Origin of the sequence: Marinifilum breve, from assembly GCF_003202155.1 — a bacterium.
In the GTDB taxonomy this organism is placed as follows: Bacteria; Bacteroidota; Bacteroidia; order Bacteroidales; family Marinifilaceae; genus Marinifilum; species Marinifilum breve.
This window is the reverse complement of the sequence record NZ_QFLI01000003.1, coordinates 115344-172767: the sequence shown is the minus strand read 5'-3', so window position 1 is coordinate 172767 and position 57424 is coordinate 115344. Positions and strand designations below refer to the sequence as shown.

Annotated in this window: 64 protein-coding genes (2 of these 64 only partly in view); 23 read left to right on the top strand and 41 right to left on the bottom strand. The window is 35.5% G+C overall.

Translation table 11 applies throughout. The annotated features are described in order from the left end of the window. A protein-coding gene (locus DF185_RS08390) for a LysR family transcriptional regulator (RefSeq protein ID WP_110360306.1) crosses the window boundary here: on the bottom strand, positions 1-614 show its 5' portion. 244 nt of this gene lie to the left of the window's left edge; 614 of the gene's 858 nt are visible here — the first part of the coding sequence; its start codon is at positions 612-614; its stop codon lies off the left edge, out of view. 122 nt (positions 615-736) lie between these two features. Here DF185_RS08390 and DF185_RS08385 point away from each other — a divergent pair, with 122 nt between their 5' ends. From DF185_RS08385 to DF185_RS08375, 3 genes are all read left to right on the top strand, one after another. After that, positions 737-1468, top strand: coding sequence for an SDR family oxidoreductase (locus DF185_RS08385; protein ID WP_110360305.1), 732 nt, complete (start codon positions 737-739; stop codon positions 1466-1468). 304 nt (positions 1469-1772) lie between these two features. Beyond that, positions 1773-2390, top strand: coding sequence for a class I SAM-dependent methyltransferase (locus DF185_RS08380; protein ID WP_110360304.1), 618 nt, complete (start codon positions 1773-1775; stop codon positions 2388-2390). Positions 2391-2395: 5 nt separating this feature from the next. Beyond that, positions 2396-3274, top strand: coding sequence for a helix-turn-helix domain-containing protein (locus DF185_RS08375; RefSeq protein WP_110360303.1), 879 nt, complete (start codon positions 2396-2398; stop codon positions 3272-3274). Between the two features lie 24 nt (positions 3275-3298). Here the strand turns inward: DF185_RS08375 and DF185_RS08370 are convergent, their stop codons facing one another. From DF185_RS08370 to DF185_RS08275, 18 genes are all read right to left on the bottom strand, one after another. After that, positions 3299-4330 carry a serine hydrolase domain-containing protein gene (locus DF185_RS08370; RefSeq protein ID WP_110360302.1) on the bottom strand — a complete coding sequence of 344 codons (1032 nt, stop codon included), beginning with the start codon at positions 4328-4330 and terminating at the stop codon, positions 3299-3301. A 154-nt stretch (positions 4331-4484) separates the two neighbouring features. Next, complete coding sequence (locus DF185_RS08365; RefSeq protein ID WP_110360301.1) at positions 4485-5096, bottom strand: hypothetical protein; 612 nt, start codon at positions 5094-5096, stop codon at positions 4485-4487. A 269-nt stretch (positions 5097-5365) separates the two neighbouring features. Beyond that, a complete protein-coding gene (locus DF185_RS24115; protein WP_110360299.1) occupies positions 5366-5926 on the bottom strand; it encodes a sugar O-acetyltransferase in 561 nt (186 codons plus the stop codon). Between the two features lie 5 nt (positions 5927-5931). Beyond that, positions 5932-6363: a hypothetical protein gene (locus DF185_RS08350; protein WP_110360298.1), complete on the bottom strand. Its 432-nt coding sequence runs from the start codon at positions 6361-6363 to the stop codon at positions 5932-5934. Positions 6364-6423: 60 nt separating this feature from the next. Further along, positions 6424-6939, bottom strand: a complete 516-nt coding sequence (locus tag DF185_RS08345) for a hypothetical protein (RefSeq protein ID WP_110360297.1) — start codon at positions 6937-6939, stop codon at positions 6424-6426. A 401-nt stretch (positions 6940-7340) separates the two neighbouring features. Further along, positions 7341-7733 (bottom strand): SMI1/KNR4 family protein, encoded by a 393-nt coding sequence (locus tag DF185_RS08335; protein ID WP_110360295.1) that lies wholly within the window; start codon positions 7731-7733, stop codon positions 7341-7343. A gap of 102 nt (positions 7734-7835) precedes the next feature. Further along, positions 7836-8141, bottom strand: coding sequence for a hypothetical protein (locus DF185_RS08330; RefSeq protein ID WP_110360294.1), 306 nt, complete (start codon positions 8139-8141; stop codon positions 7836-7838). Positions 8142-8617: 476 nt separating this feature from the next. Beyond that, the gene (locus tag DF185_RS08325; protein WP_110360293.1) at positions 8618-9052 is read right to left on the bottom strand and encodes a hypothetical protein; all 435 of its coding nucleotides are present in this window, start codon (positions 9050-9052) and stop codon (positions 8618-8620) included. Between the two features lie 587 nt (positions 9053-9639). Continuing rightward, positions 9640-10128: a hypothetical protein gene (locus tag DF185_RS08320; RefSeq protein ID WP_110360292.1), complete on the bottom strand. Its 489-nt coding sequence runs from the start codon at positions 10126-10128 to the stop codon at positions 9640-9642. Positions 10129-10438: 310 nt separating this feature from the next. Next, positions 10439-11641 carry a multidrug effflux MFS transporter gene (locus DF185_RS08315; protein WP_110360291.1) on the bottom strand — a complete coding sequence of 401 codons (1203 nt, stop codon included), beginning with the start codon at positions 11639-11641 and terminating at the stop codon, positions 10439-10441. Positions 11642-11796: 155 nt separating this feature from the next. Continuing rightward, complete coding sequence (locus DF185_RS08310) at positions 11797-12069, bottom strand: hypothetical protein (protein WP_110360290.1); 273 nt, start codon at positions 12067-12069, stop codon at positions 11797-11799. 145 nt (positions 12070-12214) lie between these two features. After that, positions 12215-12511: a transporter suffix domain-containing protein gene (locus DF185_RS08305; protein WP_110360289.1), complete on the bottom strand. Its 297-nt coding sequence runs from the start codon at positions 12509-12511 to the stop codon at positions 12215-12217. A gap of 706 nt (positions 12512-13217) precedes the next feature. Next, entirely contained in the window at positions 13218-14423 is a 1206-nt protein-coding gene (pcaF, locus tag DF185_RS08300) for a 3-oxoadipyl-CoA thiolase (protein WP_110360288.1), read from the bottom strand. A 137-nt stretch (positions 14424-14560) separates the two neighbouring features. Further along, positions 14561-15907, bottom strand: coding sequence for an aspartate aminotransferase family protein (locus DF185_RS08295; protein ID WP_110360287.1), 1347 nt, complete (start codon positions 15905-15907; stop codon positions 14561-14563). Positions 15908-15915: 8 nt separating this feature from the next. Next, the gene (locus tag DF185_RS08290) at positions 15916-16569 is read right to left on the bottom strand and encodes a 3-oxoacid CoA-transferase subunit B (RefSeq protein WP_110360286.1); all 654 of its coding nucleotides are present in this window, start codon (positions 16567-16569) and stop codon (positions 15916-15918) included. After that, positions 16563-17276, bottom strand: a complete 714-nt coding sequence (locus DF185_RS08285; RefSeq protein ID WP_110360285.1) for a 3-oxoacid CoA-transferase subunit A — start codon at positions 17274-17276, stop codon at positions 16563-16565. The genes DF185_RS08290 and DF185_RS08285 overlap by 7 nt, the downstream gene beginning before the upstream one ends. Before the next feature lie 31 nt (positions 17277-17307). Then, the gene (locus DF185_RS08280) at positions 17308-18840 is read right to left on the bottom strand and encodes a hypothetical protein (protein WP_207784607.1); all 1533 of its coding nucleotides are present in this window, start codon (positions 18838-18840) and stop codon (positions 17308-17310) included. A 221-nt stretch (positions 18841-19061) separates the two neighbouring features. Continuing rightward, a complete protein-coding gene (locus tag DF185_RS08275) occupies positions 19062-19514 on the bottom strand; it encodes a DUF5362 family protein (protein WP_110360284.1) in 453 nt (150 codons plus the stop codon). Between the two features lie 248 nt (positions 19515-19762). Here DF185_RS08275 and DF185_RS08270 point away from each other — a divergent pair, with 248 nt between their 5' ends. After that, positions 19763-20218: a cold-shock protein gene (locus DF185_RS08270; protein WP_110360283.1), complete on the top strand. Its 456-nt coding sequence runs from the start codon at positions 19763-19765 to the stop codon at positions 20216-20218. 109 nt (positions 20219-20327) lie between these two features. On the opposite strand, the gene DF185_RS08265 is transcribed toward DF185_RS08270, so the two are convergent. From DF185_RS08265 to DF185_RS08255, 3 genes are all read right to left on the bottom strand, one after another. Beyond that, entirely contained in the window at positions 20328-20519 is a 192-nt protein-coding gene (locus DF185_RS08265) for a cold-shock protein (RefSeq protein WP_110360282.1), read from the bottom strand. Positions 20520-20765: 246 nt separating this feature from the next. Beyond that, on the bottom strand, positions 20766-21311 hold the full coding sequence (locus DF185_RS08260; RefSeq protein ID WP_110360281.1) for a GNAT family N-acetyltransferase: 546 nt from the start codon (positions 21309-21311) through the stop codon (positions 20766-20768). Positions 21312-21324: 13 nt separating this feature from the next. Then, positions 21325-22080 carry a DUF4197 domain-containing protein gene (locus DF185_RS08255; RefSeq protein WP_110360280.1) on the bottom strand — a complete coding sequence of 252 codons (756 nt, stop codon included), beginning with the start codon at positions 22078-22080 and terminating at the stop codon, positions 21325-21327. 167 nt (positions 22081-22247) lie between these two features. Here DF185_RS08255 and trhA point away from each other — a divergent pair, with 167 nt between their 5' ends. Further along, a complete protein-coding gene (gene trhA, locus DF185_RS08250; protein WP_110360279.1) occupies positions 22248-22931 on the top strand; it encodes a PAQR family membrane homeostasis protein TrhA in 684 nt (227 codons plus the stop codon). 78 nt (positions 22932-23009) lie between these two features. Here trhA and DF185_RS08245 read toward each other — a convergent pair whose 3' ends face one another. Then, positions 23010-23336: a hypothetical protein gene (locus tag DF185_RS08245; RefSeq protein WP_110360278.1), complete on the bottom strand. Its 327-nt coding sequence runs from the start codon at positions 23334-23336 to the stop codon at positions 23010-23012. Between the two features lie 213 nt (positions 23337-23549). Beyond that, positions 23550-24929 carry a tryptophanase TnaA gene (gene tnaA, locus DF185_RS08240; protein ID WP_110360599.1) on the bottom strand — a complete coding sequence of 460 codons (1380 nt, stop codon included), beginning with the start codon at positions 24927-24929 and terminating at the stop codon, positions 23550-23552. A gap of 590 nt (positions 24930-25519) precedes the next feature. Between tnaA and DF185_RS08235 the strand changes: the two genes are divergently transcribed. The 3 genes from DF185_RS08235 to DF185_RS08225 all read left to right on the top strand — a co-directional run bounded on the left by DF185_RS08235 (position 25520) and on the right by DF185_RS08225 (position 28296). After that, complete coding sequence (locus tag DF185_RS08235; RefSeq protein WP_165835981.1) at positions 25520-27157, top strand: DUF3078 domain-containing protein; 1638 nt, start codon at positions 25520-25522, stop codon at positions 27155-27157. Positions 27158-27280: 123 nt separating this feature from the next. Beyond that, positions 27281-27748 (top strand): HAD family hydrolase, encoded by a 468-nt coding sequence (locus tag DF185_RS08230; RefSeq protein WP_110360276.1) that lies wholly within the window; start codon positions 27281-27283, stop codon positions 27746-27748. 113 nt (positions 27749-27861) lie between these two features. Beyond that, on the top strand, positions 27862-28296 hold the full coding sequence (locus tag DF185_RS08225) for a rhodanese-like domain-containing protein (RefSeq protein WP_110360275.1): 435 nt from the start codon (positions 27862-27864) through the stop codon (positions 28294-28296). Here the strand turns inward: DF185_RS08225 and DF185_RS08220 are convergent. Further along, on the bottom strand, positions 28293-28790 hold the full coding sequence (locus DF185_RS08220; protein WP_110360274.1) for an O-acetyl-ADP-ribose deacetylase: 498 nt from the start codon (positions 28788-28790) through the stop codon (positions 28293-28295). The two genes, DF185_RS08225 and DF185_RS08220, sit on opposite strands and share 4 nt — an antisense overlap. 293 nt (positions 28791-29083) lie before the next feature. On the opposite strand from DF185_RS08220, the gene DF185_RS08215 reads away from it, so the two are divergent. Beyond that, positions 29084-30178 carry a 6-phosphofructokinase gene (locus DF185_RS08215; RefSeq protein ID WP_110360273.1) on the top strand — a complete coding sequence of 365 codons (1095 nt, stop codon included), beginning with the start codon at positions 29084-29086 and terminating at the stop codon, positions 30176-30178. A 225-nt stretch (positions 30179-30403) separates the two neighbouring features. Here the strand turns inward: DF185_RS08215 and DF185_RS08210 are convergent, their stop codons facing one another. From DF185_RS08210 to DF185_RS08185, 6 genes are all read right to left on the bottom strand, one after another. Then, on the bottom strand, positions 30404-30829 hold the full coding sequence (locus DF185_RS08210; protein ID WP_110360272.1) for a thiol-disulfide oxidoreductase DCC family protein: 426 nt from the start codon (positions 30827-30829) through the stop codon (positions 30404-30406). 80 nt (positions 30830-30909) lie between these two features. Beyond that, the gene (locus tag DF185_RS08205) at positions 30910-31947 is read right to left on the bottom strand and encodes a permease (RefSeq protein WP_110360271.1); all 1038 of its coding nucleotides are present in this window, start codon (positions 31945-31947) and stop codon (positions 30910-30912) included. Positions 31948-31972: 25 nt separating this feature from the next. Then, on the bottom strand, positions 31973-32677 hold the full coding sequence (locus DF185_RS08200; RefSeq protein ID WP_110360270.1) for an aromatic aminobenezylarsenical efflux permease ArsG family transporter: 705 nt from the start codon (positions 32675-32677) through the stop codon (positions 31973-31975). A gap of 5 nt (positions 32678-32682) precedes the next feature. Beyond that, positions 32683-33150 carry a nitrophenyl compound nitroreductase subunit ArsF family protein gene (locus DF185_RS08195; RefSeq protein ID WP_110360269.1) on the bottom strand — a complete coding sequence of 156 codons (468 nt, stop codon included), beginning with the start codon at positions 33148-33150 and terminating at the stop codon, positions 32683-32685. Positions 33151-33217: 67 nt separating this feature from the next. Beyond that, a complete protein-coding gene (locus tag DF185_RS08190; protein WP_110360268.1) occupies positions 33218-33454 on the bottom strand; it encodes a thioredoxin family protein in 237 nt (78 codons plus the stop codon). Between the two features lie 161 nt (positions 33455-33615). Beyond that, entirely contained in the window at positions 33616-33915 is a 300-nt protein-coding gene (locus DF185_RS08185; protein WP_110360267.1) for an ArsR/SmtB family transcription factor, read from the bottom strand. 305 nt (positions 33916-34220) lie between these two features. On the opposite strand from DF185_RS08185, the gene DF185_RS08180 reads away from it, so the two are divergent. Continuing rightward, positions 34221-34679, top strand: coding sequence for a hypothetical protein (locus tag DF185_RS08180; protein WP_110360266.1), 459 nt, complete (start codon positions 34221-34223; stop codon positions 34677-34679). A 60-nt stretch (positions 34680-34739) separates the two neighbouring features. Here the strand turns inward: DF185_RS08180 and DF185_RS08175 are convergent, their stop codons facing one another. From DF185_RS08175 to DF185_RS08165, 3 genes are all read right to left on the bottom strand, one after another. Further along, positions 34740-35195, bottom strand: coding sequence for a hypothetical protein (locus tag DF185_RS08175; RefSeq protein ID WP_133250000.1), 456 nt, complete (start codon positions 35193-35195; stop codon positions 34740-34742). A gap of 123 nt (positions 35196-35318) precedes the next feature. Beyond that, positions 35319-35684 (bottom strand): hypothetical protein, encoded by a 366-nt coding sequence (locus tag DF185_RS08170; protein ID WP_133249999.1) that lies wholly within the window; start codon positions 35682-35684, stop codon positions 35319-35321. Between the two features lie 174 nt (positions 35685-35858). Further along, positions 35859-36551: a hypothetical protein gene (locus DF185_RS08165; protein WP_110360263.1), complete on the bottom strand. Its 693-nt coding sequence runs from the start codon at positions 36549-36551 to the stop codon at positions 35859-35861. Between the two features lie 839 nt (positions 36552-37390). Between DF185_RS08165 and DF185_RS08160 the strand changes: the two genes are divergently transcribed. The 6 genes from DF185_RS08160 to DF185_RS08135 all read left to right on the top strand — a co-directional run bounded on the left by DF185_RS08160 (position 37391) and on the right by DF185_RS08135 (position 43037). Further along, entirely contained in the window at positions 37391-39034 is a 1644-nt protein-coding gene (locus DF185_RS08160) for a S41 family peptidase (RefSeq protein WP_110360262.1), read from the top strand. 127 nt (positions 39035-39161) lie between these two features. Continuing rightward, positions 39162-39761 (top strand): energy transducer TonB, encoded by a 600-nt coding sequence (locus tag DF185_RS08155; protein ID WP_110360261.1) that lies wholly within the window; start codon positions 39162-39164, stop codon positions 39759-39761. 98 nt (positions 39762-39859) lie between these two features. Beyond that, on the top strand, positions 39860-40636 hold the full coding sequence (locus tag DF185_RS08150) for a hypothetical protein (protein WP_110360260.1): 777 nt from the start codon (positions 39860-39862) through the stop codon (positions 40634-40636). 63 nt (positions 40637-40699) lie between these two features. Beyond that, positions 40700-41614, top strand: a complete 915-nt coding sequence (locus DF185_RS08145; RefSeq protein WP_110360259.1) for a DUF5694 domain-containing protein — start codon at positions 40700-40702, stop codon at positions 41612-41614. A gap of 96 nt (positions 41615-41710) precedes the next feature. Beyond that, the gene (locus DF185_RS08140; protein ID WP_110360258.1) at positions 41711-42109 is read left to right on the top strand and encodes a hypothetical protein; all 399 of its coding nucleotides are present in this window, start codon (positions 41711-41713) and stop codon (positions 42107-42109) included. A gap of 61 nt (positions 42110-42170) precedes the next feature. Beyond that, the gene (locus tag DF185_RS08135; protein ID WP_110360257.1) at positions 42171-43037 is read left to right on the top strand and encodes a YihY/virulence factor BrkB family protein; all 867 of its coding nucleotides are present in this window, start codon (positions 42171-42173) and stop codon (positions 43035-43037) included. A 65-nt stretch (positions 43038-43102) separates the two neighbouring features. Here the strand turns inward: DF185_RS08135 and DF185_RS08130 are convergent, their stop codons facing one another. Together DF185_RS08130 and pheT are read right to left on the bottom strand one after the other, a co-directional pair. Beyond that, entirely contained in the window at positions 43103-43777 is a 675-nt protein-coding gene (locus DF185_RS08130; protein WP_110360256.1) for a PrsW family glutamic-type intramembrane protease, read from the bottom strand. A gap of 278 nt (positions 43778-44055) precedes the next feature. Further along, positions 44056-46503, bottom strand: coding sequence for a phenylalanine--tRNA ligase subunit beta (gene pheT, locus DF185_RS08125; protein WP_110360255.1), 2448 nt, complete (start codon positions 46501-46503; stop codon positions 44056-44058). A 219-nt stretch (positions 46504-46722) separates the two neighbouring features. Here pheT and surE point away from each other — a divergent pair, with 219 nt between their 5' ends. From surE to lpxB, 3 genes are all read left to right on the top strand, one after another. Continuing rightward, on the top strand, positions 46723-47496 hold the full coding sequence (gene surE / locus DF185_RS08120; RefSeq protein WP_110360254.1) for a 5'/3'-nucleotidase SurE: 774 nt from the start codon (positions 46723-46725) through the stop codon (positions 47494-47496). Next, positions 47480-47779: a hypothetical protein gene (locus tag DF185_RS08115; RefSeq protein ID WP_110360253.1), complete on the top strand. Its 300-nt coding sequence runs from the start codon at positions 47480-47482 to the stop codon at positions 47777-47779. Before surE ends, DF185_RS08115 begins: the two co-directional genes overlap by 17 nt. A gap of 124 nt (positions 47780-47903) precedes the next feature. Next, positions 47904-49034 (top strand): lipid-A-disaccharide synthase, encoded by a 1131-nt coding sequence (lpxB, locus tag DF185_RS08110; protein ID WP_110360252.1) that lies wholly within the window; start codon positions 47904-47906, stop codon positions 49032-49034. A gap of 2 nt (positions 49035-49036) precedes the next feature. On the opposite strand, the gene DF185_RS08105 is transcribed toward lpxB, so the two are convergent. The 5 genes from DF185_RS08105 to DF185_RS08085 all read right to left on the bottom strand — a co-directional run bounded on the left by DF185_RS08105 (position 49037) and on the right by DF185_RS08085 (position 52892). Then, positions 49037-49780 (bottom strand): GIN domain-containing protein, encoded by a 744-nt coding sequence (locus DF185_RS08105; RefSeq protein ID WP_110360251.1) that lies wholly within the window; start codon positions 49778-49780, stop codon positions 49037-49039. Then, positions 49777-50877 (bottom strand): acyloxyacyl hydrolase, encoded by a 1101-nt coding sequence (locus tag DF185_RS08100; RefSeq protein WP_110360250.1) that lies wholly within the window; start codon positions 50875-50877, stop codon positions 49777-49779. The genes DF185_RS08105 and DF185_RS08100 overlap by 4 nt, the downstream gene beginning before the upstream one ends. 173 nt (positions 50878-51050) lie before the next feature. Further along, positions 51051-51554: a GIN domain-containing protein gene (locus DF185_RS08095; protein WP_110360249.1), complete on the bottom strand. Its 504-nt coding sequence runs from the start codon at positions 51552-51554 to the stop codon at positions 51051-51053. After that, a complete protein-coding gene (locus DF185_RS08090) occupies positions 51551-51790 on the bottom strand; it encodes a hypothetical protein (RefSeq protein ID WP_110360248.1) in 240 nt (79 codons plus the stop codon). The genes DF185_RS08095 and DF185_RS08090 overlap by 4 nt, the downstream gene beginning before the upstream one ends. Beyond that, positions 51777-52892, bottom strand: coding sequence for an acyloxyacyl hydrolase (locus tag DF185_RS08085; protein ID WP_110360247.1), 1116 nt, complete (start codon positions 52890-52892; stop codon positions 51777-51779). The genes DF185_RS08090 and DF185_RS08085 overlap by 14 nt, the downstream gene beginning before the upstream one ends. 97 nt (positions 52893-52989) lie before the next feature. On the opposite strand from DF185_RS08085, the gene gldF reads away from it, so the two are divergent. The 4 genes from gldF to DF185_RS08065 form a co-directional block, all read left to right on the top strand. Continuing rightward, on the top strand, positions 52990-53721 hold the full coding sequence (gene gldF / locus DF185_RS08080) for a gliding motility-associated ABC transporter permease subunit GldF (RefSeq protein ID WP_110360246.1): 732 nt from the start codon (positions 52990-52992) through the stop codon (positions 53719-53721). Next, positions 53715-55427: a gliding motility-associated ABC transporter substrate-binding protein GldG gene (gldG, locus tag DF185_RS08075; RefSeq protein WP_110360245.1), complete on the top strand. Its 1713-nt coding sequence runs from the start codon at positions 53715-53717 to the stop codon at positions 55425-55427. The genes gldF and gldG overlap by 7 nt, the downstream gene beginning before the upstream one ends. Positions 55428-55674: 247 nt before the next feature. Beyond that, positions 55675-56805, top strand: coding sequence for a DNA polymerase III subunit beta (gene dnaN, locus DF185_RS08070; RefSeq protein ID WP_110360598.1), 1131 nt, complete (start codon positions 55675-55677; stop codon positions 56803-56805). Positions 56806-57179: 374 nt separating this feature from the next. Next, positions 57180-57424, top strand: partial view of a 3'-5' exonuclease gene (locus DF185_RS08065; protein ID WP_110360244.1) — the 5' end (the start) only. Its footprint extends 523 nt past the window's final position; 245 of the gene's 768 nt are visible here — the first part of the coding sequence; it begins with the start codon at positions 57180-57182; its stop codon lies off the right edge, out of view.

Below are 57424 nucleotides of genomic sequence, written 5' to 3'. Positions count from 1 at the left end.
ATGGTATTCCACTTTTCACCCGAGTTGTTTAGAATGGCCAAACATTGTTGATGTGCCTCGCAAGGAGGACAATGAATGAAAGGTTCTCCACTTAAATCATCAAGTTCAATCAGATCTTTATTAACCAATGGATTGTTGTTGGGAACACATAGCACATAGTTTTCTTTTCCCAAAGGCAGAAACAAATGCTGTTCAAATTTCCATTCTCTAATCAGTAGGTTTATATCACAATCGCGGCCAATTGGTCGAACATCCCACTCCACATCTCTTAAAAGTTCAGATGCCTTTTTAAAGAATTCGTTTTTAAATTGTTGAGGAAGGCTATCGGCAATGCCAATAATGATTTTCGATTTGTATAAGCCTTCCTTGAACATCTCGGGAATAGCATTCAATTCTCCAAGAATTCTTTTGGCAATGGGATACAAGTAATGTGCATCTTCTTTTATTTCTACGCCTCGTTTATGACGTGTAAATAATTCCTTGCCCAAGCTTTCTTCCAATTGTTTTAATCCATTAGAGATATTTGGTTGCGAAACAAAGCACTTTTCTGCAGCTCTGGAGAGATTCTGTTCTTCATAAACTGCCACAAAAAATCGTAGTAATCTTGCATCCATAAGAAATACTTATAATGATTATTAGAAAATAGTATTTTGACGGAGTAAAGATACAGCATACATTTGCATTGTGTTAAGAATAAAGCAAGAATCAGTTATAAAATATTTAAATACTTATTATCATGAAAACTAATGATAGATTAATTGTGATTACAGGAGCTAGTTCTGGTTTTGGAATGGAGTTGGCTAAAGAATTTGCAAAAGATGGTTATCCATTGCTTCTGTTGGCACGCAGAATTGAAAAAATGGAAGCTCTTAATTTGCCAAACAGCATGTGCCGAAAGGTAGATGTAACCAACAAAGAAGAATTCGAAGCAGCTGTTCGTGAGGCAGAAGCAAAGTATGGCAAAACAGACCTGATTGTAAATAATGCAGGAGTAATGCTTTTAGGAGATATTGCCTCGCAAGATGCCAAAGAGTGGAAAACCATGTTGGACGTAAATGTTATGGGTGTAATGAATGGCATGCAGATCGTAATGAATGACATGAAGGAAAGAAAAACAGGGACCATCATAAACGTTTCTTCCATTGCGGGAGTACAGCCTTTTGGAAATCATGGAGCTTATTGTGCCAGCAAATTTGGAGTTACTGGATTAACTCGTGTGGCAAGAGGAGAGATGTCGCCATACAACGTTCGAGTACTCTCAATTATGCCTGGTGCTGTGGGAACAGAACTGTTGGAACATACTACCGATCAAAATATTATCGATGGTTACAATCAGTGGAAAGAATCTGTGGGAGCTGTTAATATTACTGCTAATGATGTTGCGAGAACCATTAAATATTCTTACGAATTGCCACAAGCTGTGTCATTGCGTGAGATTATCATTACGGATACCAAACAAGATGCATAAGTGATTTCTTCTTGAAAGAGAAGAAAAAAGTATAGAGCTTAACATTCGAGTAGTTATTTAAACCTTGTCTTCCATAGAGGAATTACTTGAATTACCAGCTGCCTTGAGGTGGGACTCAGGGCAGTTTTTTTATTTGGTGATATCCTCTTTACTCCATCTTTCCTTTTCGGAATCATTTACTGATGTTAGGATGGATTACCAATAATTCAAAATCCTCCAATTGTACACCTCAAAGTTCCGATTGTGTTCCAGATTCGAAATGAATACCATGTAGTTTTGCTGATATATTTATAAATTAACAGACATGAAAGAATTTTGGGATGAAAGATATAGTCAGGAGCAATTTGCATATGGGGAAGAACCCAATGCTTTTGTAAAAGAGAAATTGCCATTGTTTAAGGCAGGGAAGATTCTGTTTCCTGCAGAGGGCGAAGGACGCAATTCGGTATTTGCAGCTCAGTTGGGTTGGGAAGTATCAGCATTTGATTTTAGTGCCAAAGGAAAAGAGCGAGCAGATGATTTGGCAAGTTCGAAAAATGTAAAGATCGATTACCAGGTGAAAAGTTTCTTTGAGGAGAGCTACGACAAAGAAGAGTTCGATGCCATTTGTATGACCTTTGTACATTTTGATCCGAAGATTAAAACAGAAATGCACAAGCGTTTGGATAGCTATCTGAAACTTGGAGGACACATCATTTTTGAAGCATTTAGCAAAGAGCATCGCGAAATTAATAAGATAAATCCCGAAGCAGGAGGGCCATCTGATGCCAAATACATGTACTCTATAGAAGAAATTGAACGCGACTTTAGCAATTACGAGATTATTGAATTGAAAAAGGAATTGGTACATCTAAATGAAGGGTTCGGACATGTAGGAGAGAGTTCCCTGATTCGATTTATTGGGAAGAAAAGATCCAATTAGAATTTATGAGCAGAAAGGATATGGATAAATTACCAGTGCGAAGTTTCGATACTGCATTTGGAGAAAAACAGATGTCGAAGTTCGAGATGGAACTGCTTATGCCATGCAAGAATGGCATTAGTGTAGAAGCTCATCGTCACGATTATTACCATATCCTTTTTGTGAAAAATGGAGAAGGCAATCACATCATCGATTTCAAATCTTATAACATACAGCCGAACTCCATATTTTTCATTTCTCCTGGTCAGGTGCATTCCATGGAAATTGACCAAAATGTTGAGGCTTATGTGTTGACTTTTAATGCCGACTTTATACTACAGAATGACAGTTTTGAAAAACTTTTGGATTATCCTTTTTTCCATTCCATAAGTAACCAGCCATTTGTGTATTTGCCCGAGAATAGCTTTAAAATTCAGCATATATTGGATGAAATGTATATAGAATCGAAGGCAAGTGAAAATGGAAGAGACAAAATGCTTAGAGCCTTGCTAGAGGTTCTTCTAATTAGAGTATTGCGATTGTACAAACAAGCCTTAACAACTGAAGCACCTAATCATTTAAGTTATCAGTTAAGAAAACTTGAGCGTTTAATCGATACCCATTATAAAGAGCACAAGCAGCTGAGTGCTTATGCTGATATGATGCACTTTTCGCCAAAACATTTGAATAGTTTGTGCAAAAAAGGCTTGAATAAAACAGTTACCAATTTAATTCATGAAAGAACACTAACCGAGGCCAAAAGGTTGCTCTTGTTCACCAATAATACCATATCAGAAATTGGATATCAGTTGGGCTTTGCTGATAAATCGTACTTTATGCGATTTTTTAAGAAGCATACCTCCCAAACGGCAGATTCTTTTCGGAAGCAGAATAAGAACAACTAGACTGTAAGAATCTTCCGATTACTTTCAATCATTCTTTCGTAGAATTTTAGCGATGCGATTGTTGATGATTTCTGATACATTCCACATGTACAATTTACGATCGGTGGTGCTGTAAAACTGAATTACAACCGCATCTATCTCTTTGTGATACTTGGCAAAACTCTGGTAGCCCGGAACCCAACCCGAATGTTCATATTTATAGACTGAAGAATAGATTTCTTGTTCCCCTTCATCAAACAAGGAACCATCGTTTAAAGCCCTTAAGAAAGTACCAACATCTTCAGCCGTGGCAATCATGCCATGTTCGTCTGCTTTTAAGTCATGCGGGTATCCTACATGGTAACCGCTCATCACATCGTCCATATTTACTTCATTTAGCGAAGGAAAGGTGTTTTGTAATTGCAAGCGGTCCAGAATTTCTTCTTTGATGAACTGATAACTGTCATAGCCAAGTTCATTGTACATGATTCTACCTAGCAGCAGGTAGTTGGTGTTGCAATATTCATATTCTTCTCCTGGCTCAAAATTAGCGGGCATATCCAGTATCAAAGCCAGACTTTCTTCATAGCTCTGTGTAGGAGCTGCCCAAAAATTCGGAGCATCTGTAAAATTGGGGATGCCACTCCTGTGCTGAATCATTAAGCGTAAGCTAATTTTATCAGCATGTTCAATTTTACCTACAAGTTCTGGCAAATAATCAGCTATGGTTTTATCCAGCGACAAACGCCCATCGCTTACCAGTTTGGTAACAGCTACAACATCATACAGTTTTCTGATACTGGCAATCTTAAAAAGAGCATCAGGTTTTGCTGGGATTTCTGCTTCTCTATCGTGCCATCCCGATGCAAAATACTGAGGTGCTTTACCTGCCTGATCCACATAAACCACAATACCATCGAATCCATGTTCTATACCTTCATCCAATTGTTTTTGAACCGTATTGGGTAGAGGCAATATCCAGGCCCATACCAAAAGCCATGGCACAAAGAAGAGGGAAGTGATGGTTCCTGCAAATAATACAATTCTGAATATGGTTTTCTTTGTGATTTTAGCCATGAGTTCCTTCTGTTTGATGATCTTAAGTATTCGATTTGAATGCCAAAAAATAGCAGCAAATCCTAAGATAACTTAAAAAATAGAATGATGGCAATAAAATATGGGAGAGGTTTTAAAAAAAAAGGAACGCGATTCTATCGCGTTCCAGTTACAACTACATTTTGTGCAGGATATCTTTTTTTCTTTGCATACTGTGTAGCAATTTGCTTCCATGCTCAAGGAAGTAATCAACATCTGATTCTTCAAATAACCATTTATTGATTTCTACACCTACAACCATTTTTCCTTTTAACTCTTTTACAAACTGAAGGTAATCGTTCTCAATGATCACTTTTAGCGGATTCATTTTCTCAGTTATCTTTAAAAAATGCTTAACGGCTTTTTCATTTACAACACGCATAGGAATATCGCTTGATTTAGATGAGATGGTAACATTCTCATCGATGTAATGATTTCCTGTTTTGCGTTTGTTCGATGTTAGAAACTTATCCAACCAGTCTTTCTTTGTCATTTTAAGCTCAAGAGGATCTGGTATATCAATAAGACCATACAAACCTGTATATGTACAATTCATATAAGCTTTGGTTCCAAAAGAATCGTAAGCGCAAAAGAACAAATTGTCCTTTTTAAATATCACAAACTTGGTATTCAAAACCGGATCAGAAGGAAAGAAATGAAACCGTCTGTCATTCGTGTGGGTATCGTAATCCAACCCATGCTTTTTAGGATAGTCTACTAATATATCAAATGCACTTCGTTCTTCCATGGCTTATTGTTTTTTGATGTTTTTGTTCAACTGATAAATGTGTATTTATACCCTCATTTAGGGATGTAATGTACACGTATCTGCTTGTGAATGTACAAAACAATAGTCCTTTTGCAAAGAATTTTAAGTTAGATTGGGGAGAGGTAATAAGAAATTCGATAAGTGCGCCTATTGTACGCCAAACTCTCGTTTTCACCAGTTTTTTATTGAACCCAAATTACAGTCTTTTTGCATTCGAAAAGCACGAGCTAGTTGGGATGTTTTCTATTCTACTGCTCTAGTTCCCGAATAATCTTACATGGATTTCCAGCTGCAAATACATCCGATGGAATATCCTTTGTAACAACACTACCCGAACCAATTACGGTTCTATCTCCAATTGTAACCCCAGGACAAATAATAGCAGCTCCTCCAATCCATAAATCATTTCCAATAGTGATTGCTTTACCTAGTTCCAGACCAGATGCTCGCTCTTTATAATTCATTGGATGAGTGGCCGTGTATATTTGAACATTAGGACCCATTTTTGTTCGATCTCCAATTTTTACATGAGCTACATCCAATACAACACAGTTAAAGTTGAAAAACACATTGTCTCCAATTATCATGTTGATTCCGTAATCGCAATAAAAAGGTGGCTCCAGCCATAAATTATCTCCCGATGTAGGAATTAACTCTTTAATAATACCAAGTCGTTTACTTTCTTCATCTTCTCTCGAATCGTTTAATTCTTTGATTAAAAGCCTTGCCTTTAAACGTTCTTTCGAAAGTTCATCATCTGAGGCATTGTACAACTCCCCGGAAAGCATCTTTTCTTTTTCTGATTTCATAAATTTTATTCAATACTGAATTCCTTGTGAATCTTCATCTTATCTTTTTCACTATAATGTGTTCTAAGATAATGATAAAGAGTTTCAACATTTTTATCGTAGGTATCTACAAGCTTAAGCTTTTTATTTTTAAAAACTAAATTCAATTTCCTTACACGAACTCGGTAAGTATTTAGGGTATCATGCCAATATTCTATGTCGTTTAGATCATAAGTTCTCTTAGTAAATAGCTTAGAAACTACTATAATGTTTTTATTCAGTTTTATTGTAACATAGCTGTTTAGGATAAAGAAAATGTAGTATACACAGAATAAATTACCAGATATAAGAAGGACTTTCCCAATGGTACTTTCCAAACTATCCCAAAGGAAAATTGTAAGACCAAGACTGGCTATGAATAGGAATATACTATAAAGAGTGAATAAGAATATTTTCATAGGTTTAATTTGTATTAATCATTCATTGAGTTGGTGGTAAATTGCAATTCCATTACACCACTAATCCGCATGCTCCTTGAATTTTCGATATTTTCCTTCAATTTGTAGGCTTGATTGCGGGGTATTGCTACTATCCATTTTTATTGTGAATAGATATTTGTGATACGACCAATAATCACTTTTAAACTGTTTGTAGGTATTGATTCTTTGGCCCAAATACGAAACGATAAAGTAATTGTGTCCTCTTTCATTAATCTTGCTTGTAAGTTGTTCTCCATTGTAGAAAGCAATTTTTGATGGCGGAAAGGAATTTTGCCACTCAATTTTAATGCTGTCCCTTTGAATCGAAGAATCGCTAACAACATGTATTTCGTTGGTATTCCATTTTGCTTTCCAATTCCTCTGGTGGGATTTGAAATTAGATAAGAAAACCGCAAGGGCCAATATGAGAGCAAAGAGTAAAACCAAGGGAGGGAGAAATACCCACGCTTTTATTTTTCCTTCACGGTAGCCAGGTCTGAAAAATGGCTTGTCATTCAGTACCTTTTCAATTATTTTTCTATACCAGTTAAACATTTAAATTTGTGTGTATTGTTTCTGAAATTCAGTTTTGTTTGTCATGTAGGTGAACTAATATGGATTGTAGAATTCCGATAAGCCAATACATAGGGAAGCGAAGAGTGGTATAAAGTAAATTAAAGCCATCAATCATTTCATACTCAGATTTAGCTCTGATTAGTTCAATTTTCATTGAAAAATAAGGGAATGCTACTCCAAATAAAACTCCTATAATTAGGCATCCAATTTTTCCATTAATTCTCTTTTTCCAAAATAGTATATTAAATACAATGAGGAGACCTAGGATGATGATATCAAAATAACCTATTAACATTATAAATTTAATTTTGCCTTCTCTTCTTTTAAAGATCAACCGTTAAGTTCGATTTTTATTGATTCCCGTAGCAGCTAGATAGGGTTTATTCTTCTATGTCATTAATATTTTCTGCAATAATTTCAGTCTTTCTTGTTTCGTGATTCCAGAAGTATATTGTCTCTTTTAAATTACCATCTCCGCTGTGCATTAAAATGATTTGATTCCCATATCCGTCAGAGCCAATCGCAATTCCATTTTTAGGAAATCCGGACCATTGCCTGGCATTTCTTGTTTCTAAACCAATGTGGTTGCAAGTTCGACTAATTCTTTTTTTATCAGATTTATCGAAGAAAGGGTGCAACTCTATTTCCATTACTTCTGTTTCCAATTCCCCTCCGTTGCTTTTTTGCATTCTTGATTTGAATTCATCAGGGAATTTTACATTTAAATCTTTCTCAGTTTCTTCTATATATTTTAATTCAATTGCAAATGGCATATTATTCTATTTTTAATTAATTCTTAGCTATCACATAAGTCCTCATGTGTGGTTTAACCTTAGTATTGGAACACGATTGAATCACGCACCAGTAGTTGTATATTAATTATGCATTTGTATCAGTCTTTCTTCATAGTGTTTAAAAACAACTCCACTAATAGGATTTATATGAAGAATTTCTTCATCAGTAAAAGAACTTGCTTCATGTAATGTATTGAATACAATCCAATAATATTCTTTTGATTTTGTGTCAAATTCAAGTCGTTTTGTTATTGGCTTAATTGATTCTTTTAGTTTTTGATTGTTGATCACACTATCAATTTGACTTTCAGTTAACCAATTAGAAGGTGCATTTTTCAAAAGGAACTTTGGAATATGGTCAAGATAAATATCACGAATTAAGTTCAAATTTGAGTCAAGCTCTACATAAACATTCTTTCTGACGTAAGGGTATTGAAAATTAGGATGATTTAAGACAAAATTTATGTTTTTTCCATTAAGGAACTTTCCTTTTGTTTTCTTCCCTTTACCTATTTCTTTCCATCTTGATTTTCCAGATTTAGTCTGATATTCATAGTATGAGTTTGAACCAAGTTCAAAATATTCAAATAGAGTATCGCCAACAGCTTCTTTTAAATGTTGTTCTGCTTTTTCAATTACTGTCGAAGTCTGGTAAGATTAAGAAAACGAAAAACTACAAATAAAAATCAGAATTATTATTGTAAATGCTTGTTTCATCTTTAATTGTGGTAACGGTTTTGCTAAAATTTAAGGGCGATTTTAAACCACCGCCTTATCAAAGCCGTTGCAGTTTAAAATTTTGTTTATTATCAAGTTGAGCGTCACCGCCCTTAAATTTTAACTTTTGTTGTGGTGACGTTTTATTATTTCCCTTCATAAATAATCTGATTGAATATTGAATTGGTTCTTTCATCTGGTCTTAATGTCAATGTAGTATTCCCACTTTTAAAAATATATTCAAAATCCACTCCAGTCAAACATGAGTTTGACATTTTCTTGCCAGGGTTATTAGTCTTAAATGCTTCTTTAATAAATAATTTTAATAATTTTTTCTTTCCTTCCATTCGAATGAATGTCTGATAATCTGTTCCTGGTTCAATTATCAACAAGGTCTCATGTTTTCCTTCCTTCAAATGAAATTTTCGTTCACCATATCCCACAATTCCACCATATATATTCTGCTGAATAAACAAATTTTCACACGTTAAGATTTTTTGAAGCTTTTCTTCTTCTGTCAATTCACAACTTGTCAAGAATGAAAAACTTAATAGAATTAAAAGTATTTTAATTGCTTTCATTTCAAATGTTTTTGAATAATGAGCGAAATGCACCACAATTTGTAAATAAACACAATTGCGTTTATTTCGATTATATCTTAATTAGAATGTGTGTTTATATCCCATATAGGTATGTAATGTACAACTAGTTTTGTTTCCGCTCGTCAATTTACAAAACAATAAACCCTTTACAAAGATTTTTATATTGTTATTTATACCAGATGAGGAAGTTGGATGAATACCAATGGCGAATGTATTAGCTTCTGCAATAGGTTGGGGTAGTGCCTGGAGTAGGTCCATCAACCTGCTTTAGGTGGTTGGGTAAGTGTCTGGAGTAGGTCTATCAACCTGCTTTAGGTGGTTGGGTAAGTGTGTCGAGTAGGTCCACCAACCTACTTTAGGTGGTTGGGTAGGTGTATCGAGTAGGTCCACCAACCTACTTTACCTGGTTAGGTAAGTGTCTCGAGTAGGTCTACCAACCTACTTTACCTGGTTGGGTAACCAGGTAGATACTGTTAATCAATGTTTCTATAGGGTAATAAAAATGGGTGGTTTACTTATAATAGACTGTTAATAAGAAATGAGGCCAACACAAAGCCCCATTTTCTTTATTCTTCAGTTTCCGTATCGGAACTGCTGCCGTTCTTCTTACCTGGGAAGTACTGCTTTAGTTCATCGTATACCGGAATGGCAAATTCCTCTTGTTCGTTAGCCAAATAGCGTGCCGAACGGTAAAATGCCATTGCATCCTGATAGTTGTCGTAATCCAAAAGAATTTTGGTGTCTTCCAACTTTCTTTTGATTCCATCAAGACGCAAAAGAGTATCCTCAATAAATTTTCTGGCGTCATAATCGCGCTGAAATTCTTCCTTCTCTACAAAGGCTGGAATCAATTGCGGATTCTGTTCCATTAGAGTTTTACACTTGTCAACCAACAATTTATTGGTTTCATGTATAGATCCATACTGTTGTCTATCTTCAGCATTAAGGTTAGGTGCATTCTTAGCAGCAAAATCTTCAATTGCACTAAGATTGGTTTCCAAAGCTGTTTGTTCTTCGGTAGTGTATACTACCTGAATAACATCATTTGTTTTCATGCTATTTCAATTTAATTGTTTCTAAAGATTGATGTAGGAGCGTCAATCTTTACTATTAAAATCAATAATTTTCGAATACATGAGCTAGTGGGAGGTACTCATTGTGTTGGTACTCGATTTGCACGTTGGACACTTAAAGTTAAATAAATAATTGATGTTTAATAATCAATAATTGGATTTAGATGTAGTCTAAATAATGAACCAATATTGAATATTAGTGCATTATGGGAGGTGTTGTGCGTAAATAGGGGAGTTGAGACGAAAAGTCACTAAAGTTGCTATTGTAGCGGTAGTGTATTTTATGTTGTAATCAACTTTCCCTTCTCCCCAAAAACTTATAGTACTGAATCAATAGCAAGGAAATGCCACTACAAACGGCATATCCTGCAAAAACAGGTAGGGCCGTTGCATCAATAAATCGGCCAATAAAGGTGGCAATGGGTACTGCCATTACCGTTCCGATAAAACCAAACAGGGCGGCTCCAATACCGGCAATGTGTCCCATGGGTTGCATGGCCAGTGCGTTGATGTTTCCGAAAATAAAACCAACACAAAATAGCATGCCTACAAGGAACAACATGAGAATGCTAATATCAGGATTGGCTTTGCCTGAAAACAAAAGTACATAGCTTAAAGAGATGCAAAAAAGGAGTGTGGTAAAACTTTGGGCCAGCTTTAGCATGCCAAATCGAATTACAAAACTGCCGTTTAAAAAGGTGGATAGACCAATTACAACGGCGATGCCTGAGAAGATAAATGGAAACTCTTCAACCAATCCGTATTGCTCCTGGAATATCTGCTGGCTAGAGCTCAAATACACCATAAAGGCCGATAGAATTAGGCCAGACATAAAGGTGAAAATTAAGGATTGCTTGTGCTTGGTAAACTCTTTAATTCCATTGGAGAAAAGCGATAGAGTGAGCTTCCTTCGGTTTTCAAGCTTTAGGGTTTCTTGCTGGCGTTGCCACAACCACAAAATTACAAACAGGCCAAATAGCAACTGGCTCGAAAAGATGGATTCCCATCCAAAGCTGTCGAGCATGATCTTGCCAAATGATGGTGCTACAATAGGTGCCAGAATAAAGATTACGGTAACAAAGGACATGATTTTGGCCATATAATCTCCCACAAATCGATCGCGCACCATGGCGGTGGCAACGGTTCGGGGCGCCGATAGTCCAATCCCCTGAATGAAACGGCCTACAATCATCATTTCTACGCTAGTAGAATAGATGCAAAGCATGCTGGATAATGCAAACAAGGAAAAGCCAATGTAAATGGTGTTTTTTCGACCAATGCTATCCGACAAAGGACCCGAAATCAATTGTCCGAAACCCATTCCCAAAAATATCATCGTAATCAGCAACTGGTTGTTCTTCGGATCGCTTATGCCAATGGTTTTGGCAATTTCGGGCAAGCCGGGAAGCAAGGCGTCTATCGATAGGGATGCCAGCGACATCAAAGAGGCCATGATGATGATAAATTCGGTATCTGATTTTCTTTTGATTTGCATACTATGGTTTTAACTCATTTGCTTGGGGGATTGTTTCAATTCGCAAAATATCTTGTAATCAGAAGTCTGTTTTATTGAAACAAGCGTGCAAAGCTACTTATTATTTTGATGCTGAAACATGTTTTGCGAAAGTGGGTAGCGAATGATTTGTCTTTCTATGAAAGAAATAACACAACAAGTACCACTACCAGTATGGGCCAAATCAGCAAAAGAACAGATATGCTTCTTTCGTTTTCGTATAGTTTTTTGCTTAAAATCAGGTTGGCGATTAAATATAAAGGATAGGCATTAATGGCAAAGAACAAAAGTGATGCATTGCCATTGGGATCATCAAATAAAAATGCGCTCACGTAAAAAACAAGCGGCCATGCTAATATTGGCAATAGGCTTACTACTTGTAAAATTCGATAGGCAAGTGTCTTTTTCATTCTTGTGGTTAATTGTTTTAATGTGAATAGGTGTTGCAACAGATATTTTCGGCTGAAACACGATTAAAAAATTGGGTCACGAAGATAGAAATTTATGCCATACAATCAGCCTTGCTCTACGCAAGTGTATGTGGAAGGGAATAGACTACTTGTTGATTGGCTCATCCTCTGTTTTTTTCTTGAACCAATTTTTAGGGTTGAAGTAGGATTTGTATTTCTTAAAGAGTTCTTTGCCCACCAATATTCCACCAGACCAAAACAGCACCTCACCTATAATTAGCGATACGGTTGAAAGGGTAATCTTGGTTTTGGCTTCCAATTCCATAAAGGGAAATACAGGTATAATCAGAAAGAATGGGATGCAGAGAATCATCAGAAAGATTCCTAATTTGATTTGCCAGTTTTTCTTTTTCATGTTGTTTGTATTGCTTTGTTTGCTCATAATTTTAAATTAAGGGACGTAGTCCTGTTATATTCGTAGGGATGTAACAATTCATGTAATATTAGGGACGTAGTCCTGAAATCTAAAATAGCATTATTTAATCGTGTATTAGTAAAAAAAAGATCTCCAAGACAATCGTATTTAAAAATATTGGTTCTATAAGGAAGATAGTGGGTTGCTAAATCAATTATTAATTGAAAACATTATCCTATGATCCTTTAACTTTACTTTGCTCAAGCCGCATGGCTCTTACTTTTTGCATCGATCAAAAAGTAAGCAAAAAATCTAGGGCGTGTAAGCACAACCTCCTTCTACTTGAAAATATTAAGTTCGGCGGGGTGATCTTCGAACAAGTTCTCAGCTTCCCCGTCTCTCTAAATATTTTCTGCGGATAAGAAGCTTGTCCTTCCAATGCCCACCAACTCCACTCGAACAAAGTAGAAATGATTTTTTAATTTATACGCTAGGTAATTTTATAAACTACCCACTATAAATCATACAGAGCCAAAATGTTTCACACTGATGTTCGCAAATCTTTCGCTGATTCTCGCAGAATTTCAAAGAATAATATTTTTTTCTGCGTGAATCTGCGGATTCTAGTCAGCGATTATCTGCGAGAAAAGTAATAGTATGTTTAAATCCAATTACCCTAACAAACGCCACTTTTATTGCATTTAATTAAAGATACTTTTTAAAGTGATAAGTCTTAAACTTTCTCCAATACCAAAGCAATTCCTTGCCCAACGCCAATGCACATGGTGCAAAGGGCATACTTGGCATCGGAGTGAATCATTTGGTAATAGGCCGAAGTGGTGATACGGGCTCCGCTCATTCCCAGGGGATGACCCAAAGCAATGGCACCTCCCAAAGGGTTGATGCGTGGGTCATCATCTGCCAAACCCAGTTCGCGTGTGCAGCCAAGCGATTGGGCAGCAAAAGCCTCATTGAGTTCTATAATATCCATATCATCCAGTTGTAATCCTGTAAGCTGTAGGATTTTTTTGGTAGCTGTTACCGGACCCATGCCCATAATTCGTGGGAGAACACCAGCGGTAGCCATGCCTAATATTTTCACTTTAGGAGTGAGATTGTATTTACTTACTGCTTGCTCGGAAGCCAATAGCATGGCAGCTGCTCCATCGTTTACTCCCGAAGCATTTCCTGCAGTTATGCATCCATTGATACCAGAAATGGATTTCAGACTAGCCAATTTTTCCAAAGAGGAAAGCCTAGGATGTTCGTCGGCAGAGAAGAGGATGGGATCTGCTTTTCTTTGTGGGATTTCAACAGGTATTATCTCGTGGGCCAAACTTCCATTTTCTTGAGCATCGCGTGCTTTTTCCTGGCTCCAGCGTGCAAACTTATCCTGGTCTTCACGAGAGATGGAAAAATCGTCTGCAATATTTTGTGCGGTTTGAATCATTCCTTCGGTACCGTATAACTGGTCTAGCTTTTGATTCACAAATCGCCAGCCAATGGTGGTGTCTTCCAATTTGTGAGTACGACCAAATGCGTTTTCTGCTTTTCCCATTACAAATGGCGCTCTCGACATGCTTTCCACTCCTCCGGCAATCATCAAATTTGCTTCCCCGGCTTTTATGGCCCTGGCAGCACTTCCAATGGCATCCATTCCCGACCCACACAGGCGGTTGATGGTGGCAGCAGGAACCGTTTCAGGAAAACCAGCCAAAAGGGTAGCCATACGGGCTACATTTCGATTGTCTTCTCCCGCTTGGTTAGCGCAACCCATTAATACATCATCAATGGCAGCCCAATCCATTTCCAGATTTCTATCCATTAAGGCCTTTAAAGGAATGGCAGCTAAATCATCGGTTCGAATAGAGGCTAGTGAGCCTGCATATTTTCCTACAGGAGTTCTTATGGCATCGCAGATATATACAGTTGTTGTCATATGGTTTCTTTTAGAGCTTAGTGTATGTGAGTTCGATCTATACTTAAATTAGTGTTTGTTATAGAATTAGCTTTATCATCAAGATTTCCGAAGTACCAGTGAAATGTAGTTTTCATTTTATACTTATCACTTCATACTTATTTGGCAAACTGAAGAATCGCAGCTTTGTATTTTTTTAATCCATTGTACATGGATTGAGTTAGACGATCTACTTCTGCCTGTTTGATGGTGGTAGCAAACATACAGGCGAAGGTGTTGATCAGAATCAGGTTTTCGTGAATGAAAAGATAGTCGAGAAGGTCAACAATCACTTTTCTTTCTTCAGGAGACTGATAGGTTTCGCGATAATTACGCGGCTGTTTGTACCTAAAATGGAAACGGAACATCGATCCTGCTCCTGTGATTGATACAGGAACATGGGCCAACTGAATGGCTTCTCGAATTTGATGTTTGGCAATTTCTGCCATTTTATTGATATCGTCCACTGCTTGTCGGTCGTACAATTGCATGGCTGTTTTTCCTGCAATCATGGTAACCGGATTGGCCGAAAAGGTACCAGAATGAGGTTGCTTAATTATCTTTTGCGTGGGGTCGAATACCGACATGATTTCAGCGTCTCCGGCAATAGCACCAACAGGAAATCCTCCACCTATAATTTTACCAAGGGCAGTCATATCAGGCTTTACAGGATACAAATGTTGAGCTCCGCTATAAGTCACTCGATAGGTTACTACCTCGTCGAATACCAAAAGCACCTTATTTTTTCGGGTCCAATTGTATATAGCTACTAAAAACTCCTCTTCAATTGGGTACATTCCCACTCGATGAGAGACCGGATCAATCAAAACACAAGCCAGTTCATCTTTGTTTGCTTCCAATAAATTCAGGGTACGTTTAATGTCATTGTAAGGGAATACAACCACATCTTGTTTTACACTTTCGGGCGTGCCATAGGTTACCGGAACCGAATTGGGTTGATTGATATCTCCCCAATTGTGAGGTTCTGCAATCTGGCTAATTTCTGCAAAATCATAAGTTCCATGATAAGCTCCTTCAGCCTTGGCAATTTTGGGGTTTCCGGTATAGGCCCTGGCTGCTTTAATCATCGACATTACTGCCTCGGTGCCGGAGTTTACAAACCTAATTTTCTCGAACTCCTTATTTCTTTCTACCAACAACTCACCAAACTCAACCTCCACCTCACTTCCTAGAGTGTAGGCAGTTCCGTTTTGCATTTGCTCGGTAACGGCATCCACAATAACAGGGTGGGAGTGCCCATGAATCAAAGAGGCCATATTGTTGGCAAAATCTATTCGGGTATTGCCATCGATATCGGTTACATAACTGCCTTTTGCCTGTGCAACATAGAAAGGATGAGGACGGCGGAAAATGGTATTTCTACTTACGCCACCGGTAATCACTTTCTTCGCCCTGTTGTATAGCTTCAGGCTGGATTCGTAATTAATGTTATCAGCTTTTCCCATGATTAAGATTATTGAAATAGTTTGGCTTCGGTATGTTCCTGTAAGTATTCAAAATCAACATTGGGCCCTAGTTTTCTCACAAAAAGCCCTTCTTCTTTCACATCGATGATGGCCAGGTTGGTATAAATGGTATCCACAACCCCTTTTCCAGTTAATGGGTAGCTACATTGATTCAGGATTTTGGGCTTGCCATCTTTGGTGTTGTGCCTGGTAATCACCAGAATCTTTTTTACACCTGCTACCAGATCCATTGCTCCTCCTACGGCTGGTATAGCATTGGCTGCACCTGTCGACCAATTGGCCAAATCTCCATTTTTAGAGATTTGCATGGCGCCCAAAACACAAACATCAATATGTCCGCCTCTAATCATTGTAAAACTATCTGCATGATGAAAGAAACAAGCTCCAGGGATGGTGGTCACAGGTTTTTTGCCTGCGTTTATCAACTCAGGATCTTCTTGTCCGGACATTGGAACAGCGCCCATTCCTAGCAGGCCATTCTCTGTCTGATAGATCAGTTCCCGACCTTCAGGTACAAAGTCGGCTACCATTTCGGGCATGCCAATTCCGAGATTCACATAGGAACCATCGGGAATGTCCATGGCTACATTTTGTGCCATTTCAGTCTTGCTCCAGCCGATATTTACTTGCTTTTCTACCATGGGTATGTAAATTTTTGTGCCACCAAATCCGATTCATTGGCAGGATGGGAAACTTCGATGATATGATTTACAAAAATTCCTGGTGTGACCACGATTTCAGGATCTATTGCACCAGCTTCTACTATCTTTCTGACCTGAACAATACTTGTTTTGGCAGCGGTACACATGATGGGTCCGAAATTACGGGCAGTGGCATGATAGGTTAAATTGCCATAACGATCGGCCAGTTCGCATTTTACCAGAGAGAAATCGGCTTTAATGCCTTTTTCCATTACATATTCTATTCCTTCAAACAGTCTGCACTCTTTGCCTTCCGCCAAAGGAGTGTTTACCGAAGCAGGCGTGTAGAATGCAGGAATGCCAGCCCCGCCAGCTCTGATCCTTTCAGCTAAAGTTCCCTGTGGTACGAGTTCCAATTCTATTTCTCCGGCAGTGTACAATTCAGGAAATACTGTGGAGTTGGTAGTCCTTGGAAATGAACAGATCATCTTTTTCACTCTTCTTTGTTCGATTAAGGCTGCCAGACCTACATTTCCACTTCCGGTATTGTTGCTCACCACGGTCAAATCTTTTGCACCCTGATCAATTAAGGCGTGAATTAATTCAATGGGACTGCCTGCTTCACCAAAGCCACTAATCATTACGGTGGCTCCATCGTGAATGTCTTTTACGGCTTCGGCTAATGATTGTACTGTTTTGTTAATCATAGAACAGAAATACTTTTGTTTAAATAATCTTTTATTTACTTTCTAATTGTTTTTCTATGGCTTCTAATTCATCTGTATAGAAATATTTATCACCTTCAAATGGTTTTAGTTTTTCGATGGTGTTTTGTTCATCGTCATATTCTGCCAAATACACCCTGTCCATCCATTCCATATTCCTAGATTCATTGAATTTAAGAGCAAAGGCTGTTTTTCCATTCACCTCTACTGTCCCTAGCATGGAGGCTTTCCCTGCTGATGAGGTCATTGAGATATACCTTGAAGGTCGACCAACCGATGGAAGACTTCTATAGATCTGGCTAAATACCTTATTGATATCGGCTAATGGTGCAGTGAAGTAATGGTGTTCTCCTGTTGGACGAGCATAATACATCGAGTGGAAGCCTATGCCCAGCATCATGAGCACATGTCCCAGATCTATCCAGTTTTGAGCAGATTTATCGATGTCGATTCCTCCATTAGCATCTGGGAACAAGCTGATGTGTTTCATGATTGGGCTCTGACTTTTAACTGTGATCCCTGTGGCTCTTAAGCGTCGAACAGCCGCAATGGTGGTCAGGTTCATCAATTCTTTTGGGCCTGAGAAATGTCCCATCCAAATCACTTGAATTCCATGGTCGATTAACTCTTTGTAGAGTGCTAATGTGTTATCAAAGCTTTGCTTGATGATTATTTGAGGATCGAAGGTCAAACTTCTGGAAGCCATGCGGATGTTTCTAATGTGCGACAATTCAGGATCGGTGGTAAATGGCAATAAATACTCCTTCAAACGGGAATAAGGCATTAAGCCACCATCGCCACCAGTTAGTAAAATGTCAGTAACCTCTTTGTGTTCTCGCAGATAGTTATGAACCTGATCGATATCTTCCTGTATGAACATGTCTTCGTCGCCTCTTACCTGTGCGTGACGGAAACAATAGTTGCAGAATGCAAAACAGCTTTGTGTGCTTTTATCAAATACAAGAAAGCATTGTGGGTATTTGTGCTGACTACCATCCAGAATTTCAAAATCGCCATGCTCATTTTCGAAACATGCCTTGTTTAGCAATTGTTTGCCATCGTGAGGGTTGGTATCGTGAATGTAATCCTCGCAAATTTGTTGCTTTTCCTCTTCCGATTTGGCATTTCTATATTTTTCCAGCAGTTCAGCTTTCATCATTCCGGGCTGAGGAAATACCAATTGGAATACAGAATCATTGTTGTAGTCTTTCCAATTGATGGTATTTAAAATATGCTTGGTGGCCATAAATCGATACACATTAATGAACAGCTCTCGTTCTTCAATATAGCCGATATCAATGCCATTGGCGTTTAGAACAGAGATGATTTCTCTAAAACCATCAATACCTGTGTAACGATTTTTACTGGAGGTAAACATTGGTGCACTTTCCTCTTTTAAGATAGAGTATTGTGGAAAGCAATGATGTAATTTGTTGATGAGACTTGCAGGCAATAGCTTTTCTTTCTCGATGATTTGAACTGCATTTTCACCAATTCCGTGATGAGCAAATGGTTTGGTAAAATCAATTTTTTCTGAATGTAACATGTAATACCATTTTAATTAATTAAGGTATTATGCCAATCGATTTCCCAGTAGTTATCGGGATTAAATACAAATCAGTAGTGCTATTCGATTTGCATAATACATAATGGGTTGCATGTAATCAAGTTACGACAAAAACTGATATTATTAAATGCATTTTTTTGCAAATAAAAAACCTTCCCTGAAAAACAGAGAAGGTTTAATATTATATGGATGGCTATGTTTTACATGAAAGCTCCAATTCCACCTGCAATTGACATGATCAGAAATGCCAAAACGTAGAATGATAAAAGTATGATGCTTAAAATGCCAATAAACTTATAGTGTTTTTTCAAATACTTAAATGCCAGACTTAATTGTTCACTGTCTTCACTATAAATGGCAGTTTTTGAGTATTTCGAAAATTTGTATAAATAAAAAATAGGGAAGAAGTATAATAGACCCAAAAGCAAATAAAATGCTCCCATTACAATTCCACTTCCCATAAATGGCAGGTTGCCTCCTGCAACAGCACCAAACATGGTTGCCATGAAAACTGCGGCAATTAGTAGTATTCCCAGAAAAACGAATCCAAGTATGGAAAAAAACATGGTCCATTTTCTGGTTTCGTTTAAGTAAATTACCGATTGTGCCGTTAGCTCTATTGGCTTGGCTTCTCTTCCTTCGTTATTTTGCATGTTTTAAGGGTTTTGTTTGAATTTTAATCAGCTTAAAATAATTATTTCTCTTTTATTTTTGATGATAATTAATGGACTATTTTAGGAAAAATGCCATCATTTTAAAATGCTTTGTGTAAAAATGATTAAGGAGTGTAAATAAATTCTTACCTTGCAGGACCTTTCTGTCTTGAGCGAAGTAGGCCAAACTATTATCTGAATCGATTCATTAAGGCTTTATTAATCATTAATGTATCACTAAAAAATTTATGGGAAGATCGCAAGAGACTTATAACAAAAAAGAGAAAGAAAAGAGAAAACTGCAGAAGAGAAAAGAGAAAGAGGCACGTAAAGAGGCTCGCAAAGAAGCAGGTGGGAAAAGTAGTCTGGATGACATGATTGCTTATGTAGATGAGTTTGGAAACATTACTTCAACACCTCCAGATCCTGATAAGAAAAAGGAAGAAATTAATGCAGAAGATATTGTGCTAGGTGCCCGAAATAGTGGTGACTTTGCAGAAGAGGAAGGAAAGAGACAAGGAGTTGTAAATTTCTTCAACGATAGCAAAGGCTATGGTTTTATTAAGGACTTAAGTACTGGTGATAGTATTTTTGTACACGTAAATGGATTGGTAGATACCATTAAGGAGAACGATAAGGTAGAGTTCGATACTGAGCGTGGTCCTAAAGGAATGAATGCCGTTAATGTTACTTTAAAAAAGTAACTTTCAAATTATACCATATATCAGGTCAGTAGTACTTGATATACGATTTAGACAATAAAAAAAAGCACCTCTAGGGGTGCTTTTTCAATTTCTTATAAAGGTGTAGCAATTATTCAATCACTCTTACATTTACTGCGTTTAAACCTTTTCTTCCGTTTTCAACATCGTATTCAACTTTGTCGTTTTCTCTGATCTCGTCAACAAGACCTGATACGTGTACGAAAACATCATCACCTTGATCAGCTGGTTTGATAAAACCAAAACCTTTTGATTCGTTAAAGAATTTTACTGTTCCTTCCATTGTAATTAAATTAAAATAATAATTTGAAATAAGTCTTAGTTCTTAATAACTCCCGTATACTCCTGTTAATTTAATTCCTGGAATGGAATAGCAACAAATAATAATATTGAAATTAAAAGAGTCGATTATAAATTCGACCTATGACTTTATATCGAGCCAAAGGTAGGTAAAAAAATGATACTTAAAAGAAAAAACTTTTAAATTGATTGATTTTATAATGATTAGATAATGAGAAGGTTGAAAAAACTAATCGTTTATAGCCAACCATTCTTTGTCTAAAATGGCATAAATTACATCATCTACCCACTTTCCATTGATTAAAATGCTTTCTTTAAAATGAGCTTCTTTTCTAAAACCAAGCCTTTCCATTAGTCGAATTGAGCCTGTGTTTAGCGGATCAACAGAAGCAGAAATTCTATGTTTTTTCAAATTGCAAAACAAATGGTTGAGTACAGCGCTTACAGCTTCCTTTGCATAACCTTTTCGGTGATAATTTTTATTAATGGTACATCCAATTTCTACTTGGTGCGTGTCGCCATCAAGAAAATGAACACCAAAATCACCAATCATCTCATTCGATTCTTTCAGTATAATGGCAAATTGATACCAGGTTCCTGTTTCGTTAAACTCTTCGGCGATCCTGTTTTTTATGAAGTGTTGACAATCTTCCAATGCGTATGGAATCCAGCCTTGGTATTTATTGGTTTCTGCATCCGACCGGTAGGAGTAGAAAGCTTCTGCATGTTTTATCTCCAATTTTTCAAGGAGTAGGCGTTTTGTTTCAAGTTTCATTTCAGATAACTGTTTACTTATCCAACTCACCAAATACTCTTTTCAGAATATTACTGACGCGTTTTAGTGGATCTTTTCTGATTTGTTTTTCTTCTTCTGCAACTTTTAAAAACAGGGCATCCAAAGCTTTTTGTGTAACGTAATCATCTAATTTTGTATTTACAGGTTGTAGATTTGCCAATTGACCGGCAAAACTACCAGCCACCTTATTGTAATTGCTGGTAAGTAGGTTCCACGATTCGTTAGTAGAAATGTTAGCTACCAGTTTTTTATCTAGTGATGCCTTAACCTTTGGCATGAATAAGTCTTTTAGCTTATTGGATGTTTTGCCTTTTAAATATTGGGTTGCTGCATCATCATTACCTTTTAAAATACCAAAAGCATCTGCAATGGTCATTTCCGTAATGGCCGAAGCAAAAATAGGTGCGGCTTCTTTCACTGCATCTTCGGCAGCACGGTTTAATCTTATTTCTACTTTATCGATTAAATTCTTTCCTCCCGGAATCATGTTAATATTCTTCGATATTTTTTGAGCTTCTGGAGGAAGTAGGATCTTTACCAATTCATCTTTATAAAAGCCATCTTCAATTGACAAGATATTGGCTGCATTTACACTACCTACCTTTAAGGCTTCCTTTAAACCTGAGGATACTTCACCATCAGTTAGAGGACGGTATTGTTCCAGATTGTACTGATCTATTACGGCTTGCATTTCGGCACAGGACCAAAGCATTGTAGAAATTATAATTAGATAAAAGTATTTTTTCATTCTGTGATTAAATTTTTATACCAAGTAATAATTGAAGCTCCAAGGTATCAAAAAACGAAGAGTCTGGCAATATATTATTCCATTCGGAATTTTTACTCACATAAATTGCTTTGTGTCTTCATCTATTTTTCGGAAATTTAATTTCCCAAACAAGAAGGAGTGGATATATGAAGTGGTTGCTACTAATAACAAGTCGAATTAAAGAGGATAAGAAGAGGTTTTTTAACAGTCAGGAATCTCTTCATGAATTGTGGAACTGGATTTCTCATTTTGCAGGAGTACTCTTTGTAATTCCAGCTGGAACTTGGTTGATGTATCAGGCATGGGAAACGCAAACCTGGAAAGGATTATTGGCTGTTCTTATTTTTCTGTTAGGTTTTCTTCTGCTTTATTTTTCTTCTGCATTGTATCATTACATGATTGATCATCCTAAAAGGAGCATGTTCAGAAAAATGGATCACATTAGCATATTTGTGATGATTGCTGGAACATACACACCTTTTTTGGTAATTTATCTGGATAATATGCTAGGTAAAATCTATCTGGCAATTTTGTGGGTTTTAGTAGGATTTGGTATTGTATATAAACTATTCTTGTTGGGAAGATACAAATGGATTTCCCTGTTGATGTATTTGTTTATGGGCTATATTCTTGTTTTTAACTTTGATGCATTTAGTGCAGTACTTCCTACCTTAAGTTTGCATTGGATTATCATTGGAGGTGCATTCTATACCTTAGGTGTGATATTTTATGTGTGGAAGAGATTGCCTTTTAATCATTTTATTTGGCACTTGTTTGTGTTCGGTGGGAGTTTATCGCATTTTGTTGCAGTTTATTATGCTGTACAATAAGGTTCTATATGTAGATTTAATGGAAAATAAAAAGACCTTCCCGAAGGAAAGTCTTTTCAATTGTTAGTTTTTGGGCAGTTAGCAGATTCTACAATTTTCAACATACCACGATACAGGGTGTTCTTTCTTTTCAATTAATTCCTGGATAATTTTTCGATTATCCCATACGGCACAGCACGAAGTGGTTTGATTTAAAGCTTTGATCAGCTTTGACCAATTGTCCATGATTTCCATAGTCAATAAGCTTTCGTACTCTTTGAAGGCTTTAATTGCAGATGATCCACAGAAGTGTAATCTTTCTTCAACAGATTTTAATTTTTCATTTTTAGTGAAGATGTGATCACCAACTTTAAAATAATCCTCTTCGTTCAATTGTAAAGTTACCTTAAGATCAATTGTAGTCATAGTTCGTTAATTTAGGTTAGAGTTTGCTTCTTTTTTTCTTTATTTAAAATAGAGGTTAGTGTTCTTATTTTGCTGATATAATGACTATTCTTAAAATTAAGCAATTTTGAAGTTCTGAAAAAATAAAAATTATTAAAGAATGATTTCTTTATTTAAAAGCATAAAAAAAGCCCCCCGAAGGGAGCCTTGAAAGTATGTAGTTGTGATTTTGTCTTAGTCTATCTTTTCCAACTGCACTGTAAAGTGTCTCATAATTGGAGCTTCGTCAACAATTTTGAAACCATGTTTGATTTCGTGTCTGCGATCGTAAACATTTTTAAGAGCTGCAGCAATTACATCCATGTGATTGTTGGTATAGGTTCTTCTAGGAATAGCCAAACGCAACAATTCCAAATCAGGGTAACGGTTTTCTCTGGTTTCTGGATCTCTATCTGCTAGAATGGTTCCAATTTCAACACCGCGAATACCAGCTTCTAAATACAATTCGCAACCTAAAGTTTGTGCTTGGTATTCTTCTTTTGGAATGTGAGCTAAAATTTTCTTAGCATCTACGAAAATAGCGTGACCACCAATTGGTTTTTGGAATGGGATACCATACTCTTCCAATTTACCACCAAGGTATTCTACTTGCTTGATACGAGTTTCCAAATAGTCAAATTCAGTACCTTCATCCAAACCTTGAGCCAATGCATTCATGTCGCGACCTGACATACCACCATAAGTAACATATCCTTCGAACATGATGTTATAAGTAGAAGCTTTTTTCCAAAGTTCTTCGCTCTTCATACCAATGAAACCACCCATATTCACAATTGCATCTTTCTTAGAACTCATGGTTGCCATATCAGCATATGAGTACATCTCCAATACAATTTCTTTGATTGTTTTATCAGCATAACCTTCTTCACGAGTTTTGATGAAATATGCATTCTCAGCGAAACGAGCAGAGTCGAAACATACAGGAACTTCATACTTGTCAGCCAGTTCTTTAACAGCTTTAATGTTAGCCATAGAAACAGGCTGACCTCCTGAAGTGTTACAAGTTACAGTGACAATGATCATTGGAATTTGCTCTTTTGGATAAGTTGAAAGAACAGATTCTAATTTTATAAGGTCAAGGTTTCCTTTAAATGGGTGATCAATTTCAGTATCGAAAGCTTCATCAATAGTACAATCAACAGCTTTAGCTTTTCTAAATTCGATATGTCCTTTTGTAGTGTCGAAGTGAGAGTTTCCAGGAACAACATCGCCATCTTTAACCAAAACAGAGAACAATACGTTTTCAGCAGCACGTCCTTGGTGAGTAGGCAAGAAGTGATCAAAACCCAAAATGTTTTTCATTGCCTCCTTCATGTTGTAGTATGAACGAGCACCTGCGTAACTTTCGTCACCTAACATCATAGCTGACCATTGTTTGTCACTCATTGCACCTGTACCAGAATCGGTTAATAGGTCAATAAAAACCTGATCACTTTTAAGGTTAAATAAGTTGTAGTTGGCATCTTTTAACCATTGTTCTCTTTCTTCACGAGTACTTCTTCTGATGGTTTCAACCATCTTGATTTTGTATGATTCTGCAAATGGAATTTCCATGATAATATTTTTATTTAATTGCTTAATATTTTGTTTGTTACAAGTATTGTCTTTGGTTCGATTTATGGTGCCCAAAATATTTGTGGGTACTACAAATCCATCAATTACATTGTTGTGGTATTGAGTTAGCCAAATAATGAAATACGGATATGTAATAAGAACTGATCGGAAATATTTCTCTGATCAAAGAATCGTTATTAAATATTGTATTGAAAATATGGGACAGAAATGTCCTGAGACGGATTAGAAGTGAAACTCGTCTCTGTTTTTGATGTTAAGGTAGACTTTGTGTGTCAGTTTAGGAAGTTGAAATTTAATTTCCATGCTTTCTGAATTTTCTACTGTTGGCAAAAATAAAACTTTTTGGCTTGAAACAAAAATTAAGGACTAAAAATATGCAAACGATTGAATTGGGAATCCTTTAGATACAAACGATATTTTGGTCCATTTTTTGATTAGATTGCCCGCATAAATGCTTTTAAGAACAAAATAAAATTGACATTTTTGCACAAACCAAATATGATAGGATTGTATTTGGTTAGTGTATGTTCCAAAAGCCCAAATTATTAATCCGAACAGAGCTAAGCCCAATGATTCGATATTTTCTTGTATTGCTGATTGTAATTCAGCCATTTGTTTTGTTATCTCAAAGTACAACACGGTTGCAAAAAGACTCTTTGCTTCTGGATACCATTCGATTTGAAGAGTCGGTTTATAAAATAAAACACAATGCAACTGATTCGCTAAAGCATTTTACCCACGATTCTGTTTTACATCCTATAAAAGATCCTCTGAATCATATTGAAAATGTTGGATTCAGGTTTATTGTACGTGAACTAGCAGTGGACTATGCTCCAAATCAACATCAAACCGATTCTGTTCGTAATGCGGTAAATACTTTGCTTCAGTATGTGGGGAATGATAGCATCCGAAATATGGTTTTTTACCTTAAGGATTATATAGAAAAGAGAAAAACTGAAGAAGCTTTAAGAGAAGTTAAAAAGCAAATTGAACTTGAAAAGGTATTAAGCTACCAGCCAGACTTACCGGTAATTGAGGAAAGAGAAAGTCATGAGACATGGAAGACTGAAGCTTTGGATGAGTTGTATAATTACGTGGAACACGATCCGGTGCACCAATGGATAAGAGAGATTAGCCGAGACTCTGTATTTCTTGGAGTGCGTAACTTTATGAATGATTCTATAAAGTTTTGGATTAACAATGGCAGACAAGACTATAAGAGATTTTGGTTGAAAAAGAACAAACGAGATTCCATTGGAATTTGGATACAGAATACATCAGATCGATCGGTGAGAATTTTGGTTGATGATGATGTTTATCAGCAATCGGTGCAACGAACAAAAGTTCGAGGAACAAGAGTGTTGTTAGAGAAAAAAGAAAGAGCAGATCAATATGCATTAGCCAAACTGGGAAAATACAAACGCTATTCGCAGATCTGGAAAGTAGGTGCAACTGTTGGGATGGCTTTTAATCAAGGTCATGTAAGTGATAGTTGGTCTCGAGGTGGAGAGAGTTCCATGGCTACTACTTCAACACTTGAGGCATTTGCAAATTATAAAAGAGGGAAGCATACCTGGGACAATAGCCTAAAAGTAAAATATGGATTGTTAAAATCAGGGGAAAATGGATTTAGAAAGAACGAAGATAGAATTGAGTTTAACACGAAGTATGGGCAAAAAGCGGTAAAGAATTGGTATTATTCTGCTCAGTTCAATTTAAAGACTCAGATGGTAAAAGGTTATTCTTATCCGAGTGATGGTCCGAGAGTATTAAAGTCGAACTTTTTTGCACCGGCATATATCATTGCTTCTGTCGGTATGGATTATAAACCCAATAAGAATTTTTCAGTTCTTCTTTCACCACTTTCAGCCAAGTATACTATTGTTAAGGATACAGCAAATATCGATCAGACTGCTTATGGTGTTGATAAGGATAAGAAGGTTAAAAAAGAGGTGGGTTCGTATGTAAACCTTTCTCATAAATTAAAGTTTTGGGAAGATTTAGTGCTGGTAAACAAACTTACTTTGTACTCGAATTACAGCGAAAAGCCTAAGAATATAGATGTTGATTGGGAATTAAGTCTTACCATGCCAATTAATCAGTACTTGTCATCTAAATTTTCAACTCATTTGATCTCTGATGACGATACCGGATCGAAAGTTCAGTTTAAAGAGAACTTTTCAATTGGTGTTAGTTATCGATTTTAAATCATTATAAAAATGGTATTAATACCCATTTTTAGTATAGAATAAGGCGATTAATAGTGTTTTTAAACCTATATAAATTGTTTAAAAATCCTTATTTTGTGATTGAAATTAAAACATTAATCTATGAGTTTAAATTATGCGGTTCCAGGAGTTGGAACGATTACTATTGATACTTTGGTGGTAGATTCGAATGGAACATTAACCGTTAAAGGTGAAATGGTTCCTGGTGTGGTGGAAAGAATTCATCGTTTGCAAATGTTAGGAGTTAACGTGGTTATGATTTCATCAGACCAACGTGGTAATGCAAGAGATTTAGCATTGTCCAGTGGTATTGCTTATTATGAAGCAAGCAACTCAAGAGAAAAAGAAGATGTATTGCTTTCTTTGGGAAGTCAAAATGTTGCTGCTATTGGTAATGCACGTATCGATATAGGATTGTTCGTTCAATCATTAATTTCAGTGGCTACGCTTCAGGCAGAAGGAATTCATAAAGATATTATCGATCATGTTGATGTAATTTTACCATCAATTAATGATGCACTTGATTTCTTTCTTGATAGCGATACTTTTATTGCTACGATGAAAAGATAATTGTATACGCAGTCGACTTATTAAACAGAATAAAATTAAAATCTCCTTGAAGGAGATTTTTTTTTGCAAATCACATTAGAACAGACTATTTTTTCGGTGTTGATTTACTGCCTATGAATTTAATTTTATTAATTGTATCAGTTGTTGCTGTTGGGTTTGGCGTGTATTGGTATTTTATTCATGTGCCAAATTATTTCGCATATGTATCTTCTGAAGGAGAGGATTTGAAAGAATTTTTGAATCCAGATAGACTTTTGGAGCTTACACAGGAACAACAAGATGACATTTGGATCCTTGATGTTAGGGAAGAGGAATATTTCCTAATGGGACATATCCCCAATGCCAAAAGTTTTCCACATCATGATGTAGAAAAATGGTACTCTAAAATTCCTAAAGATAAGGCATTGATATTGTATTGTGATTTAACCATTAAAACACAAAATGTAATTATCTTTTTAGAAGAAAAGGGATATACAAAAATGTTGAACTGGGGTAAATACAAGCGATGGAATCATAAAGAAACGGTAGAAGAAACCATCTCCATTTAAAGTAATTCATTGTAAAGTTTAAAGTTTTCATCATCGAATACGCAAAACACAAGCTCTTTTAAGTGTTTGCATTTTGCCAATTGTTTCCGAACGGTTTTAATGGCAATTTCGGCAGCTTCCTCTTTAGGATAGCGATAAACACCTGTGCTGATATTGGGGAATGCAATGCTTTGTAATTTATACTTCTCAGCAAGCTTTATGCTCTCTTTGTAGCAACTTTTTAGCAACTGATCTTCATCATAATTGCCTCCGCTCCAAACAGGACCAACCGTATGTATAACGTGTTTGCAAGCTAAGTTATATGCTTTTGTAATTTTGGCTTCTCCTGTTGAACAACCATTAAGTGTGCGACACTCTTTTAATAGTTCGGGACCTGCAGCTCTGTGTATTGCTCCATCAACTCCTCCTCCTCCCAGTAGGCTTCTGTTTGCTGCATTTACAATGGCATCGGTTTTTAGTTTGGTAATATCTCCCTTAAAAATTTTAATTTTCATGACTGTGAGTTTAATTTTACTTTTCTATCCCTGTTAATTATCCTAAATTGTATGGTGATCTTTCACCTCTGAACCAAATGATTATTTCACTTTAATCTTTGCACAAATATTCGATTTATACTAAATATTGATCTTGTGTATTTTAAAATTAATAATTCAAATTCATTATAAAAAACTATTTCGAAATCGATTGCAATTCGCTGACAGTGAAATTGTTTGTTTCGGTTTGGAAAAATATTTTTATTTTAGCCGCGCTAGCCAAGCAAATTGATTGAAATATTAAATTGACAATTATGAAAAGAGTATTAGTTGCAACCGGAGGTGGTGATTGCCCTGGTTTGAATGCTGTGATTCGCGCCGTTGTGAAACGTGCAGCTCAAGAAAAAGATTGGGAAGTTGTAGGAAGTATTCAGTCGTTCGACGGAATTTTGAAGGAACCGACTGAAATTAAGATATTAGATGATGCTGCGGTTAAAGGTATCCACTACCAAGGGGGTACAATTATCGGAACAACTACAAAAGGTGGTCCTTTTGCTTGGCCAGTGAAAAACAAAGATGGTTCTTGGGGATCAGCTGACCGTTCTGATGAAATGATCCGCAAATTACAATACTTGGGAATCGATGCTGTTATTAGTATTGGTGGTGACGGTTCTCAGAAAATTTCACAAGCTCTTTATGAAAAAGGATTAAACATTATTGGTGTACCAAAAACTATCGATAATGACCTTTCTGCTACTGATTTTACTTTCGGTTACCAAACTGCTGTACAAATTTGTACCGAAGCTGTTGATAAGTTGAAAACTACTGCAGCTTCTCACAACCGTGTTTTCATTTTGGAAGCTATGGGTCGTGATGCGGGATGGATTGCTTTAAGTGCTGCTATTGCAGGTGGTGCAGAAGCTTGTTTGATTCCTGAAATTCCTTACGATATCAAGAAGGTAAAAGAGAAATTGGATACTCGTTTCTTGAAAGGTAAAGGATTTGGTATTATCGTAGTTGCTGAAGGTGCTATGCCAAAAGGTGGTGAAGCTTTAGCTGAAGAAAGTACTGAGGTTGGAAACCCTAACTTGAAGTTGAGTGGTGCTGCTGATCGTTTGGCAGCAGAATTAAAAGCTGCAGGTGTTGAAGCTGATATTCGTACTACTGTTCTTGGTCACCTACAACGTGGTGGTATTCCAGTAGCTTACGACCGTGTTTTGGCAACTCAATTCGGTGTTAAGGCATTCGAAATGGTATTGGAAGGTAAATTTGGTCAGATGGTTGCTTACCGTCACCCAGAAGTTGTTGGTGTTCCTCTTCCAGAGGCTATTGGTCAGCAAAACTTGGTTGATCCAAAATCGAACCTTGTTGCTACTGCAAAAGGTGTAGGTATTGCATTTGGAGACTAATTTAAGTCAAAAAAGATACTACAAGCCGGAGTTCGTAAGGATTCCGGCTTTCTATTTTTATAGATGCAGATGATTATGAAATTTATGATTTTCACAGATTACTCTATGTAAATTCATGCTTTAAATAATGTATTCATAGTTTAATTTGGGGGATTCTCCCATTCTAGGGGAGATGCCGATAGGCAGAGGGGTGTTTTTAGTTTGTAAATGTATCCCCAAAATAACTTATTCATGAAACCTTTCTCTCCATTCAGGTTTTGGAACCATACATTGGTTCTTTTTGCCAAACCAGGAATATCGGTTTTTGGCAATCAGATCGTAAATCCAATCGGTAATGTTTTTTGGGATGTATTTGAAATAATAGAGTGCCTTCCAAGGGTAGATCAAATGCCTGGCAATTTGAAAAGCAGCTGAACTCTTTGTATAGGCTTTGTTGTCTTGGACGAAAACTACGGTATCCATATCATCGGAAGATAGATTGTATTGAGCAAGCAATTGTTTGGCAAAATCAGACTGAAGCGGGGAGAAGTGAATGTTTTCTGCCCGATTGTATGCAAGCACAAAACGAACCGTGGTGTTACAAAAATTACAAACCCCATCGAATAGTACGGTAGGGTTAGTAATTTTTATATTTGAAGCATTTGTATGCATTTATTTTTATTTATCAAGTATCAAGTATCAAGTATCAAGTATCAAGATAGCTTGTGACTAGAAGCTTGTATCTTGAAACTTTAATAGATAAAGTTAAAAATAAATCCAACTATTAGGATACCAACAGCAACAATACTAACAAATGTCAATATCAAAGGCATTTTAAGTACTTTCTTTAGGATGATTACCTCAGGTAATGATAATCCGATTACAGACATCATAAAAGCTAAAGTGGTTCCTAAAGCAGCTCCTTTTGCAACCAATACTTCTACGATTGGAATAATCCCTGCAGCATTAGAATACATTGGAACACCAATGAAAATGGACAATGGCACTGAATACCATGATGATTTTCCCATTAGATTTGCCATGAAATCTTCGGGTACATAACCGTGAGCTCCCGCACCAATTGCAACTCCCGCAACAATGTATATCCAAATTCTACCAACAATTTCTTTTACCGAATTTAATCCTGATTGAATACGTTCCGAAAAAGATAGATTGGTTGTGTCAATTTCAGTTTGTCCTGTTTTAACTTCGTAAACCCATTCGTGTACATACTTTTCAAGTTTTAAAGCACCTATTAACCAACCTGCAAGAATGGCAATTGATAAACCTGTAAATGTATAAAGAAGTGCAGTTTGCCATCCGAAAGCTTCTGCCAACATACCCAAAGCAATTTCGTTTACCAATGGGGCAGCAATCAGGAAACTGAAAGTTACACCCAAAGGTACTCCGGCCTCAACAAAACCTAAGAATAAAGGAATGGCAGAACAAGAACAAAACGGAGTTAATACACCAAGTAAAGCAGCCATAACGTTGCCAAAAAATGTTGATTTTCCGGCAAGAAAGTTTTTTGTTTTTTCGGGTGAGAAATAACTACGTATAATTCCTACACCAAAAATAACCAAAACCAACAGCATGAATACTTTAGGTGTTTCGAATATGAAAAAGTTAACAGCTTCAGTTAAGTGTGCCTCTTTGTTCATTCCGAAAACCGTATAGGTAAGAAAATCAACAATATTCTGAAGGTTCACATATAGAAAATACCAAATTGGCAATGATAATAGAACCAATATTATCTGATTTCTGTTTGTAATTTGAATTGATTTGATCATGTTAATCTAATAATCTGATATCGACTTATTGGATAAAGAAAATGTAGGTGAAATACAAGCCAGCGATAATAAATACTATTGCTGCTACTTTTCTAAACCAGAATTCGAAATTTTTAATTTTGTTATAAAAGTTGCCTACTCCTGAAAGCGTAAAAGCCAATAAATAAGCAATAATGATTACCGGTAACCCGGTTGCAAAGGCAAAAACAATTGGAAGTATTAAACCATCGGCCTGTGAAACTGTAAGTGGAATTAACATTCCGAAATACAAGACTCCACTGTATGGGCAGAATGCCAATGCGAAAATCATACCCATTAGCAAGGCTCCCCAGTATTTGCCTTTTATTTTTTCACTATTAAGTTTGTCGGTTAATGATCCTACACCTGGAAATTTAATGGAAATTAAATCCAGCATGAAAACACCAATGATCAACAAAAGAGGTCCTAATAACCTTTCTCCATAGGTGTTGAAGAAACTGGAAATATTAAATTTGCTTGCTCCAAAAAATAGAATCACTCCAAGAGCTGTGTAACTAATTGCCCTACCAAGTGTATAAACCAATCCGTTTAAGAAGATTTTCTTTTTATCGCTTAAATCTTTACTAATGTATGCTGTGGCAGTGATGTTGGTTGCCAATGGGCAAGGGCTAATCGCTGTCATGATACCCAATAAAAATGCAGTAAGGATTGGAAAGCTACTTTGAGATAATAATTGATCTAAGTATTCCATTCTGTTTATTGAAGTTCAGCTTTGATTACAGTTTCTAGTTTTTCGATATATGCAGGAGTATCGTTAATAGCATTGCGGAAAGCAAATGTTGTTAGGTCCTGAATTTCTCCAGACTTAGCACTTTTAATATACAAACCTGAGCTACTTGCCTGGAAAGTTTTAGCCAACTCTTTGTTTTCTTCCTGATCGAAATTGATATCGAAGAAATTGGCATTTAAGCTTGCAGCCACTTCTTTTGCTTTTGCTCCAACAGCCTTACAAGTTTTACATTTTCTATCGCCATGGAAGTAATATACCCCAGCTTCAGCATTGTTCGATGTCACTTTGTGCTCAGCCGATTTTTCACACTTTGTACATTCGCCTTTGCAAGCAGTTTCTGTTTCTGCTTTTGCAGTTTCTTTTTTAGTGTTCGATTGGCAAGCGCCAAAGCTTAATCCTAATGCTAAAATACCTAGTGTTATCGTTTTTTTCATTTTGTTTGTGTTTTAGTTATTGTATTGGGTTAAAAGCTGTCAGCTGAATGCCAACAGCCTAATTGTTTTAAGCTTTCTCGATCAATTCTTTGATTTCTGATACCGAAGGAACTTTACCGCTTACAACTACTTTTTCGTTAATTACCAATGCAGGAGTTGACATTACACCATACGATAGGATCTTAACCATATCGTCGATTTTTTCAACATTAGCATCAATTGCCAATTCTTCAACAGCTTTTTTTGCAGCTTCAGCTAGTGTACCACACTTTTTACATCCTGGTCCTAATACTTTAATGTCCATCTTAAATTTTTTTATTGTGTTAATAGTTTTTATTTCTGATTTTTATTTGGAAACTTCCAAAGACAAGGCTTTTGATGTTTTTGAATTTATGGAGTTTACAGTTGGTAAATGACAGATTCAAAAACGAGAGTAATGCAGTATTTGGGAGTTTCTAATAAAAATTACTTGAAAAATTCTTTGAATAACTCCTGAGCCTCCGCCCAGTTCTCCTTATTTAAACAGTACTTGATTTTAGGAGGATTGATTTCTCCCTGTACCAAACCTGAGTTTTTTAATTCTTTCAAATGCTGCGACAAGGTTGATCGTGCAATAGGCACCTCTTCGGCTAAATCGCCGCTGTAGCAACATGCTTGTTTCGATAAAATATCGCAGATGTAAACACGCACAGGATGCGATAAGGCCTTAGCATACCTGGCTAGTTTTTTCTCTTCAACGGAATAAAATTCTTTTACTTCTTCCATGTGTTTCGTATTTCGTAAAATTACGAAACGAAGGTGAGGACTATTTTTTAATTCTCCAAATGAAATGTGAATTTTTTAATTCAACATGAAAGGTGTTTATTGATTTCTGGGAATGTTTTAAGTATTGGATTTACCTGCTTATAGAGTTGATTGATAGGTTTATGTCGCTTCTGTTTTATTAGGAGTTTTTATAGAGTGATAGTCGATAAACAAACAATAATAGATTGTTGTTATGTATTTTGATTACATTAGTTCTAGCTAAAGTTTTAACCCGAGATATAAATCAAAACTATAAACCCAATTGTATGGATGATATCATTACTACCCTTTTTAGCGGACTCACTTATGGTGGAGATGTTAAGATTTCTGTTATCAATTATGCCTTGTTGGCTGTTGCTATAATGCCTTTTTTTCTTCCTAATATGAGAACAATTGCGAAAGGCTGGACCATAGTTCTTGCAATTGCATTTGTAATTCAATCCTTGTTCTGGTTTGTATTGGGGGCTCAAGGTATTTCGATTGTTTGGAATGTTCTTGCAGGAATGTTAGTGCTTGTGGCATTCAGACATAGATTGTCTTTATTGATGAAAACAAAATGGATGATCGTAGCTTCAATAACTGCGGTTATGCTTGCAGATGTTTATTTTGGTCTGATCTTTCCGCTTATTACTACAATAGCCCATCTGGCAGCCTTTCTTTTAGGGATAACATTGTACTTGCTTGCAGGGTTTAGAAAGGATAGAAGCGCATCTTTGTCTTCTTGACTTTAATTTAAAGTAACAACAAGGGCTGAATCTTTTTGATTCAGCCCTTGTTGTAATGTGTTACCATTTGCCAAGTGAGGCAATGTATTCGGTAAACCTCTTTTTTTGTTTGTCGGTTTTGGCACGATGCGATTTTCGTATGGCGCGTTTCACTTCCTTGGTCGATACATAGTTGTCGTCAACAAGTTTTGCAGCTTCTACAGGTAAGAGGGTTTCTCTTTTTAAGCGAGATGTTTTCTTGGCAATTTTTATGAGCAGTTTGGTTCTTCGCGATTTTGTAGCAATTTTGGCATATTCGATAAAATTGGAATAGTTCGCCTTGGTTTTGAAGGCTTGCTTGCCAATTTTTCTGATTACATAGTTGTGATACATGCTCTGTTCGTAAATTGTTTTCAATTCACTCATCATCTCTTTTTTGCTCAGCTTCTTTTGTGTGTTTGCTTTTGTCTGTGCACTTATGTTTATACTTATAAAAAGACATATCAGCACGGTAAGGGTAATTTTAATTTGTTTCATGTGTGATTTGTTTGGTATTTGTATGGGACGAACTCATACCAATATTTGTTACATCAATTATGTACTAAAAAAATATCACAATTGTTATATTGTGCAGGTGTTCTTTTATTTAACCTATTAGGGTTATAATGAATATTTTCTATGCTTTAAGCGTTCTGGGTATTTTTTTATTATCATGTAAATGATTAGGAACAAAAATGGTCCGATACGCATGTGTTGTCCTTGGTAGTTTGAATTTATGTCCTGAATTATAGCAGAACACTCAATACAAATCGCACAGGTTGTAAGTAGCATGAATCCACAAGTTAGTGGAAAAAGTAGCCTGTCCCTTTTGGTATATTTAAGCAATATTGCACCTGTAAAAAAGTAAAAGATGTAGCCTGTAATCGTTGATGTAAGGTGAGTTTCGTTTGAGCTACCTGCATAATCGAACAAGGGGAGAGGTAAGGCTTTTAACCAGATGTTCACATATTCAAAATTGGGTGTCATGTTAAAGGTAAATCTAAGCATACTGCTGAAAACTAATCCCAATATTGATAGGCTTACAAAGATTTTTTGTTGGGTGTTCAATGCTTTAAGGTTTAAATTCGTAAAAAACACCCACACTGTCTTTCGAAAGTGCAGGTGTTCTAACTAAAATGATATGAGAAAAATTGTTTAGTCTTATTCAGTTTGTTCTGTGGTTTCGGTTTCTTCTGCCTTTTTGCGAGTTGCTGGATCAACAATCATTCTTGCCGATTTGTAAGACAGGTAGAACTCTTTGTCATCAATGAAGAGTTCCATCATTGGATCGATTTGGTTGCTGATTAAGCTCTGAATTTGATCGATATTGTCTTCGATCAATTCGTTGGTGGTTTTGCGTTCGCTAATCAGTTGGCGAGGTTCAGTCAATACCTTTTCGTAATCTGTAATTTCAGTACTAAGCTCTGCAGTCAATTCTTCGGTTAAACCAAAATCTGCAAGCTCTGTTACAATAGGAGAAATATGATCTTTAAGGTTTTTAGAGTAGTCTAAAACTTCCTGATTACGCATTTGTTGCAAGTATGAATTACTTACATTGTTTACAAAGTTGTTAAGGTTTTCGTTTTTAATAACGAAGGAATATACTTTAAGAATGTTGCTGACTTTTAAAGCCACAGCAAGTAGTTCGGTGCGAGCTAAATTTTTATTGCCTGAAGGTTTACTTGGTATACTTCCAGCTTTCGTAATTAATTCATTGGTGTTGCCAATTAGGTTGGTTAGACTGGAGAACATTTTTCCCATTGCGGGAATGTGTGCAAACTTTGCCTGGTTGTTGTTAAGGGTTAATTGCACTTGTTGAAAAGCATTGTGCCTTGCTGTAATGTTTTTATTCATTTTGAGTAAATCTTAATAGTTTATGATTGGTTAGTTAAGTGGGTGATTCGAAATTAAAAATAATTTTTTAATTAACCGTAAAAATTATTGAAAAATAATCATAAATATTTTAGATGGTATTTAATAGATGTTTAAAGTTTAGTATGTTCTTTGTTTATATGTCTTGAAATAAGAGGTGTGTGGTTGTGGTTTTTGTATTGTTTGGATGTTGTATTATAAGCATTATAATTAGATCTTTAGTGTTTTTTGAAATATCCTATTGAGTGATTTATTTCCTAATGTAGGTGTGTTTTAAAAAGAGGTATTTTGGTGTGGTGTTATTTAAAGTTAATTAGGCTTGATTGAGGTATAAAGTCTTTAAAGGCAATATCAAAGTCCTTTAAGGTCACCTCAAAGTGTTTCAAGGTGATTACAAAGTGTTTCAAGAAGAACTCAGAATGCTTCAAGCTCATCTAAAAGTGTTTTAGGATGATCTCAGAATGTTTCAAGTTCATCTCAAAGTGTTTCAAGGTAATTACAAAGTGTTTCAAGATGATCGTAGAATACTTCAAGCTCATATCAGAGTGTTTCATTAAGAACTCAAAGTGCTTGAAGGCCATCTTAAGGTATTTTACGATGAACTCAAAGTCTTTCAAGTGGTGCTTCGTAATATTCAAGACAACATTATCTCTTATTTCGTTAATCTATAATGCAGTGTAAAATATTTACTGCTTTACTTTGTTAGGGGATTATTGTTTTGTACTTTCAGTGGCGAAAATTGGATGATTCTATCATATATTCCGATAAGTATTATGAGATTCATTGATATACTTCGCTAACAAATACCACAATCAATATACATGAGAAGATTCTTTTTATTACTCGTTATTGTTGTTTTGAATAATAGTTTTACAATAGCGCAACAGAAAATTTCAGAAACAGAAAAGATAGTTTCACTAGGAAAAATATACGGATTCCTGAAATATTATCATCCAGAGGTGGGGAAAGGGAATTTTGATTGGGATAAAGAATTCATTAAACAACTACCTAGAGTGATAAATGCGAAGAACAAAGATGTATTATCAGAGATTTATTGTAGTTGGATTGATAGTTTGGGAGCGGTTCGCGAATGCAAAAAAGGAGATAAAGGTGAAGAATATTTTGATAAAAACTTTGATTTATCTTGGTTACACAATGATTCGATATTCAATGAAAAACTGATAGAAAAACTTAAGTATATAGAGAAAAATAGATTTAAAGGGAAAAACTATTATGTGACTTCGGAATTAAATGGGAAAATAAAAGTTACAAATGAACCAATTTATGAGAATATTGAATTTCCTAGCGAAGATTACCGGTTATTGGGTTTGGTTAAGTATTGGAATATTATAGAATATTTTTACCCATATAAATATCTTACCGATCAGAATTGGAATTCTGTGCTCGCTGAGATGATTCCTAAATTTCGAAATGTATCGAATGTGAAAGATTATCAGAATACGATCAGAGAATTAATAGTAAAGTTAGATGATGGGCATGCTTGGGTTAACTTTAGCGATAAATGGCCCTTATACCTTCCTGTTAAAGTAACTAGCATCAATAATAGAATTGTGATTTCAGAATATTTTAATGATTCTTTAGCAAATCAAAATAATTTAAAAATTGGTGATGTAGTACTGAAAGTCAATCAGATTGATATCGAAAATATAATAAATGAAAAAATGAATTATGTTTCGGGTTCGAATAAGAATCAGAAACGAATCAATGCATGTAATGCTATTTTAAGAGGAGAATCGGATTCTGTAACACTAACTATTGAAAGGGCCGGGAAGGTGTATGATGTTAATGCAAGCAGATATAATTTTAAGAAGTTTAAGTATTACAAAAATAGAAAAGTAATAAAATCAAGAGAGATCCACTCTGACATTGGTTATTTGAATATGGATTTTATTGAAGAGAATGATGTTGCTAAGGTGTTCAAATTATTCAAAGCTAAAAAAGCCATTATTATTGATTTGAGGAATTATCCGAATTTTATTTACAGATCGGTTTCAAAACAGATTAATTCTGAGAATAGAATCTTTTCAAAATATTATAGTCCTGAGATTACTTATCCGGGAAGGTTTAAATACTCTTACTTAAGAACTGGCTCTAAAAATAAAAAATCTTACAAAGGAAAGGTAATTCTTTTGGTGAATGAGAAAAGCGTAAGTAGATCAGAATTTACAGCTATGGCATTTCAAACAGCCGATAATGTTATAACGGTTGGGAGTCAAACAGCCGGAGCAGATGGGGATGTTGTCAAATTTAATTATATGGGAGGTTACAAGACGGCCATAACTGGTAATGGAGTTCTCTATCCGAAAGGTGAAGAAACGCAAAGGGTAGGAGTTAAAGTGGATGTTGAAGTAAAACCAACCATAGAAGGATTAAGAGAAGGGCGTGATGAGGTATTGGAAAAGGCAATACAATTGGCTAAAGAGAATATCAATTTAAGCTTGTAATGAAAGGAAAAGAGAATGTTTGTGTAGAGAGAACTGGTTGAAGGCTTAAATTAACAGGAAATTGGAATCGTATTAATTATTATTTTTAAAGCTTACCCAAACTACAAACTAAACTAACCCAAACCATATGAAGAAACACACTTCTTTACTGATCGCATTTCTTGCGATTGCAAACTTGATTTATTGTCAAAACCGTGATACGGTATACTATTCCAATGGCTTGATAAGAAGCATAACTATGGAGGTTGGAGAAAAGAAAGAATTAATTGTTCTGAATGACTTTAGTGGTCAAGATATAATGAATAAAGGTGACTTTATTTATGAATATTTTGATTCGGAGATGTCAATGACAAGGTATTTGGATATTCAGAACAAATCGATTCTTAAAGAGTACTGGATTAACCAGAGTGATACAATTTTTAATAGTGCGAACTTTGACGATGGATTTATTAATTTAGTTATTTCATATCATAGAAAAGTATCATCAAAAGTTAAATATCCAAAAGGTGCCAGAAAAAGAGGTGTCCAAGGAAAAGTAATGATAAGCTTTATTGTTGACAAGAGCGGAGAGATTAAGAATATAAAACCCATAACGGATATTGGTTATGGTTTAGAACAATCAGCAGTTGAGGTTATAAATAGGAAACTGAATTTTGGTAAAATCTGCTTAGAAGGTAAACCTGTAAGTTGTTATTTTAAATTACCAATTAATTTTATTTTAAGATAAAGAAAATAAGATAATGCAAGATTGTAGCTCAAGTTAAGTTATCGAGCAAAACCATCGCAATTAATAAACTTAAATGAAAGGGATAAATAACCAACTTGATGAAGAAATTAACTATTCTTTTACTATTGACTTTTAGCATTAAGGCCTTGTTTGCTGATTGTGCTTTGAGTGGAATGGAGTTTTTACCCAAAGAGCGAGAGATAAGTCTCAACTCCATGTTTATTATTCAAGGATACTCGTTAAGCCAGATTACCATTGCAAGCTTCGAGAATAGAAAAATATTTTTGGAGAGTTCAGAAGGAGAGCTGATAGAGTTGAATCTCCAGGAAATTTTAAAGGGGAAAATGGAATTGACACAAGCCAGCTTCCTTCCATCAAAAGAATTGAAGCCGAATACAAGTTATACTTTAAAGTATGCCAATCAAACAGAATCGGAGACTCAAGAAATGCAAGAATGGAATTCGGAGATTAATGATTTTGAAGTAGTACGTTGGAAAACAACAAATAAAAAGTCGGTGAAATCATTGAACCCTAACTTGAGAATTACTTTTGAGAAAGCGGATGTTATTCAATATGGTTGTGGCCCATCGGCAAATGCTATTTTTAATATAGCGAACAAAGGTGAATCAGAGATTTGGTATAGAACCGAGTTTGTTGACCTTTCGACTAAAGAAAAGACGGTTTATTTTATCACAGAATGGAAAGATAAATTATATGTTGGACATGGAATGTGTGCAGGAGCTTTTACGTTTAATGAAACGGGGAAATATAAAGTTAGATTCACACCAATGAACACCGATGGAGAAATGTTGGAGACAACTAAATGGACCACCTTCGAAAGTCCTTTTGCTACAGATAAAAATCCTTTTAAATAAAAGATATTTGAACTACTTATTTTAAAACTAACCCAAACTACAAACAAAACTAACCCAAACCATATGAAGAAACACACTTTTTTATTGATCGCATTTCTTGCGATTGCAAACTTGATTTATGCTCAGACAGAGAAAGAGGTAAGCAAGGTATATGTGCTAGGAACTACTCATTCGAACCACCTGGTTTCCGATTTTGCCTACACATTAAAAGATGTTGAGAATGTAATTGAAACCATAAAGCCTAATTTAATTTGTATTGAAATGACGCCCGAAGCTTTGGGGAGTGATTATGAAGGGTATTTTCCGCCAGAGAATTCGGTAATTATAGAATTCGCCAAGCAGCATGGCATTAAACTTTGCCCTGTAGATTGGAGATACAACTTAAAGGAGGAACCCGAAACAAAAGCTTTATCAGCAGAAGCGAAAAAAAGAATTCAGGCTACAAGAGGGAAGGTTGACCAATTGGCAATTGGTTATTTGACTCAAAACAATTGGGAAAACTACTTTGATTTTATTCAGAACAATAAGGAATTTCAGCAAGCCATAAAAGAACAGCACGATACCAAGATTGAACTGTTGGGCGAGGAGAGCGATGGGTACTGGATAAGCAGAAACAATAAGATTGTTGAAAACCTGAAGCAATCTATTGAGGAGAATCAGGCCAAAACTGTTTTGGTAAGCATTGGGTTACATCACAAATACATACTGGAGGAATTGCTTGCTGCCAATGCTAATGTTAGGGTAAAAGAAATGCCAAGCTACGAAACATCGGAAAACAGTAAAGTAAGCGATGCGGTGATAAAAAGATGGCAAAGAAACTTAGACAAGCTGAATGAAATGTTGAACGATGAAGAGGTTTCTGAGGTGTTTAAGAATAAAATTAAGCAATCGCACAGAATCAAGGAATTGAATGATTTTATCAGCTCGGAGGGAGTTGCGAAGATTGAAATCAGACACATGTTTGAGGGGGAGAAGTAGAAGGGAGTTTTTACGAACGATTAAAGACATAAGAAAGCGATTCGAAATATTGGAGAAATAGAGTTCCTAAAAATGATTTAGATTTTAAAAGAATATATGGACGTAAAGATTTTAAAAGTTTTAACTGTGCTTGCTTATGTATTTATTACATGGACAGGCACTCATCTTGGAGGTACTTTTGGGTATTATATCATTTTTGGTTTGATGGATATTCATTCGGTTCTTTTCTCAGCTTTGTTTTTATTGATTTTGATTTCCTTTTTATATAGTGCATTCAAACCAATTAAGAAATATGATTGGCACGTGTTTTTGCTGGGAGGTATTGTTTTATGTGTTCCTATATTTTATCATACCCATGTGGTTTTATCAGAGTTTAAGAATAGGGGAGATCATGTTTTCTTTCTTACAGCATGTCCGTTTTTAATCATATATGGAATAACAGTGTTTCGAATTAAAAGATCTGCGAAAGCCGAGAATAAATTTAAATCCTTGTAAAAAAGAGTTTAATTTGTGCGCTGATTGCATTGCAGGATGATAATTTAAACTCAATTTGTTTATGATGAGATTTGTAAAAGAGCTTTTTGACCATTTCTTTAATAGTAATACATTCCAAAAGGGAGCAGCCTTATCGTACTATGCGGTATTTTCAATATTGCCAATGATCGTAATCTTGATTTCGGTATTGGGATTGTTCTTTGGGAAGCAGGCTGTTTCTGGGGAAATTTATGCCCAGATGAACGATGTATTGGGTCATGATGCTGCTACTCAAATCCAGAATTTAATTAAGAATCAGCATGTAAATCACAATAATATTTTAACCACATGTATTGGTTTTCTTACCTTGGCATTAAGTGCATCGGGTATGTTTACTCAGGTACATGGTGCATTTAACGACATCTGGAATATCAAATCGAAACCAAAGAGCAGTATCCTGAATTATATCAGCATGCACTTTGCATCTTTTTTAATATTAATCGGACTGTTCTTTCTCATTTTAATTAGTGTGAGTCTGAATGGCTTTTTGCTTAATCATGCCAATGGTATGCAGAAAGCCTACCAGTTATTGTACCTGTACGAACACTTTGTATCTGTATTGGTGTTTAGCCTTGTTTTTGCTGTAATGTTTAAATTTTTGGGCGATGCAAAAATACACTGGAAAGCAATAGTTCTTGGTGGATTGTTTACTTCCTTGCTATTTACTTTTGGGAAAGTAGGAATCGGAATGTATATCAATCATAGTCATATTTCAACAACTTTTGGTTCGGCTAGTGCCATTGCCATTTTAATGCTTTGGGTGTATTACACTTCTCAAATTCTATTTCTGGGAGCATCCTTCGTTTCGGTATGTAGTAGTAAATTGGGCTTTGATATTTTACCTACAAGCAATGCGGTAAGTGTAGAGCATGTTGAGCTTGAGAACTAATTTCCTTTAAATAGATTTGCAAAAAAAAGCTTGTATGCGTAATACAAGCTTAGGTTGATCTTCAATTATCTGTATCGAAATATCGATTTGTTATTCAATTCGGTCATTTTCCCATTGGTTTTGTACATCAAGTAAATTAGGAATGGGAAGAAAAGGATTAGTACCCAGTTGATTTGTACCATTAGAATAAAGTCGTAGATACCATGTACCAGGAATGGGACAAAGAATGCCATTACAAAAAGTGGTAGTCTACTGCCTTTCGAAAACTTGGCCAAACCGAGATAATAACCCATCATAATGCCAAACATGGCGTGTGCAGGAACTGCGGTGAATGCTCTTGCGATTCCGGTGCTCATTCCGTTCGAAAATACATACATGATGTTTTCTACCAAGGCAAAGCCCAGCGATACAAAAACGGCATATACAATACCATCGAATCGTTCGTTAAAGTTTGGATTCTTCCATACCAAAATGTAAACCGCCAATAGTTTAAAGGCCTCTTCGCACAGGGCTGCCACTAAAAAGGCATTCCCAAACGCATGTCCTATTTTACCTGTAAAAATATGAGGTAGAAAAGAGGATACAGCTTGCTCGGCAAATATTACGGTTATGGTGATAATCATACCTGCCAGAAGGCCTTTGCCCAATAAAGAAAGAGGTTCTTTCTCGTATTTATCGCGATAGTAAATGTAGAATAGAATAATAGCTATTGGTGCTACAGAGATTAGTAGAAGGTTCATGTTTTATGTATTTCAGTATGAAGTTACCAAAATTAGGAAAAGGAAAGTCAATCCCCAAGGACAAAGCTCAAATTCTCCTGCTCCTGTAAATTTGAAATTTACAGGTTTTGTGAAAGGATTTTTAATCCACTACAAATGAGAAATTGCAAATTTCATATTCGACAAACCTCAGATTACAAATCTGAGAGAGCTATGTAAACTTGGAATTTAAGGAGTATTTACACATAAAAAAAGCCGACTCCCAAAGGAATCGGCTTCTCAGTTTTATTTGATAACGATTAACGCAACTCAGCGCCAATTTGTTTTTCGTAGCTCTTGATTAACTTCTGCATGATCTTGTCAATCTGCTTGTCGTTCAATGTCTTTTCAGTATCCTGAAGAATGAAACTAACTGCGTATGATTTTTTATCTGCACCAAGTTTTTCACCTTCGTAAACGTCGAACAATGAAACGGATTTCAATAACTTCTTCTCGCAGTTGAAAGCAATTGTTTTGATTTCAGCAAAGCTTACCGATTTGTTGATTAACAATGCAAGGTCACGCTTTACAGCTGGGTACTTAGGCAATTCGGTATATGAAACCTTATTTTTCATAGCTTCCTGAATCAATAAAGCCCAATCGAAATCAGCGTAGTAAACCTGAGTGTCAATGTCCATTGCCTTCAAGATTTTTCCACTAACCATACCCATTTCAACCAAAACTTTTTTCTTAATACCGTAGCTTAATCCTTCGGTAAACTGATCGTTTTCGGTTTCTTTGATTCTTAATTTCTCGATATTGAAACCAAGACGTCTTAAGATATTTTCAACGTAAGCTTTCATGTGGAAGAAGCTTGTTGGCTCTTCTTTCAAGTTCCAGCTAGTTGCAGTTTTGTTACCACACATGAAAACACCCAAGCGTTCTTTTTCAAAGTAGTTGTCAACCGGGTTTTCGTTTTCAGGATTCACAATGTGCTGGTATGATTTACCGAACTCGTAGAATTTCAAATCAGAATTTCTACGGTTGATATTGTAAGCTACACATTCCAAACCACCAAATAACAATCCTTGACGCATTGCGTTCAAGTCAGAACTTAATGGATTAAAGATGCGAACCGTGTTTTCTTGTTTAAAGCTTTCCAATCCTTCATAGTATGAAGCTTTGGTCAACGAGTTATTCATGATTTCGTTGAAACCAGCAGCTGTCAACATATCAGCAATGGTATTTCTTAGCTTGTGCTCGTCAATTTTTGGTGCATAGCTTAATGAAGCATTTACTTTTGAAGCTACTTCAATATTGTTGAAGCCATAAATACGCAATACTTCCTCAACGATATCAGCTTCACGCTTCACATCTACTCTATATGGAGGAACCAAAAGGTTCAATGTGTCACCATCTTCTTTCTCAACTTTAATTTCTAAAGCTTCAAGAATGTTTTTGATGGTTTCTTTTCCAATCTGTTTTCCGATCAAGTTTTCGATACGCTCAACGCTTACTTCTACTTTGAAATCTTCAACAGGATTTGGATAAATATCGATAACCTCAGATGCAATTTCGCCACCTGCAATCTCTTTGATTAAAAGAGCAGCACGTTTCATTGCATAGATTGTGTTGTTAGGATCAGTTCCACGCTCGAAACGGAAAGAAGCATCGGTGTTCAAACCATGACGACGTGCAGTTTTACGAACAAATACTGAATCGAAGTATGCACTTTCCAAGAAAATATCAGTAGTAGTTTCGCTTACGCCTGATTCAATTCCTCCGAATACACCAGCAATACACATTGGTTCATTTTCGTTGCAGATCATCAAATCTTTCTCGTTCAATTCTCTCTCAACTTCATCCAATGTTTTGAATAAGGTTCCGTCAGCAAGTGTTTTTACAACTACTTTACCATTTGTTTTTGCATAATCGAATGCGTGCAATGGCTGACCAGTTTCAAACAATACGTAGTTGGTAATATCCACTACATTGTTGATTGGACTTAAGCCAATTGCTTTCAAACGATTTTGCAACCACTCTGGTGATTCAGCAACTTTAACGCCGCTGATACAAACTCCTGAGTAACGGTGGCAAGCTTCGTTATTTTCTACCTTCACATCGATAGGGAAGTTGTTGTTGTCAACTTTGAAATCTTCAACTGAAGGAACTTTGTAATCAATCTCTTTTTGCTGTTTTAGGTATGCAGCCATATCGCGAGCAACACCAATGTGTGATGCACCGTCAATACGGTTAGGAGTCAAGTCAATTTCAATGGTCAAGTCATCCTCAATGTTGAAGTATTCAGCAGCAGGAGTTCCTACTTTTGCATCTTCAGGAAGAACCATAATTCCATCGTGACCTTTACCAAGGCCGATTTCGTCCTCAGCACAAATCATACCCATCGAAAGCTCACCTCTAATCTTTGATTTCTTAATGGTAAAGCTATCATCGCCATCGTACAAAACTGTTCCAACTGTGGCAACCACTACTTTTTGTCCTGCAGCCACATTAGGTGCACCGCAAACAATAGGTAAAAGTTCGTCGCCGTTAACATCAACGCTTGTAATGCTCAAATGATCTGAGTTGGTATGAGGTTCGCAAGTCTTTACTTCACCAATTACCAATCCTTCTAAGCCTCCTTTAATTGATTGGAATTTTTCAATTCCGCCAACTTCCAATCCAATTTGAGTTAGAATCTCATCCATTTCTGCAGGAGAAAGATCAATGTCAATATAATCTTTCAGCCATTTGTACGATACCTTCATTTGTATGTATATTTTATCAGATAATTATCAAATTATACTTGTAAACAGATGCAGTTTGTCTACTGTTTACAAGCTTACAAAAGTAGAAATTTTAGGCTCAAGTACCAAAGAACATCTAAGGATAAAGTGTTTAAGTTTTTGTTTACTTTAAATCTGTATGATTGGAATTGCTTATTGACCCAAATTCGGATATATTTGTACAATTATCAAAATTGAAATATGAGCGATAAACCAATAATACTTGTTACTAACGATGATGGATTAAATGCCAAAGGAATTAAAGCTTTGGTGGCAATGGTTAAAGGATTTGGCGACATTTATGTCGTTGCTCCAAACCGTTCTAATTCCGGAAAATCAAATTCTATAACGGTAGAAGTGCCTATCCGAATAAAAAAGGTTCGCGACGAGGAAAATCTGCACATTTATTCTTGTAAAGGAACTCCGGTTGATTGTGTAAAATTGGCTTTGAACAAGATTTTACCTCGAACTCCTGATTTTCTGGTATCAGGTATTAATCATGGTGCAAATACATCGGTTAGTGTGCTTTACTCGGGAACCATGGGAGCAACTATTGAAGGTTGTTTGAATGGAATTCCTTCTATTGGATACTCACTTAACGATTTTAGCGCAGATGCTGATTTTTCGCAAAGTATTAAATATGGGCGAAAGATTTTTGCCAATTTAATTGAAAAAGGATTGGAAAGAAGCGTTTGTTTGAATGTGAATTTCCCTAAAGGAGATATAAACGGTATTCGTGTTTGTCGCCAGGCAGATGGACGTTGGAAAGAGGAGTTTGATCACAGACAAGATCCTTTTGGAGGCGATTATTATTGGTTGACAGGTTACTTTAAGAATGCAGAACCGAATGCTGAAGAAACAGATGAATGGGCAATTAATAATGGCTATGCATCAGTTGTTCCTACAAAAATAGATATGACAGCTCACCAATTGGTGGAAGACCTAAAAACTTGGGATTATGAAGTCGAAGATTAATTCTACTATTTTAGGACTTGTTATTGGTTTGCTTGTACCTGTGTTATCAATTTTGTTGGCTTATGTGGTGCGTTTTCAGGATGAATTGACCATTAAGGAATTTATTGACAGTTTACTAATTTACAGGGTGTATACTAAGGTAATGGCTTTAGGAGTATACTTTGGAAATATTGTTTTTTTCTTTCTGTTTATTAAAACCGATTTGTTGAAAGCGGCTAGAGGTGTACTGTTGGCTACAATATTGTATTCTTTTGCCATAATGGTTTTTCGTTTTGGATTTTAATAACTGATACGTAAGAAAAATAAGATTTGGTGATTGAACCCAAATCAACAAGTAAGTATTGAATTGTGAGAATTTAATTCTCAACTCATTCCCGATAACTGTCGGGATCATAATTCAGAATTCCATGAGATATTATATTATAGCAGGAGAAGCATCAGGAGATCTACATGCTTCGAACTTGATGAAAGAAATAAAAAATGAGGATTCGGCAGCCGAATTTCGATTCTGGGGTGGCGACCTTATGCAAGCACAAGGCGGTGAATTGGTAAAGCATTATCGAGAAACAGCTTTTATGGGATTCTTAACTGTGCTAAAGAATTTGGGAAAGATTCGAGCGAATTTTTCTTTGTGCGAGAAGGATCTTTTGGAATACAAGCCTGATGTTTTAATTCTTGTGGATTATCCTGGATTTAATTTACGAATGGCAAAGTTTGCAAAGGAAAATGGAATTCGTGTTCATTATTACATATCACCAAAAATTTGGGCCTGGAAAGAGGGGAGAGTAAAGAAGATTAAAGCTTATGTTGATCGCATGTTCACTATTTTTCCTTTTGAAACAGAATTCTACAAAAAGCACAATTATGAGGTGAGTTTTGGTGGAAATCCTTTGTTGGATGCCATTGAAAATCGTCCAAACAAAGATGAATCATTTGAAGACTTCACGGCTAAAAACAATCTGTCAAATAAACCAATTGTAGCCTTATTGGCTGGAAGCAGAAAGCAGGAAATAGAAAGAATACTTCCTGTAATGTTAGATGTTGTTGGTGATTTTCCAGATCATCAGTTTGTAGTTGCTGCAGCTCCTTCAATTACAAAGGAATTTTATTCACAAGTAGTGGGCGATAGAGATGTGAAATTTGTTTACGGACAAACCTACGATTTATTGCAGCAGTCGAAAGCGGCATTGGTAACTTCGGGAACTGCTACTTTGGAAACTGCTCTTTTAAGAATTCCTCAGGTGGTTTGCTATATTACTGGTGGTGGCAAAATTCTTTTTGCAATTGGCAAGCGATTGCTAAAAGTAAAATACATTTCCTTGGTTAATTTGGTGATGGATCAATTGATTGTGAAAGAATTGATTCAACATTACTGTAACAAGCAAAGTATTAAACAAGAGTTGAAAAATATTTTAGAAGAAGGAAACTACCGTTCGGAAATGCTTGAGAACTATCAACTATTAAACGAAAAGTTGGGTGGAGCAGGAGCTTCTGCTCGATTTGCCAAGATGATTGTTGAGGATTTAAAGTCTCAATAATATTACTGTGGTAAAACTTGGCCAGAAGCTTTTTGATTATTGACTTGAACTCTGTTAACGGTAATGTATGGATTTCCTTTATAGTAAACATTGCCTGAATTGTAGAATGTTACATTTAGGCTGTCGTTTACCCAAATATGGGCATTACCAAGTCCGTTGTGACCAATTCTCATTTTATCAGTTTCCAATTCATTAGCGAATATATTGTTACTACTATTTAGTGTAAAATTAGCGTTATTGCATATGCCTTTAAATGTATGTTTACCAGAACTTGATCCTCTACTGTCAAAGCTAAAAGTATCGAATTTTAAGTTTAGATTCATTTCTACAATGTCAGCTTCTTCTGTCAGGAATATTGCCATTTTATCACCTGAAAGAGTTCCCTCAGTTTGAAGATTGCAAGAAGTTTGAAACTTGATCTCCTTAAGTTCGGAGCAATGAATTTCTAGTTTTGGAATTTCTAAGTTGTGTAGCCAATTGCTATAATCATGCTTTATAGTCAGCGTATTTTCCTGATCAGTAAATGAAAATTTATCAAGGATATTTTCTCCTCCTTTAAAATAGATAGAGTGACTATCATCCTGAATGATGGTAATTGAGAAAATGCCCTCAAGTACTATTGTATTAAATGTTTTGGTTTCGAATAGCACATCGGTTTCTGTTCCGCTGTCTTCCAGAGGATTAATGAATGAACAGGATGAATTAAGTAAGTAGAATAAAATGAGTAAGTAATGGATGATTTTCATGACTTTTTAGTTTTATTAAAATAATATCCAATACCAAATTCTATATAATCCGATTGGTCTAAATATGCTTTCAATCCAAGATTAATTAGCAGGTGTTTGTTGATTTTATATCTGAAAGCAAGTCGATTATAAAGAGAAGAGGAGGCTGGTTTAGATTGGTAATATGTATAAACTCCTACTTGAGCTGAAAATGAAAGACGGCTAAATACAAAATCATGTCCTATAAATATTCCCTGGTAAATCCTATTTTCGAAATCAGTTTCAGGAGAAAGGTTCCAGTCCCCTCGATTAATAGATTCATCATAGAATAAATCAATCCCAAACCCTAAACGATGCTTTGAGTTAATACCCCATAAGTATCCTGTGGATAGATTGCTCACATAATAAGTGTGAGGATCGTTAGCACTTTTTTCCTTAAAAGCATGGTTTGAAATAAAGAAGAATTCATTGTCTAATTTGGGATATAAAATATCAACCTTTCTGATTTTTTTTCTTTTTCCCCAATCTATTGAAACTCCTATGTTGCTTGTGATGTAGTTGAAACCACTATTAGGATGTTTGGTTGATCCATTTGAAATATGACTAAAATAGATGCCTCCAATTAGACTAAAGGGATCTAGTTCATATTCTAGTTGAAAATTTAAATTTACATGAGCATTGTATTTTGATCCAATTAATTTATTTGCATAGTTTTCTACTGGATGAAATGGTTTAGAAACTATGCCAATTCCTGTACCTATGCTTGTAAATAGGTTTAGGTTTTTCCAGTTGCTCAAGCGAAAAGTAATGTATGGGTAGATTGAATTTATTTCTCCAAGTACTTCATCACTTCCCAGAGAACCTTGATAATAGGCTATACCAATCTCACTTACTGAGTATTGATTGATCCAGCTTTTATTTGGATTAGGATGGATTCCAATCCTTAATTCTTTGGCAGATAGCTTGTCTTGAATGAGGTAGTTTAGTTCTGGAGTTTTAGGAACACTCAATCCATGATGATATATAAGGCTTGTACTTAAAGTTCTTTGTTCAAGAATTTTCTGAGCAAAGCCACAATTCCAATAAAAGATAAGTCCAATCAGTAGAATCCACCTCATACCGTCCAATTGTTACATATTTCAAGCGGGTTGAAATATTTCTGAATACATTACATGTGAAATGTTAATCCTGAAATTTGAGAGATTACCAAAGTAACCTTCCCAAGGATTAATACATGTGATGGGTTAGTAGCACTATTTAAATTACTTTAAAAGAGTGAAACAACAAAATATTATTTTTCTTGTAATACTTCTCCAGTTGGATTCTGATTGTTAACCTGAATTCTTTTTACGGAAATTTCAGGAGTTCCTTTGTAGTATATGTTACCACTAGAATATATGGTTACATTGAGTTTATCTTTTGCCCAAACATGAGCTTCTCCGATACCATTTTGAGCCAGACTTATGTTGTTACTTTGTAAATCTCCTGCTTTAATATTAATTACACCATTAAGGGTATAGTTAGTGTTGGGGCAGATTCCAAAAAACTTAAACTCACCAGTTGCAGAACCAAATGAGTGAAACTTCATGCTGTCATATTCTAAATTCAAATGCGTTTCAACAAGTTGTGATTCTGAATATACAATAATGTCGAGATGATTTCCACTAAGCTTATCTATACTTGAAATGTTTGCCGGAGCTGAACAAGTTATTTTAGTTACTTCTTTTAAATGAACTTCTGCCGTAATTAAATCAAAATTACGAGCTTTGTTGTTGTATGAATGGTCAATTGTCAATCTGCAACTTTAATATTTGTTTTTGAAACTAGATTTTCCCCTCCTTTCAGTACAATAAATTCTTCACCATCCTGAATAATTTGAATCTGAAAAGTATTTAAGTTTTCAATTTCACTAACTCCGTTTATATCTATTCTCTTTTCTATATATTCTCCCTCACTTTCAAAAGGATTAAAAGAACTGCAAGATGAAAGACAGTATGTTGCTAAAATAATTAGTAGGCTAAGGTTTCTCATTACTCTTTGTTTTTAATCTATAACCAATCCCCCATTCAATATAATCGGCCTTTCCCAAGTGAGCTTTTAAACCTAAACTGGCTAAAAAATGTTTGTTTATCTCGTATTTTAATCCAACTCTAGTGTATATAGGTTTTTCTGGTTTTGTTTCGAAAAGTGTATAAGCTCCTATGTTTGCAACTATGCTAAATCTTTGTATAACCAGTTCGTGAGATACGAAAACAGCCTGGCTAAAACGATCTTTAAATTTGGTTTGAGGATCAAAATCCCATTTTCCTCTGTTTGCAGATTTATCGTAGAAGAGATCGATTCCCAGTCCTATTTTCTGTTTGGCATTTATGCCTCTTAAATATCCCAGGCTTATACCTGTTTTGTAATATTTGTGATCATCTTTTTCTGCTGTTTGTTTTATACCATTGTTCCAAACAATTACAATTTCATCATTTAATTTTGGATGGTTAAAATTTGAATGGCTCCTAACTGGTTTATGAAAATCATTAAAATGATATTGAATACCAATGCTTGCAGTAGCCATGTTAAGACCTTTGTTAGGTACTTTTATTGAACCATTTGAAAGATGCTGAAAACCTAATCCAGCACTAGTAGACCACTTACTGGTGAAACGATACGAACTACTTAAAAGAAGTTTGAAAAAAGCATTGAATTCTGATCCTATCGCTACATTTGTGTAATTCTTTGTAGGATGAAAGTGTTTCTTGGTATGTGCAACTCCGAAACCTGTTTGTAAGCGTAAACTTACTTTCTGATAATTTTTAAGATTAAAATTGATATATGGAAATATGGCATTCGTATTTCCCAATACTTCATCATTACCTAGACTTCCATGATAAAATCCCAACCCTATTTCTGGTTGATTGTATAATTTAGACCAGGTTCTCTTTCTTGAAGGCAGAAAGCCAAAATTCAGCTCAATAGCACTAACTTGATCATTGACTAAATAACGGATTGATTTATGATGAGGTAAAACCACACCATAATGATACCTAATGCTTGTTGTAAAGATATCGTTGCTACTATTCTCTTGTGCAGTACTGCATTTGAAAATTAAAATAGAGAGTATAAGTAGTAGGTAATTTTTCATGTTCAAATTTATGTAAATTAAATGAATTGAAAAACAAATTTTTTCTACTAAAATAATTTTGCAAATTTGTGGTAGTATAGTAAAACACACACATTTTATGCTAGCACTTCTAATAAAGGAGTTCCGAACTTTTTTCAGTTCTCTTACTGGTTACCTGATTTTATCAGTTTATTTAATAGCAACAGGATTATTTGTATGGGTATTTCCTGGATCTACAAACCCATTGGATACAGGATATGCAAATCTTGATGTTTTGTTCGAGATGTCTCCGTGGATATACTTGTTTTTGATTCCTGCGGTTTGCATGCGATTGTTCGCAGATGAGAAAAAACAAGGCACCATAGAACTGGTATATACGAGACCTTTAAAGGAGATGGAAATTGTACTTGCAAAATATTTTGCTGCACTTTTGGTGATTTCTGTTTCTCTATTGTTCTGTCTAATTTATTATTTCTCGATTTATTATTTGGGAAATCCTGTTGGTAGTATCGATTCAGGAGCTTTCTGGGGATCGTTTATTGGGCTGTTTCTTTTAGCGGCCGTTTATGTTGTAATTGGTGTTTTCTCTAGTTCGGTAACCGATAATCAAATTGTTGCATTTTTACTTGCGTTGATTCTGTGCTTTTTGTTTTATACAGGCTTCGATTATTTAGCTGATCTGATCATCTTTCGGAGTGTGCAATCCGATATTTACAATTTAGGAATCCAGGAACATTATAAATCAATTTCTCGAGGGGTAGTTGATTCAAGAGATCTGGTTTATTTTATAGGTGTAATTGTAGCTTTTTTATTGATTACAAAAACAGTTTTAAAAAGTAGAAAATGGTAAAAGAGAAAGCTATGATTAAAAACAAAAGGAAGCAAGATATTCTCAATTTATTGATTTCACTAATTGGATTAGGAGTTCTGGTTCTAGTTCTTCAAGTTTATTTTTTTCGTATTGATTTCACGGCTGAGAAAAGGTATACATTATCAGATAATACCAAGCAATTGGTAGGTTCATTAGATAAGGATTTGTACTTTGAAATTTATCTGGCAGGAGATTTGCCTCATGGATTTAAAAAGCTTCAGAAAGCAAGTATTGAAATGCTTGATGAATTGGAGGCTTATGCAAATGTGAACATCAATTATGCCTTAATTAATACCAGTGATATTCCTAATCCCAAGCAAAGGAACGAAATGTATGAACAGCTGGCTGCGCGAGGGTTAAAACCAACCAGTTTGCAAGAAAGAACTACCGATGGAAGTTTAAAGCAAAAGATTATTGTTCCTGGAATAATAGTTCATGATACAGAGAAAGAAACTTCAGTTCATTTGTTGAAAAATGTGACTGGCTTATCAGCTGAAGAAAATTTGAATCATTCCATTGAAACCATAGAGTTTGAGCTAACTAAGGCCATTCGAATGTTGCAAAGTAAGCAACCTAAAAATATTGCCTTCTTAATTGGGCAAGGGGAATTGAACGAATTTGAAGTTGCAGATTTTACAGCTTCTCTTCTACAAAAATATGAGGTAGATAGAATTATTGCGCAAAAACTGAATCACTCTAAAAAGAAATATTCAGCACTTGTAATTGCACAGCCAAGAAATGAATTTTCCAGAGAGGCTAAATATGAGATCGATCAATATTTGATGAATGGAGGACGAATTCTGTGGTTGGTAGATGAGGTGTCGGCGAGCATGGATAGTTTGCAAGTAAAAGAGAGCACTGTTGCTTTTTATAAGCCATTAAATATAGAAGATCAGCTATTTACTTATGGAGTTAGGATTAATCCTGATTTGGTGATGGATATTCAGGGCCAGTTGATTCCGGTTCAAACTGCACTACCAGGAGAGAAGCCAAAGTTTACGCCTGCTCCATGGTATTATTCACCTTTGCTGAATGTACCAGATCATCATCCTATTACACGAAAATTGAATGTTGTAAAAGCAGAATTTGCCAATTCGATTGATTGGGTGAGTGAGAATGCCAATGTGAAACAAACCACTCTGCTAACAAGTTCTGACTATACTCGCCTGGAAAAAGTGCCTAGTGTTGTAAGTTTAGAAATTGTGAATCAAAAGCCTAGACCGGAAGATTTTGCTGTAGGTAGAAAGAAAATTGCTGTTTTACTTGAGGGGAATTTTCAATCCGCATTTAAGAACAGAGCCTGGAAAGGAATCGATCGTAAATCATTTAAATCGGAAAGTGCTCCAAGCAAAATGATTGTAATTTCGGATGGAGACATTATAAAAAACAGGGTTCGAGGAGTTGGAAAAAACAGGCAGATTGAAGCTTTGGGATACGATAGATATTCAAGAAAAACATATGGAAATAGAAACTTTCTTTTGAATTGCATTGATTATTTGTGTGATAACGAAGGTTGGATGGAATTAAGAGCAAGAGAAGTAAAACTCAGAATGCTTGATAAAACCAAAATCAGATCGGAAAGATTATTTTGGCAAGTAGTGAATGTGATTTTGCCTTTGTTTCTACTTTTGTTTTTTGGAGTATTAAGATATTTTATGAGGAAACGAAAATTTGCAAGATCATAAATATGAGAGAGATATTTATGATTTAAAAATTACTTCGTATCTTAATATTATTGGTAATATGCTGTTTTTAAATAAAATTCTGATTTTATTTAGTAATGTAGCAAATCTTTTTTGTCTTTAGGATATCGTCAATCCTTAATAAATTTGTATATTCACCACTTAATACTGTGCTAAAATAAGCTTCGGTTTTGAACTTGTTTAAGCGTTGAAATATAGAATTTTAGGTTAACTTTTAAATATTATGCAAATGAAATTTGTAGTATCAAGTACAGAATTGTTAAGTCACTTACAGGCCATAAGTAGAGTTATCAGTAGTAAAAACACTTTACCAATCTTGGATAACTTCCTTTTTGAGCTTAAAGATGGTGAATTGATAGCAACTGCATCTGATTTGGAATCTACTTTAATTACCACTATTCCTCTTGAAACTTCAGATGGTGAAGGGGTGATTGCTTTTCCTGCTAAAATTTTGACTGATACTTTAAAAGAATTTCCGGAGCAACCTCTAACTTTCGATATCGACAGTACTTCTTTGGCTGTAAAAATTACATCCGAAAATGGTGTGTTTAGTATCGTTGGACAGAATGGTGAAGATTTTCCAAAGCTTCCTGAAAAAGAAGAAAGCAGTTTGGTAAATATTACCGTTGAGAGTGATGTTCTTTTAACAGGTGTAAACAAAACTTTATTCGCTACAGCTGATGATGAACTTCGTCCTGTAATGAATGGTATTTTTGTTGAGTTGGGTAACAATGATTTGACTTTTGTAGCATCAGATGCTCACAAATTGGTTCGTTATAAGCGTTTAGATGGAAGATCAGACGTTGAATCATCATTCATTTTGCCTAAGAAACCAGCTTCTTTATTACGCAATATCTTGCCAAAAGAAGAAAATCCTGTTAAAGTGGAATTCGATGATAAGAATGCATTCTTCACACTATCGAATTACAAGTTGATTTGTCGATTGGTTGAAGGAAATTATCCAAGCTACAATTCGGTAATTCCTAAGAACAATCCTAATGTTCTTACTATTGATAGAGTAGAATTGTACAACACATTAAAACGTGTTTCTGTATTTTCGAACCCGGCAAGTAACTTGATTAAGTTCGAATTGAGAGCAAACGAATTGGTTGTTTCTGCTCAGGATATCGACTTCTCAATCTCAGCAAGAGAAAGATTGCTTTGTCAATACGAAGGACAAGAATTGGAAATTGGATTTAAATCAGTATTCTTATTGGAAATCCTTTCAAACATTTCATCATCGAATGTAATGATTGAATTATCTGATCCTACAAGAGCAGGTATTTTCTTACCATACGATAATGAAAATGCTGACGAAGATGTATTGATGTTGTTAATGCCAATGATGATTAATGCATAAGCAGAATTAAAAATCAAAAAATAATGATATTAAAAACCTAACAGAGAGTATATTTCTGTTAGGTTAAACCTGATTTCGAAGTAAAATTCTATCCACAGAAAGATATATTTGCAATAGATTCGCATTAAAAATTCTGAAATAATAGCGGGCTATTTTAAGGAATTTTTAATGTGAAGATGTTGTGAAGAGAGCTTTCCTTTATTAATTTGTCTGCTTTTGGTATAAATTGCCCCAAAATCGTTTAAAATATCCCGATATTTCTGCTCGATTTTGTGAAAATTTCTACTCAAAACCAGATCAAACTGTGGACTAATTTTACATCGAGCTCAGGTTTTTATATTTTTATACCGTTTAAAAATCACAATAAATAATAGATGAATCTTAATTTAAAGAATCCAATAGCTTTTATCGATTTAGAAACAACAGGAATTAATGTTGCGAAGGATCGTATTGTTGAAATCTGTATCGTAAAAGTTAATCCTAATGGCGATGAAGAAGTAAAAACTTATCGCGTTAATCCTGAAATGCATATTCCTGCTCATGCTTCGGCTGTTCATGGTATTAAGGATGAGGATGTAAAAGATGAACCAACATTTAAGGAATTGGGTAAAACCATTGC

Coding starts and splice junctions, on each gene's coding strand:
- DF185_RS08385 (WP_110360305.1), top strand. CDS start 737: ATGAAAACTAATGATAGATTAATTGTGATTACAGGAGCTAGTTCTGGT.
- DF185_RS08380 (WP_110360304.1), top strand. CDS start 1,773: ATGAAAGAATTTTGGGATGAAAGATATAGTCAGGAGCAATTTGCATAT.
- DF185_RS08375 (WP_110360303.1), top strand. CDS start 2,396: ATGAGCAGAAAGGATATGGATAAATTACCAGTGCGAAGTTTCGATACT.
- DF185_RS08370 (WP_110360302.1), bottom strand. CDS start 4,330: ATGGCTAAAATCACAAAGAAAACCATATTCAGAATTGTATTATTTGCA.
- DF185_RS08365 (WP_110360301.1), bottom strand. CDS start 5,096: ATGGAAGAACGAAGTGCATTTGATATATTAGTAGACTATCCTAAAAAG.
- DF185_RS24115 (WP_110360299.1), bottom strand. CDS start 5,926: ATGAAATCAGAAAAAGAAAAGATGCTTTCCGGGGAGTTGTACAATGCC.
- DF185_RS08350 (WP_110360298.1), bottom strand. CDS start 6,363: ATGAAAATATTCTTATTCACTCTTTATAGTATATTCCTATTCATAGCC.
- DF185_RS08345 (WP_110360297.1), bottom strand. CDS start 6,939: ATGTTTAACTGGTATAGAAAAATAATTGAAAAGGTACTGAATGACAAG.
- DF185_RS08335 (WP_110360295.1), bottom strand. CDS start 7,733: ATGCCATTTGCAATTGAATTAAAATATATAGAAGAAACTGAGAAAGAT.
- DF185_RS08325 (WP_110360293.1), bottom strand. CDS start 9,052: ATGAAAGCAATTAAAATACTTTTAATTCTATTAAGTTTTTCATTCTTG.
- DF185_RS08320 (WP_110360292.1), bottom strand. CDS start 10,128: ATGAAAACAAATGATGTTATTCAGGTAGTATACACTACCGAAGAACAA.
- DF185_RS08315 (WP_110360291.1), bottom strand. CDS start 11,641: ATGCAAATCAAAAGAAAATCAGATACCGAATTTATCATCATCATGGCC.
- DF185_RS08310 (WP_110360290.1), bottom strand. CDS start 12,069: ATGAAAAAGACACTTGCCTATCGAATTTTACAAGTAGTAAGCCTATTG.
- DF185_RS08305 (WP_110360289.1), bottom strand. CDS start 12,511: ATGAGCAAACAAAGCAATACAAACAACATGAAAAAGAAAAACTGGCAA.
- pcaF (WP_110360288.1), bottom strand. CDS start 14,423: ATGACAACAACTGTATATATCTGCGATGCCATAAGAACTCCTGTAGGA.
- DF185_RS08295 (WP_110360287.1), bottom strand. CDS start 15,907: ATGGGAAAAGCTGATAACATTAATTACGAATCCAGCCTGAAGCTATAC.
- DF185_RS08290 (WP_110360286.1), bottom strand. CDS start 16,569: ATGGTAGAAAAGCAAGTAAATATCGGCTGGAGCAAGACTGAAATGGCA.
- DF185_RS08285 (WP_110360285.1), bottom strand. CDS start 17,276: ATGATTAACAAAACAGTACAATCATTAGCCGAAGCCGTAAAAGACATT.
- DF185_RS08280 (WP_207784607.1), bottom strand. CDS start 18,840: ATGTTACATTCAGAAAAAATTGATTTTACCAAACCATTTGCTCATCAC.
- DF185_RS08275 (WP_110360284.1), bottom strand. CDS start 19,514: ATGCAAAATAACGAAGGAAGAGAAGCCAAGCCAATAGAGCTAACGGCA.
- DF185_RS08270 (WP_110360283.1), top strand. CDS start 19,763: ATGGGAAGATCGCAAGAGACTTATAACAAAAAAGAGAAAGAAAAGAGA.
- DF185_RS08265 (WP_110360282.1), bottom strand. CDS start 20,519: ATGGAAGGAACAGTAAAATTCTTTAACGAATCAAAAGGTTTTGGTTTT.
- DF185_RS08260 (WP_110360281.1), bottom strand. CDS start 21,311: ATGAAACTTGAAACAAAACGCCTACTCCTTGAAAAATTGGAGATAAAA.
- DF185_RS08255 (WP_110360280.1), bottom strand. CDS start 22,080: ATGAAAAAATACTTTTATCTAATTATAATTTCTACAATGCTTTGGTCC.
- trhA (WP_110360279.1), top strand. CDS start 22,248: ATGAAGTGGTTGCTACTAATAACAAGTCGAATTAAAGAGGATAAGAAG.
- DF185_RS08245 (WP_110360278.1), bottom strand. CDS start 23,336: ATGACTACAATTGATCTTAAGGTAACTTTACAATTGAACGAAGAGGAT.
- tnaA (WP_110360599.1), bottom strand. CDS start 24,929: ATGGAAATTCCATTTGCAGAATCATACAAAATCAAGATGGTTGAAACC.
- DF185_RS08235 (WP_165835981.1), top strand. CDS start 25,520: ATGATTCGATATTTTCTTGTATTGCTGATTGTAATTCAGCCATTTGTT.
- DF185_RS08230 (WP_110360276.1), top strand. CDS start 27,281: ATGAGTTTAAATTATGCGGTTCCAGGAGTTGGAACGATTACTATTGAT.
- DF185_RS08225 (WP_110360275.1), top strand. CDS start 27,862: ATGAATTTAATTTTATTAATTGTATCAGTTGTTGCTGTTGGGTTTGGC.
- DF185_RS08220 (WP_110360274.1), bottom strand. CDS start 28,790: ATGAAAATTAAAATTTTTAAGGGAGATATTACCAAACTAAAAACCGAT.
- DF185_RS08215 (WP_110360273.1), top strand. CDS start 29,084: ATGAAAAGAGTATTAGTTGCAACCGGAGGTGGTGATTGCCCTGGTTTG.
- DF185_RS08210 (WP_110360272.1), bottom strand. CDS start 30,829: ATGCATACAAATGCTTCAAATATAAAAATTACTAACCCTACCGTACTA.
- DF185_RS08205 (WP_110360271.1), bottom strand. CDS start 31,947: ATGATCAAATCAATTCAAATTACAAACAGAAATCAGATAATATTGGTT.
- DF185_RS08200 (WP_110360270.1), bottom strand. CDS start 32,677: ATGGAATACTTAGATCAATTATTATCTCAAAGTAGCTTTCCAATCCTT.
- DF185_RS08195 (WP_110360269.1), bottom strand. CDS start 33,150: ATGAAAAAAACGATAACACTAGGTATTTTAGCATTAGGATTAAGCTTT.
- DF185_RS08190 (WP_110360268.1), bottom strand. CDS start 33,454: ATGGACATTAAAGTATTAGGACCAGGATGTAAAAAGTGTGGTACACTA.
- DF185_RS08185 (WP_110360267.1), bottom strand. CDS start 33,915: ATGGAAGAAGTAAAAGAATTTTATTCCGTTGAAGAGAAAAAACTAGCC.
- DF185_RS08180 (WP_110360266.1), top strand. CDS start 34,221: ATGGATGATATCATTACTACCCTTTTTAGCGGACTCACTTATGGTGGA.
- DF185_RS08175 (WP_133250000.1), bottom strand. CDS start 35,195: ATGAAACAAATTAAAATTACCCTTACCGTGCTGATATGTCTTTTTATA.
- DF185_RS08170 (WP_133249999.1), bottom strand. CDS start 35,684: ATGACACCCAATTTTGAATATGTGAACATCTGGTTAAAAGCCTTACCT.
- DF185_RS08165 (WP_110360263.1), bottom strand. CDS start 36,551: ATGAATAAAAACATTACAGCAAGGCACAATGCTTTTCAACAAGTGCAA.
- DF185_RS08160 (WP_110360262.1), top strand. CDS start 37,391: ATGAGAAGATTCTTTTTATTACTCGTTATTGTTGTTTTGAATAATAGT.
- DF185_RS08155 (WP_110360261.1), top strand. CDS start 39,162: ATGAAGAAACACACTTCTTTACTGATCGCATTTCTTGCGATTGCAAAC.
- DF185_RS08150 (WP_110360260.1), top strand. CDS start 39,860: ATGAAGAAATTAACTATTCTTTTACTATTGACTTTTAGCATTAAGGCC.
- DF185_RS08145 (WP_110360259.1), top strand. CDS start 40,700: ATGAAGAAACACACTTTTTTATTGATCGCATTTCTTGCGATTGCAAAC.
- DF185_RS08140 (WP_110360258.1), top strand. CDS start 41,711: ATGGACGTAAAGATTTTAAAAGTTTTAACTGTGCTTGCTTATGTATTT.
- DF185_RS08135 (WP_110360257.1), top strand. CDS start 42,171: ATGATGAGATTTGTAAAAGAGCTTTTTGACCATTTCTTTAATAGTAAT.
- DF185_RS08130 (WP_110360256.1), bottom strand. CDS start 43,777: ATGAACCTTCTACTAATCTCTGTAGCACCAATAGCTATTATTCTATTC.
- pheT (WP_110360255.1), bottom strand. CDS start 46,503: ATGAAGGTATCGTACAAATGGCTGAAAGATTATATTGACATTGATCTT.
- surE (WP_110360254.1), top strand. CDS start 46,723: ATGAGCGATAAACCAATAATACTTGTTACTAACGATGATGGATTAAAT.
- DF185_RS08115 (WP_110360253.1), top strand. CDS start 47,480: ATGAAGTCGAAGATTAATTCTACTATTTTAGGACTTGTTATTGGTTTG.
- lpxB (WP_110360252.1), top strand. CDS start 47,904: ATGAGATATTATATTATAGCAGGAGAAGCATCAGGAGATCTACATGCT.
- DF185_RS08105 (WP_110360251.1), bottom strand. CDS start 49,780: ATGAAAATCATCCATTACTTACTCATTTTATTCTACTTACTTAATTCA.
- DF185_RS08100 (WP_110360250.1), bottom strand. CDS start 50,877: ATGAGGTGGATTCTACTGATTGGACTTATCTTTTATTGGAATTGTGGC.
- DF185_RS08090 (WP_110360248.1), bottom strand. CDS start 51,790: ATGAGAAACCTTAGCCTACTAATTATTTTAGCAACATACTGTCTTTCA.
- DF185_RS08085 (WP_110360247.1), bottom strand. CDS start 52,892: ATGAAAAATTACCTACTACTTATACTCTCTATTTTAATTTTCAAATGC.
- gldF (WP_110360246.1), top strand. CDS start 52,990: ATGCTAGCACTTCTAATAAAGGAGTTCCGAACTTTTTTCAGTTCTCTT.
- gldG (WP_110360245.1), top strand. CDS start 53,715: ATGGTAAAAGAGAAAGCTATGATTAAAAACAAAAGGAAGCAAGATATT.
- dnaN (WP_110360598.1), top strand. CDS start 55,675: ATGAAATTTGTAGTATCAAGTACAGAATTGTTAAGTCACTTACAGGCC.